Below are 57,671 nucleotides of genomic sequence, written 5' to 3'. Positions count from 1 at the left end.
TGAGAAATCTACTGAATAACCGTCCGAACTTGACTTTCCGGGCGCCGGACGGCTCCATTAAGATGGAAAGCAAGGACCTTAAGCCAAACAGTGCCTACGTTGTAATAAATGAACTACAACAAGCCGGTATTGTCGTTCCTATGCTGGATGACAATAAGCTGGAAGAGGTTACTTCAGCGTCAATAGGGCAGGAATTAGCCATTTATTTGAATGATACGGAGTTATCGCGACCGAGGGTCAATGCTCCGATTATAGGCGATTCTTTTGTTATATCACTCGGCTTTTCGTTAGAGGAGGCAAAAAAACTAGAGGACGCAATCAATCTCGGAACCTTGCCTCTTAAGCTGACGGAGATCGCGAACAATAAATAAAATGTCAAAAAAGAAAAACGCTCCGGCTGGATGAGCGGCGACCGAATGTTGTACGGTTCGCCATCATCCGACAGCTGGAGCGTTTTTCTTATGTGTTCAAAATGAGCTTCATGCCTTCAACTTTCAGTTTGTTCATCTCTTCGACCCATAATTTGAACTTGTTGAACGTTTCGTCATCACAGCCGAATAGCTGCCGCATCTCGCCCGCTATTTGCTTTTCTGCGTCGTTATAGTTGCCGTCGGCATAAATGAGCAGCAGCATCTCCGCCAAAAAAATGTGCTTGAGCTGCTGGTCCTGCAGATTGCCTAGCAAATCAGCCGTCGAGAGGTTTGTATCAGCGACAGGTTCCCAATCCTCGATGCCCAGCTCCAGCATCCAACCTCGAATATAGTTCCATTCATTGCGATTCACAAAGCCGTCGGAAGTCGCGATTCGGTTCGCCAGCTCCAGAAAAGCCAATTTATGCTCGTGCTTCTCGATAAAATGCAAGAACAATGCCCTTCACTCCTCTTCTGACACCCTATATATGTTGCCCTCGCTAGAAAGCTGCGGGAGATACGTTCAGTTTAGTAGAGTCTGGGAGGAAATTCAACTGCTCATGATTTTGAAAAAGAGAGAGGTAAAAATCAGAAATAAAATTAGACAAAAATTTACAAAATTAGCCGTATCAAGAAACTCGAATGCTGTGATATGATAAAAATAGAAGAAAAAGGTTAATTAGGTTAACAATCTAACCTTTAGATTCTGACAAGTTGTTTATTTGGGTTTTTTTTCTTTTTTACTAGTATTAATTGAACTCTATCTACAGCAATGGGGAGGGTATTAATGTTATTTAATTGCTTTAATGACATGATCGAAATGACCTCGCTATGGAAAGGGGAAAGATACGAGGACGGCCGTCCTCGGGTTTCGGATGGCGTTCTTGAACGCATTCGGAAACTAAAGCTTGAGGAAGTATGGGAACCGCTATGGAACAAGGGATATGCCAATCAATTCGAAGGCGAATTTCAGATCATTCACCGCCACAAAAGCATGGTCGGCCGGGCGGTCACCGCTGTTATGGTGCCGCAGCGTCCGGATTTGGACAGCACCTTGCGTACGGTCGGGAAAGAGAACGGATTTCGAGGAAACTATAATCAATGGGTGATTGATTCGTTAAGAGATGACGATGTTGCGGTTGTCGATTTATTCGATAAGGTTCGTTTTGGAACCTACATTGGCGGCAACCTAGGGACATCTATCTCGGAACGGACCAAACGAGGCGGAGCGGTCATTTGGGGAGGAGTACGGGATAGCGAGCAGTTGAGCGAGATCGCTGAAATCAACGTATTTTGCCGCGGCAGCGACCCTACGCTTTTGAAAGATACGATGATGGTAGGGTTTAATGTTCCGACTCGCATCGGCCAAGCGATCTGCTTGCCCGGCGATGTTGTACTCGGCACTCCTGCCGGAGTTGTGTTTATTCCCCCGCATCTTGCGGAGGAGATTGCATCCGATGCCGAAAAAATTCAAATCCGCGATCATTTCAGTTTTGAACGGTTGAATTCAAGGACATATACGACGTCCGAGCTGGATGCCGAATGGTCTTCGGCCATCTGGTCTGACTTTTACAATTGGCTTGAAGTCGCCCCAGTCGCGGAACAGTACCGCTACTTGGATTGGGGAAACGAAAAAGGTATTTTGACAAGCATCCCTGCTAGCTCGATTTTTGAACAAAAGTAAGGCGGTGTTGGTTTGAACAGGTTTCGATCGTCTGCCAGAACGGCTCATTTGCCCGATCATTTTTTTTCAAACCTTGTTAACAAGGTTAATGAAGTCATTGGACAAGGGTTCGACGTTATCAATCTGGGGCAGGGCACGCCGGATAGGCCGACCCCGCCGCATATTGTCGCTTCCTTGCAGGAAGCAAGCCAGTTGCAAATTTATCAAAAGTATTCGCCTTTTGACGGTTTGGCGGAACTGCGCGCCGCCATTGCGCACAGGTACTTTGAGGATTATGGAGTCAGGCTTGATCCCGATTCGGAAGTTGCCGTATTGTTCGGCGGGAAGACGGGGCTTGTCGAATTAAGCTTATGTTTGCTGGATCCCGGAGATATTTGTTTGCTGCCCGATCCGGGGTATCCCGATTATTTGTCAGGCGTTGCTCTAGCTCAGGCGGTGCCGCATTTTATGCCGCTTGTCCAATCCAATCAATACTTGCCGGACTTTACGGCGATCGGCGAGGAGACATGGAATAAGGCTAAGCTAATGTTTCTGAATTATCCAAATAATCCGACGGCCGCGCTTGCGCCATACGAGTTTTATGAAGAGACGGTCAAACTTGCCTCGAAGCATGGATTTGCGGTGGCCAGCGACTTTGCATATGGATCGCTTGGTTTCGATCATTGCAAGCCGGTCAGTTTTCTGCAAATTCCCGGAGCAAAGGATGTCGGCGTAGAGTTGTACACGTTGTCTAAAACCTACAACATGTCCGGCTGGAGAGTGGCTTTTGTATTGGGAAACCGTGAAATTGTGCAGCAAATCAATCGGTTGCAGGAGCATCTTTTTGTTTCCTTGTTCCCAGCCGTTCAAGTCGCCGCAACAACCGCGCTTTTGTCCTCTCAGGATTGTGTGGAGCAAATAAGGAGCATGTACGAAAGCCGCAGAAATGCCTTATTTGGCGCATTGAACGAGATCGGTTGGGAGGCGGAGAAGCCGAGAGGGTCCTTCTTCTCTTGGCTGCCTATTCCGAACGATATGAATTGTGAAAGTTTTTGCAATCGGTTGTTGCATGAGGCAAAGGTGATGGTAGCTCCTGGAATCGGCTTTGGGCGATATGGAAGCGAATATGTTCGTGTGGGTCTTCTTGCCAATGAAGAGCGTTTAATAGAAGCCGTCTCCCGGATTGAAAAGCTGCATTTCTCTTTCAAAAGAGGTTCAGAAAAATGGATAGGATCGGGTGCCTCATGATAAAAATTTATCAAAGCAGAAAAGATTTTATTTATTGCAGCGAATCTCTTGTCGCCTATTACCTGTCCGAAAAAGGTGTACCCTATCATTTTCTGTTATCCAACACATGGAATTTTATTTATCGGTCACCCGGTGAAATTTCGGCAAGAGAGGCTGGCAGGCCCGGGGACTGGGAAGATGAAACCACTGCCGTTTGGGACAATTTGGCCGATCTCTATGGAATCCAAAAAATAAAAGACGAGGGCCGAGATTTAAGAGAAGCGTTGCGTGAGGCCGCCGCTAGCGGCGAGGGCCTGTTTGTCTGTCTGAATGGCCGTCATTTGCCATGGCATGATTCCTATCAACAAAAGGATGAGTTCCACTACAATTTGATGGATCGTTATGACGTACAAAACGATCAGGTTTTGCTAATTAACGTCTGGCCTAAATCTAGCAAGGAATGGGTTGCCGTTTCTACGCTGGAGGAAGCCTACTACGAAAAAAGGCGTACCTACAAGCTGACCGAACCTAAGCTGAACTTGTCGCAGGATCTGGTATCGAAGCAGTTGAAGCTGACCTTGCAAAATATGAGAGGTCAAGCTGGCGCTAGCGATGGCGGGTTGGGGGGCGTTGCAGGGGTATCCCTCTTTTTGGAGGATATCGTTCGACATGAGGATTACATTTTCTCGAAGCTCGATGAGTTATGGGATTCTCTTAAATATGTCATAGACGCCAAAGACGGATTTTTGGAGTTTCTTCATTTTTTATCCGATCAAAACAATGGGTTAACCGGCAAGGAGATGGGGCGGGAATGGCTGGAGACGTTTGACCAAACCGTTCAGTCCTGGGAAATATTAAGACGGCTTTTCCTCAAATCGAAATTTACCGGCTGGAGAGATGTTGCACAGTTTCAAAAGCGGATCGCTCAAATTTTGGAGCAGGAATGGAATTGTATCCATGCGCTAGAGCGGGTCGTTTAATGGAAGCTCTCCTTGCAGGAAGAATCCCCTATTCAAAATGAGGTGGTGTTGAAGTGAAGGTTTGCGGCATTTTTAACCTGGCTTCCAAAAAGCAATTGGATGAAATTAAAGAGAACTACAAGCAGTTAAAGAAGCAAATTGAAGAAGAGAAAAAAGCAAAAACCAACGATCAGCCTCCGAACGCTTCAGACGGCCGCCTGGAGGAGGGGAGGCAGTGAACCATTTGGCCTGCCTTGAGATGGACAACATAGTAGATATACTGGCGAGCCGGACGAAGAGAACACCCGATAAGCCGGTTTTTACTCATTTAATCAATTATGAAGAGTCGATAGAGTGGACTTATCGGGATCTGTCTAACAGGGCGTCCGCTATAGCGGCGAAGCTTCGTCAAACTTGTCCCGATGGCGGGCGGGCTATGCTGCTTTATTCCACTGGCTTGGAGTTTGTCGGAGCTCTTTATGGATGTCTGCTTGCCGGCATGACGGCGGTTCCCTTCACTCCGCCGGATCAGGCCAAATATATTTCCAAATTCCAAGCCGTATTTCACGATTTGGAGCCAGCCGTGCTGCTGACGGATACGAAGATGGCGCAAAAAACATCTTTGGACACGATTACCGGAGGGACGGTACACATTCTATCGACGGATCAATTGGACGAGGAAGCGATTCAGTTTGACTCAGCCGAAATAAACTCGGACTCGCTCGCCTTGATTCAATATACGTCGGGTTCGACGGGGCTTCCAAAGGGTGTTATGGTCTCGCATCGCAATTTGGTGGAAAATCAGCGGGCGATGCTAATCTCTTTCCCGCATGACGAACATTCCGTCATTGTAAACTGGCTGCCCTATTATCACGATATGGGGCTGATCGGCAATCTGTTTCACACCGTATTTGCCGGTGCCCATTGCATTTTGATGTCGCCGACACAGTTTATTAGAAAACCGCTGTTTTGGCTGCAGACTATCCATAAGTTTAAAGCGACGACAAGCGGCGGTCCTAACTTTGCCTATGATCTGGCAGCGACAAGAACGACGCCCGAAGAGCTGCGCGGACTTGACTTATCCTCTTGGAAATGGGCTTATGCGGGAGCGGAGACCGTTCGGGCCAAGACGCTGCGCACATTTGCGGAACGGTTCAAAGAATGCGGGTTTTCCCCTTCGGCGTTTAAACCGTGTTACGGCCTTGCGGAAGCGACATTGTTTGTAAGTGCTCTAGCCTCCGGGCGGCCGCTAACCGAAAAACGGCTGGATCTTCCGCCTGAGACGGGCGGAGAGTTTTCCGACATCGTCAATTGCGGCACGCCGATTGGCTGTGAAGTCGCCATAGTGGATGAAGAAGGAAAAGTGGTTGCGGATGGCGAGGCCGGCGAAGTATGGGTTCGCGGCACGAGCGTGGCTTTAGGATATTGGAACAAGCCCGGTGCAAGCGAACAAACTTTTCAAGCTAAGCTGAAGGACGGGAGCGGGCCGTATTTAAGAACGGGCGATCTTGGCTTTGTCAAAGACGACGATTTGTTCATATCCGGCAGGAAAAAAGATATTGTCATTATTAGAGGACGAAATCTGTATCCTAACGATATTGAATATTCGGTCCAGAAGACGGATTCCCGGTTGCTGGGGCATTTGGGAGCGGCGTTTTCCGTGCACACGGATGAAGGCGAAAAGCTGGTTGTACTGCAGGAAATTCCTCGCGATGCAAAAGAGGATGCAGAGGCGGTCGTCCAAAAAATCGAGGAGCGGATTGCCGAAGAATATTCGGTCGAGACGTATGCCATCCTTTTGGTAAGGTCGGGCAGCCTGCCGAAAACGTCGAGCGGCAAAATTCAGCGCAATGCATGTGCGTTCGCCTACAAAAATGAGCTGCTGCAACCGATCCATAGCCGCATTTCAACAGGAGCAGCTAAGGCGGGCGCTTATGAATTAAGCGATTCTGAACGCAGCCTTCTGCTGAATGCCAGTCAGCCGGAGCAAACAAAGCTGATCCTCGGCCATCTTATCCAAATGCTGTCGGGGCATTCAAAGTATGCGTCTATTTTATTGGATTCCGAAACCCCGGTTCATCAACTGGCTTTAGATTCTTTAAGCAGCATCACGCTGTTAAACGAAATGGAAAGAGCCTTTCATACGAGACTGCCGCTCTATAGTTTGCTTGGCAACGATGACAGCACTCTTTACGATATTGCCGCGCAAATCGCCGATAGCATGGACGGCGACCAGGAAGCGGTTGAAGTGTCCGGCAGCTTGAACGTCCAGCCGCTTTCTTACGGGCAGCAGGCATTATGGCTGCTTCAGGAAATGCATCCGGAGAGCAGCTCCTATTATATTGCGAGAGCGTACCGCCTTCGGCAAAACGTGGATACAGACGCCTTCGGCAGAGTGGTTCACAAGACGCTCAAAAATACTATCTTAACCTCCAAGATCGGTAAACAAAATGGAGAGTGGATTTTTGAGGAAAACGAAGATGCCGCCGCTATTTTTCAATTGGTTGATGCAAGCGGCGTGCCGGACTCCGATCTGACTCGCCAAATAAAAGAGAGATGGAATTATCCTTTATTGCATATGGGTTCTTCTTTAATTCAAATTACGCTTTATAAGCGGACAGACACGGACTACGTATTAGCCTTTATTGTTCATCATTGCGTTGCCGATTTCTGGTCGCTCACGCATTTGGCGGGCGAATTGGGGAAAATGTACGAAGCGGAGACGCTTGGCCTGTTTTCCATCCAAAAAAAGCAGGGCAAAAGCTACCGCGATTATGTATCATGGCAAAACAATTGGATAAGCGGCAAGTCAGGGGAACTTGCGCTGGACTACTGGAAATCGAAACTGCTTCCCCCATCCCCTTTGCTGCACGTACCTCGCGATGTTCAGACCGAAAAAGAAGTTTTATCCGAAGAGGACGAACTGATCTTTAGCCTTGATCCTGCTATTGTTAACGGACTTAACGAGTTAAGAGAGGGCACCAAGCACACCTTCTATTCTATTTTTTTGACAGCTTTCAGCATCCTTCTGCACAAATACTCAGGCGACTCCAACCTGACCATCGGAACGCCGACATTCGGGCGGAATAAAGCGGAGTTTGAATCCATGATCGGCTATTTCGTCAATCCGGTTGTTTTGAAAGTAGGCATTCGCCAAGAGGACGATTTTTTGACGGCGTTAAAGACGGTTTCCAAGGAAGTTTCGGAATCGTTGGGGCATAGCGATTATCCGCTTCCTCTATTAGTGGACAAGCTGAACCCTTCCAGGTCGATTGGCAGCAGCACTCCATTGTTCGATATTTTGTTTACCTATCAGACCACCCCTTATTCAGAGGCTGGAGAACATGATTCGATTGCTATAGACAACAGCTCGCATAGCCTGGCCATCGGACCGCTGAAAGGCATAAATATGCCCCTGCATCTGGAATCTTCCAGATTTAATGTGGACTTTACGATGACAAAGGCAAGTGACTCCTTTATCGCTTCGTTAAAGTTTAATCGCAAGCTGTATCGGCTGGATACGATGAAGAGGATGACGGAGCATTTCGTGCAGCTGCTGCAATGTCTTCTCCGCTTCCCGGCTAAGCCGCTTTCGGAAATCGACTATATGACTAGCGATGAGAGAGTTCTTTTGCAGCAATGGGGGAAAGGAAACAAGGTATATTCCGACAACGATACGCTGATCGATCTATATCGAAGAAACGCCAGCGCTCAAATCATGCAAACTAGCATCGTCGATCGGGGAGAGGCGTGGAGCTATTCCAAGCTGAACCGGACTTCAAACCAAGTCGCAAATTTGCTTGAGTCGCTGAAGCCTGACGGCCTTATTGGCCTGATGAGCGATCGCAACGCGAATGCGGTCGTCGGCATGTTGGCCATTATGACAACGGGCAACGGATTTGTTCCGCTGGCTCCGTCCGATCCGGAAGCTCGGGTGAAGGACATTATTTTGGAGTGCGAGCTGGAGATTGTTGTAACGGAAAACCGGCATCTTGAGCGGCTGCAAAATCTTGCCCGAAAGTACGGGTTTCCAAAAACCGTTATTGCGCTGGACGAAGCTGCTCATTTAGAAGAAGTTCAGGCGAGGCTGGATAGTCTAAGCATCCGGGATAGACGTCATATCGAACAGGAAGACGAAAGCTGGAAAGGGGAAGAAACCTCTCCCGACGATACGGCCTACGTTTTGTATACTTCCGGAACAACCGGCAAGCCGAAGGGCGTACCGATTACGCATCGCAATTTGATGCCGCTGTTTTTATGGCAGGAAGAGCATTTTGGGCTTGGCCCATCGATCAAATGTTTGCAGACGTTATCGCTCACATTCGATTTTGGCATCCAGGAAGTGTTCACGACCCTTTGTTTTGGAGGAACTTTATATTTTGAGGATTCGATGTCCTTATTAAACCCGACCGCCTATTGCGACTGGCTGGACAAGTATGAAATTACGATGATTTATTCGACGCCGTCCCTGTTCGAAGGGCTGGTCGAGCTTAACCGGCCTTTATCCTCTATAAAAGTGATCCTGCTTGGCGGGGAGAAGCTGTCCCTAAGCTTGGCTTCCAAAACATTAAACGTGTGCAGTCCGGAAGTACTGTTTTTCAACGGCTACGGTCCGACGGAAGCCAGCATTAACAGCACGATGCATTTGATCAATCGCCAGTCGATCCGCGAATATCAATCCTACTCCGCCAGCGTTCCAATTGGCACTCCTTCGGGGAACAGCGAAATTTGGATACTTGATTCGTTCCTGAAGCAGGTGCCTGCGGGAATTCCCGGAGAGATTGTCATCGGCGGACCCGGCGTAGCCTTCGGTTATAAAAATCGGGAGGAATTAAATCGCGAGAAGTTTCTCGATCTGCCCGGGAACGGCGAAGGGAAGCTTTACCGAACGGGGGATATGGCCCGGTTTCTATTCGACGGAACCATCGAATATATCGGCCGGACGGATCATCAGGTGAAGATGAGAGGTTACCGGATTGAGACAAGCGAGATCGAGTCTGTCTTAAATGTTTTGTCCGGCGTTAAAGAATCCGTTGTCCGGCTAAAAGGCGATGGTTTAGTCGCTTATATATCGACCATAAACGATGCGGAAATCGGTCCGGAGACGATCGTCCAGCATTTAAGCGAAAGCATTCCCAAATATATGATTCCGCAAAAGTTTTATGCCGTAGACAGGTTTCCCATCACTTCCAACGGGAAAGTCGATACAGCCATTTTGCTAAATGATGATTATCCGGTTAAAGAGTTGTTCTACAGCCATCTCAAACATTTGCCTCAAAGCCAAATCGAGCTGGCGGTATCCCGCGTTTGGTCAGAGGTGCTTAGCTCGGACGAGGCTATCGACATCTATCATAACTTTTTTGATGCGGGCGGACATTCCTTGTTAATGCACAAGGTTCACAGCAGGCTGGAGGAGCATTTCGGGTTTTCCATTCCGATCATCAAGCTGTTTGAGCATTCCACGATTCATTCATTGTCTCTATATCTTGCAGAACAAGGGGGCAGCCGTCCGTACAAGGCGAACGGGATCAACGCGTCTGAGCTAGATCGACGGCGGCAATTGCTGGATTGGCAGAAATCTCAAATGAAACTAAGAAAAGGCGAAGGGGTGCAATGATGACGAATAACAAAATCAATCCAACGGATATTGCCATAATTGGAGCGGCGGGCTATTTTCCCGGAAACGGAGATATTCGCGAATACTGGTCCAACATTTCGGGCGGAGTGGAATGCATTAAGTTTTTTACGGATGAGGAGCTGCTGCAGCGAGGCGTCGATCCTTCCATTTTAGACAATCCCAACTTTGTCAAAGCGGGAGGCTTTTTGGAAAATGCCGATAAGTTCGATGCCGAGTTTTTTGGCTATTCGCCAAGAGAAGCGGAAGTGATGGACCCGCAGCAAAGAATCTTTTTGGAATGCGCTTGGAATGCGCTGGAGGATGCGGGCTACAGCGTCGACAATAAGCCTCAGCGGGTCGGAGTGTTTGCGGGATGTACGATGAACACCTATTTGCTGAACAATTTGATGACCAGAAGGAATGTACTCGAATTTATCGGCGATCAGCAAACGATGATCGGCAACGATAAAGATTATTTAGTGTCCCGCGTTTCTTACAAAATGGACCTAAAGGGACCTAGCGTCAACGTTCAAGCGGCTTGCGCCAGCTCCTTGCTGGCCGTGCATGTCGCCAGCCAAAGCCTGCTCAGCGGCGAATGCGACTTGGCGATTGCCGGAGGCTCGTCGGTACGAGTACCCGATACCGGCTACATGTTTGCTTTAGGCGGAACTTCGTCGCCGGACGGCCATTGCAGAGCCTTCGACGAAAAGGCGGCGGGCAGCGTTCCGGGCAGCGGCTCGGGCGCCATTATTTTGAAGCGGCTGTCCGAAGCCATTGAAGACAAAGATCATATTTATGCCGTTGTGAAAGGCAGCGCCATCAATAACGACGGCTCGGGCAAAGCCGGCTTCACCGCTCCAAGCGTAGACGGCCAAGTGAGAGCGATTACGGAGGCGCTAAACGTATCCGCCGTTTCGCCGGATACGATTACGTATGTCGAGGCGCATGGAACGGGCACGACCATCGGCGATCCGATTGAAGTTAACGCACTGTCGACCGCTTTTCTAAAACTGACATCCAAAACGCGGTATTGCGCCCTCGGCTCCGTCAAAACGAACATCGGCCATCTGGATGCGGCAGCCGGCATTGCCGGACTGATGAAAGTCATCCTGAGCTTAAAAAATAAAAAAATCGCGCCAAGCCTGCACTATACATCGCCTAACCCGCGAATCGATTTTAACAATAGCCCGTTTTTCGTCAATACAAAGCTGACCGATTGGGAACCGGAAAATATGCCGCGCAGAGCGGGCATCAGCTCGGTCGGCATGGGCGGCGTCAACGTATTCGTCGTGCTGGAGGAAGCTCCTGAGCCTGCGCCGCAGCAGGAGCATCCAGCCCGTCCGTTTCACTTGCTGCCGCTATCCGCCAAAACGGCCGATTCTTTGGATCGGGCGGCCAAGAAGCTGGCCCACACATTGAAGGACAATCCGGAGTACGCCCTGAGCGATGTCGAGTATACGCTGCAAACGGGACGCAAAGCGTTTAACCGAAAAATGGTTGTTATTAGCAAGGATGCGGGTCAGGCGATTGATCAGTTGGAGTCCGCTACAACTATTAATGTGTTTAAAGGAAATGAAACGGTCCGCAATCGTCCTATCGTCTTTTTGTTCCCGGGACAAGGAGCGCAGTATATCAATATGGGCAAGGATTTGTATGAAAACGAGCCGTTGTACAAGCAAATTTTCGACGAATGCTCGGAGTATTTGCTCCCTATTATCGGCAAGGATTTGAGAGAGATTTTATTTTTGGACGGGGAAGGCGCCGCTGCGGAGTCGAAGATCATCCACCAAACGCAGTATACGCAGCCGCTGTTATTTACAACCGAATATGCGCTGGCCAAGCTGTGGATGAGCTGGGGCATCGCTCCTGCTTCGTTTATCGGCCACAGCATCGGAGAGTTTGTGGCGGCCGCTCTGGCAGGCGTATTCGAATGGAAGGACGCTCTCAAAATTGTAGCCAAAAGAGGAGAGCTCATTTCCGAGCTGACGCCGGGCCTTATGCTGAGCGTTAATGTGAGCAAAGAAAAAATTATTCCGATTTTGCCAAGAGACTGTTCCATCGCCGCCATCAACGGCCCAGCGCATCTGGTCGTTTCGGGTCCTAAAGAAAGCGTAAGGGACTTTGAGGACAGCTTGACCGAACAAGGCATCGCTTATCAGCGGTTATTTACTTCCCATGCCTTCCATTCGCAAATGATGGACCCGATTGTCGAGCCGCTTAAAGCGGAACTGGCTCAGCTTCAGCTGTCCAAACCGTCGATCCCGTTTATCTCTTGTGTGACCGGAACATGGATCGAAGACCAAGAAGCGGCAAGCCCGGACTATTGGGCCAGACATTTGCGGCAAACTGTATTTTTCCAGGACGGCATTAGCGAGCTGTTGAAAGAAAAGGACGCCTTGTTCCTGGAATGCGGACCTAATCAAGTATTGTCCAGCTTAACCCGGCTCAATGTGCCAGTTGGCACGGAGATCACCATCTTGCAATCCATGCGGCATCCGAATCAAACGAGAAACGATCTTGAAGTGCTGCTCGAAACGGCTGGCCGGTTGTGGATATCGGGAGCGTCTATCGATTGGAGCCGGATGGAGCATCATGCAAGCTCGCGCAGAGTGTCGCTTCCGGGCTACCAGTTCAACCGGAAACGGTATTGGGTAGAGCAAGAAAAGGAGCTCGTGCAGCAGCCTGTTGCAGCAGCGCCAAAAGTAGTACAGCCCGTAGTCGAAGTGCAAGTGGCAGCGCCCAAAAAAGAAGAGCCTAAATTCGTTCAGCCGAAAACCGAGTTGTACGAAAGACCGGCATTAAACAACGAATACGTCTCCTTGAGCGGCGAAACGGAAAAACAATTAGCCCAGATGTGGTCCAGTCTGACGGGCATTAAAAATATCGGGGCGACGGACAACTTTTTTGAACTAGGCGGACACTCGCTAATGGCTACGCAATTAATTACGCAAATTCGCGAAAATTTCCGGGTCGAGCTGGAAATGACGCAATTGTTTAATGCGCCTACCATTTCTGCCATCGCCAAAGCGATCAATGAGCTTCAAATGCAGGATCAGGAATTCCAAGACTTGATTTCCAAAGTAGATGGGCTGTCCGACGAGGAAGTAGAAGCGATGCTTTCCGAAAAAATATAGGTTTCGATTAGAGGAGGAGCTACCGAAGTGAATGATTTTCAAGAGAAGTTGGAATCTTTGTCGCCGAGAAAAAGGGAGCTGTTGAACGAATATCTAGCCAAGCGGGGGAATCCCTCCTCCGCTTCTCCTCCGGCTGTGCCGGAACGCGCCCCGGCGATTGCGGAAACGAAAGCTGCTAAGAAGGAAGCCGTCGCCGTCTCCGGCGGGATCGCAGCGGATAAGGATTTGAAGTTCAGCATTTTCTTCTTTTCCGATGACAGTTCGCTGCGCATGGACAACAAATATAGATTTTTGCTGGAGCTGGCGCAGTTGTCCGACGAATACGGGTTTGAAGCGATTTGGACGCCCGAGCGCCATTTCCACCGGTTTGGCGGGTTGTATCCGAATCCGTCCGTTCTGGCAGCGGCGATTGCGGCAAAAACCGAACGAATCCAAATTCGGGCGGGAAGCATATTGCTGCCGTTCCATCACCCGATCCGCGTAGCGGAAGACTGGTCGATTATCGACAACTTGTCCAGAGGAAGAGCGGGTGTCGCATTCGCTTCCGGCTGGCATCCGAAAGACTTTGTATTCGCGCCGGATAGCTATCATTCCAGAAAAGACATTATGTTCGAGCGCATCGAAATGGTCAAGAAACTGTGGGAAGGGAAGGAGCTGCGGCTCAAGGCGGGCCTCGATCAAAGCTTCGAGCCGCAAATCTATCCGCTTCCGATTCAGGAGAGTTTGCCGATTTGGGTAACGAGCTCCAAAAGCCAATCGACCTGGAAACGTGCGGGAGCGATCGGCGCAAACGTCTTAACGGCCCTGCTTGAGATGGATGTGGAGACGCTGAAGGAAAATATTGCGGTCTATAAGGCGGAGCGGGAAAAGCACGGTCATGGAGCCGAAGGCGGCAAAATCACCCTTATGCTTCATACGTATGTAGGGGAGCAAATCGATGAAGTAAGGAAAACGGTTAGAGGGCCGCTCATTCAATATTTGAAACAGCATATGGAGCTGTTCGATAACGATACGCTCGCCAGCGAACTGAACTTGGACCCGCAGAAAATTACGATGATGGATAGAGAAGCGCTAGCCGCATTTGGCTTTGAACGATATTTCAGCAACAGTGCATTGCTGGGAACGAAGGAAACTTGCAGGCAAAAAACGGATGCCCTCGCGGCCATCGGAGTTACGGAAATTGCCTGCCTGATCGATTTTGGAGTCAGCGAAGAGGATGTGAAGCGAAGCCTCGGTCTGCTTGACGAGCTTAGACAGAGCTACGCGGAGAAGGAACAAGTTCCGAGCTATGCAGGCAGCGAGTCCGTTTGATTTTCCCATTGGGCTAGGCACTTGGTCTTGGGGGGACGAAAGCACTTGGGGGTACGGCAAGGAATATTCGGAAGCCGATCTAAGACAAGCTTTCCGCACGGCCGTTGCTAGAGGGGTTCGCCTCTTCGACACCGCCGAAGTGTATGCGGGAGGGCAATCCGAAAGATTGCTGGGCATGTTTGCGGGCGAGCTTGATGAATCGGCAAGGAAAGAGATCGTGGTAGCGAGCAAGTTTATGCCATGGCCCTGGAGATTAAGCGGGGGCAGCTTAAACCGCTCGCTAAAGGCGAGCCTGAGCCGGTTGAACGGCCAATCGATCGGACTTTATCAATTGCATCGTTATTTGCCGCCGGTTCCTTTTGAAACGTGGATTCACCGATTGGCCGACGCTTACGAGGCGGGAGCCATAGGGAACATCGGTTTATCCAATTGCAAGGCGGATCAGGTATACCGCGCCCATCTTATTTTGTCCCGGCGCGGCATACCGCTGGCCTCTAATCAAGTTTTGTACAACTTGCTGCACAGGGAGATTGAATTCGACGGCACGCTGGACGCCTGCAAAGAGCTGAAGGTAAGCATGCTGGCGTACAGCCCTTTGAGCATGGGGCTTCTGACGGGAAAGTATACGGTGTCGTCGCCCCCTCCGGGGAAAAGAGGCAAGTTTACGACGGCGAGCCATCTGGAGCAAGTCTCTTATTTGCTTGATGCGATGGGAGCGATTGGTGAGCGCAATGGAAACCGCACCGTTACGCAAGTAGCGCTCAGGTGGATTATGTCGAAGGGATTGATTCCGATCCCCGGAATTAAAAATTCGCGTCAGGCGGCGGATATACTTGGTACGCTCGACTGGGATTTCACATCAAACGACTTGGAACTTTTGGATAGCTTAAGTTCCATTTTCTCTAAGGAGGGAAAGTGAGTGGAACCATCCATCCAAAAAACAATCGACAATTTATCTCCGGAGCAAAGAGCCAAGCTAAGAAGCTATCTAAGCGAGAGGTTAAGCGGAAACGCGCGGAGAGCAGAGGACAATCGGCATCCTCTCTCCGAGCAGCAAAAGCAGATGTGGTTTTTGCAGCAGCTTGATCCGGAGGACGTATCTTACAACAATCCTGCGGCTGTCCGCATAGTCGGACCTCTTGACATAGCTGTGCTTGAGAAGTGTTTTACGGAAATTGTCCGCAGGCATTCGGCGCTACGTTCTTCCGTTGCGCTGCCGGAGCAGGACCCCGTCCAAACGGTGAATGCGCCGGTTCCCGTCCCTATTGCGGTTCACGATCTTACAGGGATGAGCGAGGAAGAAAAAACAAATGAAAGCTTGCGGTTGTCGGAGCAGGAAATAAACCGGCCCTTTGATTTGTCCAATCCTTTAATGCTGCGGGTAAGCGTCATTCGGATGGCCGAAGAGCACTATATTCTAATTGCCAACATTCATCATATCGCTTCTGACGGCTGGTCGCTCGGCATTTTGTTTCATGAGCTATTTCATTTGTATCAAGCCAATAAGACGGGGATTCCATCCTCGCTGAAAGAGCCGGAATGGCAGTACACCGATTATGTAAAGTTTCAGGAGAGGTACTTGGAGTCGCCAAATACGGAGAAAGAACTTCAATTTTGGAAGGGGAAATTGGAGGGCATCGATCGCAATCCACCTATTCCGACCGACTACCCTCGCAGCAGTACAACCGCAAGCATAGGGAAAAGAGAGCATTTCGAGATCGGTTCCGAAGTCTCTAAGCAACTGGCCGAGCTTGGAAAGGAGCAAGGCGCGACGTTGTTTATGGTGCTGATGTCGGCTTATTTCTGTTTGATTCGCATGTATAGCCATAATTCAGATATCGCCGTCGGAACTCCGGTAGCCGGACGAATAAACCGCGAAACGCAGCAGACGATCGGATGTTTTATCAATACTGTCGTTTATCGTCTTCAGTTGTCCGGTTCAAGCACATTCAGGGAGCTGCTTCAGGCGGTAAAGCTTTATTCATTTGAAGCATTGTCCCATCAGAGCGTTCCGTTCAGCCATGTCGTCAAACATTTGCATCCGAGCCGCCAGCTTAATCAAAACCCTTATTATCAAACGATGCTTGTGATGAACAACGCGCCGCTGGAGCATATCAACTTGCCGGGGCTTAAAGTGGAGCATTTCGATATCTATCCCGGCAGATCCAAAGTGGACTGGCTGCTTTCCATAGCGGAGCTGTCCTCCGGTTTAAAAGGATTTTTGGTTTACAACAGCGCGTTGTATAAAAAAGAAACAATCGAACAAGTGACGGCGGTGTACTCGCGTATTTTGGCGAAAGCGGCGAGCCATCCCGAAACGACCTTGGAGCAGCTCGCCAATCTCATGCCGGCGGACGCGCGTCCCGCCAAAGCGGCTCCGCAAAAATTTGTGCGAAAGAGCGCATATTCCCTTATAGAAGGAAGGTAAGCCGATTGAAACGTCGTTTATCCAGCCAGCAGCAGAGGATTTGGAGGGCTTACAGCAGTCCAGTGAGAGAATCCGCCCAATGCATTTTATCGATAGACAGCGCTATTACCGGAAAAGAGATTGAGAGAATCGTCAACCAACTGTTCCTGGAGCAAGACATTTTTCGAACGTCTTATGGCATAGAGGACGGAATTCCATTCCAAGCAGCGGAGCCGACCTGCCGTTTGATTTGGAAGGAAGAGGAGCTTAGCGGTTTTGAAAAGGAGACGGCCGACAGCTTGCTGACGGAGGAGGGCCGTTCCTTTAAAAACGGAGAAGAGCAGGCGCGGGTGCTGCTTCTGAAGGGCGGCAGAGAGCAATTGCTATTGCTCACAGTATCCGTTTTATCGGCAGATAAGCCCGCTTTCGAATGGCTTGCAAAGGAGATGGCCGACAGGCTGGCAAGCGCCGGCTCGCCCCCCTCAAACGAAATGCCGATTGCGTACGGAGAATATGCCGACTGGCAAAGAGAAGCGCTCGCGCAGAGTGATTACAGCGGGCCGGACTACTGGCGGGAGGAGCGGCCTAACACGGAGAAACGGTTCCGGCTTCCGACCGGGAGGGTCAGAGGGAATGCCGCTTACGAGAATCAATCTCTCGAATACCCTTCAATAGGGGAGCTATCCTCCAAGCTTCGCCAGTTTGCGGCGGAGTACAACGTCACCGTTTCCGATGTGCTGCTCACGGCTTGGGGAAATGTCATTTCCGCCATCTTGGGCGAAGAGGAGCTATTGTTCGGCTATCGCGTCGACGGTAAAACCTCGGATGATCTAGCATCGTCTTTCGGCCCTTACAGCACTTTGATCCCGGTCAAATGCGCTGCAAACGATTCATGGCCGCTTGCCCGATTGGCAGGCGAAAACGGCAAGCTTATCCGCCATGCAGTGGAATGGCAAGATTATTACGAGCCGCAAGGAGCTGAACAGGCCCTTAAACCATTTCCGCTTAGCTTCTCCTACGAAGTAAAATCGGATAATAGTGCGGCAGCCGCCACGCCGGTACGGGTCGTAGAAGCTTATAGCTACGAAGAGCCTTGCGAGTTATCCGTCCAGTTCACGGAAAGCGGATCATCGATTTCGGTTAAGCTGACGTATGACTCGGCTCATTATGAAAAGCAGGAAGTGGATGAGATTTACGGCACGTTCCTGCTTTATGTAGAGGAAAGCATGAGCAATCCGGGAAAAGGGATGAAGGACTTGAATTTGGTCTCCTCTGACAAGAGGGAGCAAATCACTTCCCTTTGGAATGATTCCTTTCAGGAAAGAGCGGGTCAAAAAAGAATTCACGACTTATTTGAGGAATGCGCGCAGCAATATCCCGAATCCGCCGCGATTACGGAAGAAGCGAGAAGCATTACTTACCGCGAATTGAATGAACAAAGCTCGGAGCTTGCGGCGCTGTTGCGGAAAAACGATTTCCGGCCGGGTATGTTCGCAGGAATCTACATGCACCGGGGAATCGACAGCATCCTGTCCATTTTGGCCGTCATGAAGGCGGGCGGGGTGTTTATTCCGCTTGACCCGGACGAGGCGGCCGAGAGATTGGCGGTTATTGTGGAGGATGCGAGCCCAGCCGTCGTTCTCTCTTCGCCAAGAGCTTTGGATAGAGGCATGACGCTGCTCGGAGACGGGGTTCGCCGAATCGATGAAATTGGGGAGATCGTTTTGCTTGGCCGAGACGCCGAAGCGCCGGAAACGAATGAAGATTTGGCCTATATTATGTATACGTCGGGTTCGACAGGCAAGCCGAAAGGGGTAGCGATCGAGCATGATGGCTTGACCAACCATATTTTGTGGGCGTGCAAAGCCATCTTTACGGATGGAATTGAGCATCTTCCGCAAGTGACCCGCATGGGATTCGATATTTGCTTGAATCAAATTTTCTGTCCTCTGCTGGTTGGAAAAGAAGTCTGGATCATTCCGGAGGATACGATCCGCGATACGGAGAAGCTGGTAGCCGAACTATGCTCCCGGCCAAATGTCGGCGTAAACTGCGTTCCTTCCTTGTGGAAGGTCGTGCTGGAGGAGCTTGGCAAAACAAGAGTGTCGATTGGCGATGACGAGCTGGGAAGTTCGCTAAAGGCTTACTTTAATGCCGGGGACAAAATGGACGACGATTTGACGGTTCATACTTGGTCCGTATTGCCAGACTGTAAAGTTTACAACTTTTACGGACCGACAGAAGCTTCCATCTATGCCACCTTCGACCGGGTAGAGCCTGGTTATCAAGTGACTTTGGGACGACCGCTCGACAATATGCAGGTCTATGTATTAAACGAAAATCTCGGCGTATTGCCTGTAGGGTTTCCGGGAGAAATTTGTATTGGCGGTATCGGTGTGTCGCCGGGTTATTACAAACGGCCAGAAGTGAATCGCGAGCGGTTTGTGAAGGATCCTTTTCAAGACGAGCCGAATGCCAAGCTGTATAGAACGGGCGATCTTGGCCGATGGCTGGCGGACGGACGGCTGCAATTTTTGGGCCGCTTTGACGATCAGGTCAAAATTAGAGGGTTCCGTATCGAGCTTGGGGAAATTCAAATTCAGCTCAACCGGCTGCCTTACATGTACGAAAGCTATGTCAGCACCCGGGTAGACCACAATGGCGACAAAAATCTGGTTGCCTATGTGGTTTTCAGAGAAGGGGAGCAGAGGGATTTCCGCCAAATCCAAAAAGATTTACGCAGCATGCTGCCGCAATATATGATACCATCTCTTTATATACGACTGGATAAATTGCCATATACCTCCAGCGGTAAAGTCGACCGCAAAAAACTGCCTCAAGACCCTTTACCGACCCTTCAATTGGAAACGGGAGACGTCCCTTCGACCGCTACGGAAATCCGGCTCGCAGACATTTGGAGCGAGATTCTAGGAAGAGACGGCATCGGCGTAAATCATAACTTCTTTGATTTAGGCGGACATTCTCTGCTGGCCACCCGACTGACATCACGAATACGCCACACTTTTGCTATTAACATTTCGGTAAGACTTATTTTTGAATTCCCGACCATTTCCGAGATGGCCAAGGAATTAGACAAGCAATCGGGCTTTGGTCATGAGCTTGATCCCGGCATCCCTCGTGCCGATCGTTCGAGCGTTATGCCGGCAACTTTCACTCAAGAAAGATTATGGAGCGTTAGTCAAGCCTTAACGGACATCCCTCTTCTGCATCAGCTGATTCCGCTCCAATTGGAAGGAGAGGTGGATGTCCCGCGGCTTCAAGAGACGTTAAACTGGCTTGCGGCTAAACATGAAGCGCTGAGAACCTCCTTCGCTGTCCACGGGGACAGTCTAGTCCAAACGATAAACCCGCCGCAGCCTGTGCCAATGAGCGTTAGCGATCTTGGCAGCCATCCCGACCGCAAGGGCGAGTTGGAGAGTTTGGCTCTGGCTTTGGTCGAGCAAAATTTTAATTTGGAACAAGACCAGCTGTTTTTGCGCGCTCATTTGGCGCGGACTGGAGAGAGGGAAGCGGTTCTATTGCTGGTCACCCATCAAATCAATAGCGATGGATACTCGATCAAAATTTTGCTCCAGGACTTTGCCGCTTTTTATTTGAATGGGGAAGGCGAAGCGGAATCGGCCATTCAATTTGCGGATTATGCGAAGTGGCAGCGCGAAACGTTGGATCGAGCCGTCCTGCACAAGCAGCTCGCGTATTGGGAGTCGAAGCTAGGGCATAATTCCGCTTACTCGCTTCGCATACCGGGAGAAAGGGAGGCGGAGGCCGGAGCCTTATTTAGAAAAAGCATTTCGTTCTCTCTGGAACAATCGCTCAAGCGGGATTTGCTTCAGCTTTGCAATCAGCATGGAATTACGCTGTTTATGGGACTGGCATCGGCCTTTGTTATTCAGCTTTTTCTGCGCACGGGGCAAGACGATATTCGGCTTGGGACGATGTTCTCCAAGAGAAAGCGAATGGAGCTTGAGCGTGTGTTCGGGCCGTTAACGGATTTAATCGTATTAAACTTTGATGTGGTTAAAGATTTTACCGTTGCCGGGGTATTAAGCCATGTAAGGGATACGGTTTTGGAGGCTGATGCCAACCAAGATATTTCATTTGAGGAAATTGCCGATCATCTGGAGCAATCGAAGTCATTGGACCGGGAAAATCTGGTGCAGGCTCTAATTGGACTAGAGGATGAGCTGGAAGAGCAGGAGCCTCAATCCGGCTTTTCGGTGAAAAAATTGCAGGTGGAAGACGTTCTGAATTGGTTTATTCCGATGGGATACGATTTTGAGCTGAATTTTGTTAACAAAAAAGATTCCATTCAAGGCCATTTTGTCTATAATCCAACCCGTTTCGACGAAAACGAAGTGGCGGCGCTTGCCGCGGAATTTGCCGTGTTGCTGGCCAAGCTGTTGAAAGAGCCTCATGCCGCGATCGGCAGCTTTAAAGTGAAGGAGGAGGCCAATACTTGATCAAAAAAGTAATCCGTCTTTCTTCTCTCCAGTTGTCCGGCTTCCTCATTTGCTCGCTTGGCTTGCTGGCGGCAGTGTCTTATTTGTTTTTTAGATGGGGAGTCGTATACGGCTTAGGGTTTATCGGCTGTTTGGCGGCGTTTGCCGCTGTCACGATCTTAAAGCTGCGCTCCAAAGCCGATTTGCTTTCTCTAATGCAGGCGATTGGAGTGCTCAGAGCGACAAGACCGCGGTATCGGAAGGAGTTTATGCTGGATACCCCGATGGGATTGGCCAAGGTCACCTTCGATTCCAAACGAGTGCCTTCTATTGCCGCGAATTACCGGGAGGACGCTTTCTATGCGATGGGGTATGTCATTGCGAGCGAAAGATTGTTCCAGATGGACATGCTTCGCAGAATGGCTTCCGGGCGGATGTCGGAAATTTTTGGAGCCGCTCAACTGGAAAGCGACCGGGAAGCGCGTATTATCGGCTTTCACCGTTCCGCCGCCCATATATTCGAGTCGCTGCCTGAGGATCAGCGAAAGGCGACTCAAGCTTATGTCAGAGGGATTAATCAATACATTGGCGAAAAGGCGGGGGCTCACTTTGAGTTCCGTCTGCTCGGCTACAAAATGGACAACTGGAAGGAAGAGGACTGTATTCTCGTCCTTCAGGAAATGATACGCAAATTGTCTGGCGACGGAAGCGACAAGCGGATGCTGACGGCGATGAAAAAAACGATGCCTGAACATCTTATCCGGTTTCTGACAAGCGATGACGACGAGTTCAAAAAGGTGCTGACCGGCGACGATCAGCCGTCGCGCTCTACGGATTCCGATCCCTTCGAGACGATTGCTCGGCTGTTGGAAATGGAAGAAGACGAGAAAGCTGCCGCCTTCGTCGTAACCGATCATCGCCCGGCCGGTTCCAATCAATGGGCGGTGTCCGGTGACAGAACCAAAGACGGAAGAGCCATCGTAGCTTGCGATATGCATTTGGAGCTGAATGTCCCGAACATCTGGTTTAGAGGCCATCTCACATTTGGCGATACGCAGTTGTCGGGCATATTCCTGCCTGGCGCTCCGCTGCTCGTTGCAGGTTCTACAGGCCATGTGGCTTGGGGATTCACCCGAATGTGCGGGGACAATCTGGACCTGGTCATGATTGAAAGAAATCCCGAAAACGCGGAGGAATATAAAACGCAGTCGGGATGGAGCAAGCAGAGCACGATCAAAGAAAGCATTCGCGTAAGGGGAAAAGCGGACGTTGACGTGGAGGTTAATCTGACCGAATGGGGCCCCATTCTTCATGAGAAGATTCTTGACGAAACGGAAGTGGCGCTCAGGTGGACAGCGCTTGACGCTAAGGCCGTTGATTTTTATTTGCTTCATATGGAATCGGCCCGTTCGGTAGAAGATGCGGTTCAAGTGCTGGGCCGCTGGGGCGGGCCCCCGATGAATGCGGTTGTGGGCGACAGCTCCGGCAGAATCGCGTGGACGTTAACCGGCCGCTTCCCTCTTCGAACAGGAATGTCGGGAGAGACGGCGGAGTTTTGGCATTCGGACGGAATAGGCTGGGAGGGCTACGTTCCCGCATCTGAGCTGCCTCATATTATCGATCCTCCATCGGGCATTCTCGTGACGGCTAACAATCGGATTGTGGACAGCCAATATCCGCACCCTATCGGCTTTAATTATTTCAATGGCTATCGAGCGCATCGGATCACGGAGCTGCTTGCGGAACAGAGAGAGATAACAGAGCGGGATATGCATCGGCTGCAGCTCGATACAGCTAGCGAGTTTTATAGCTTTTACAGGGAAATTGCGCTGGAAGCTTTGGAGAAGCAAACAATTCTTTCGAGTCAAGAAGCGACGGAACTGGCTATTTATATCGGCAAATGGGACGGAAGCGTAGAGGCCGACAGCGAAGGGTTCCCGCTGCTCTTTATGTTTCATCAGGAAGTGGCTAAAGCGGTGATCGGCTCGATTACGAATATATGCAGGAGAGCGGACGCTCAGTTTCAATACTCCTGGATGAACTACGAGACGCCGGTCAGAGCGATCCTTAAGCGAAGAGATCATCGGCTGCTCGGAGGCGGCGCGAATCACTGGGCATCGTTTCTAGCGGCTAAACTATCGGAATGCGCTGAGCGAATAGAAAGCGCCGTCGGAAGGCGCTATAACGAGGTGAATTGGGGGGAGGCGAACCGCGCGCTCATCGTCCATCCCATCTCTTATGTTTACCCGGAGCTTTGGCCGATTGCGAACATGCCTCCCGATCCGATGGGGGGATGTCCTCATACCGTTAACGTATCGTGGGCGGGGTTCGGCGTGTCTGTAAGGTTTGCGGTTTCTCCGGGCAAGGAGGAAGACGGCACTTACGGCATGCCGTGCGGCCAGTCGGGACATCCTCTTTCCACATCTTATGACGATCATCATTCCAGTTGGCTGAAGGGCATTCCATTGCCGTTCCATTAAAGGAGAGGAGGTTAAGCCGTGACGGTTATAACGGAATTTGAAGTGGAAAGCAAAATGAAGGAAATTATAAAAAACGTTTCTCCAAAACCGATTGAAATAGACGACATTAAAGAGGGCACGGAGTTTATAAAAGATTTTGGATTCGATTCGTATCAATTTATTCAATTGGTCGCTATTTTGGAGGTTGAATTTGAAATTGAGTTTGAACAAGAGGAACTCATTTGCGACATCTTGCTGAATTACGACAATTTGAAACAATGTTTGCTGGGTAAGCTTAATCCGGATCGTCATGAATGACAGAGACATGGAATGAGGAGTTCGCGACTGTGGGGAATGTAAAATTGTTTTGTTTCCCTTACGCAGGGACATCCGCTAATGCGTATTTGCAATTTAGGGAAAGGATTGACGAAAAAATAACGCTGGTTCCGGTGGAATTGTCGGGGAGAGGGAAAAGATTTAGCGAAGGCTTTTACCCCAATATGGAAGCGGCCGTTGCCGATGTTTTTTCCAAGCTGAAGGAGGAGCTGGAGGGCGGCGAATATGCCTTGTTCGGGCATAGCATGGGGGCGCTGTTTGTTTTTGAACTTGTCCATATGATCCAAAAGCATGGTGTCAATCCACCGGTGCATGTGTTTGTTTCGGGCCGCAATCCTCCGGGCATCCCTGACGACAAGCCCAAAATTCATAGGCTCTCGGACGATGAGTTTTTGGCTGAAATTTTTCGTCTGCAAGGCATTCCGAAAGAGATAGAGGAGAGCAAAGAGTATTTGGAGTTTTTTACCCCGATTATTAAAGCAGACTACAAATTGGTGGAAAACTACGAATACGACGGGAAGAAATTTAAGGTAAGTTGCGGGATTACCTGTCTGCTCGGCCAAGATGATCTTTATACGAATGAAGATGTTATGGAGTGCTGGAAGGAGTTTACCGCTCGCGGACTTGCCGTTCACAAGTTTTCGGGCGGGCACTTTTTTATTTTTCAACATTTGCAACAAATTGCGGAAGTGATTGAGCACACATTACTTTTAAGCGGAGGATACAGCGATGTTTAAAATATACAAGCCCCTTTTTCAGGTCCCGAATTATACCGCCTATTTTTATTTGCTAGTTTTCTCTAGGCTGTCTTCCTGGATGTGGGGTACGGTCATTGTGTTGTTTATTCTGGACAAATACCAATCTCCCGCCTTGTCGGGGTTGGCTGTGCTGCTTACGAACTTGCCGGGCATTTTGTTGTCTCCTTTTTCCGGTTCCTTTGCCAAACGGTTTAAGTATAAGAGAGTCATTATATTTACCGCCTTTTTTTCCGCTCTTACGACGCTGTTGATAGCGGCCCTGAGCGCAATGGGGGTGCTGGATTTCTGGCTGTTTCTGACGCTTTGTCTCATCTCCAGCATCGTGACGGTGCCGGGAGGAGCGGCGAGCAATTCGATGTTCGTCCAAGTCGTTCCAAGCAAACATTACGATCAGGCCAACGCTTTGACCAACATCGTTCAAGAAACGGCCGTTATTATCGGACCGTCGCTCGGAGGCACCATATTTGGGCTGCTGAATGCGAATATGGCCATTTTGGCCGTTGGGATTATTACTTTGTTGGGAGGCTTAGTTGCGTTTAAGCTTCCGCACATTGAAAGCCAAGAAGACGAAAACAAAAGTATCCTTCAAGACACGATGGCGGGCCTTAGAAACATTGTGAAAAATGAAACTGTGCGCGGACTGGCCGTAGCCGTACCGTTCTATGCGATGACCTTTGGCATTTTGACGACGGCGCTGCCTATTATGCTGGAAGAGCGGTTTGCCGCGGACAAATCGCTTGTGGGCTGGTTATGGATGATGATCGGCTTCTCTTCCCTCATGTCAAACCTTGTATTCGGCAGATTAAATACACAGAACAAAGAACGGTTTTTTTTAATGCTGGGTATCGTCATCAGTATGATCGGCTTCGGAATCGTGACGTTTTCCCACCATTTTTATCTCACCGTTATCGGCTTTTTGTTTATTGGCGGAACGCAAGGGCTGGTTGACATTAACTTGTCGTCGCTCAAACAGCGTCGGACGGATCCTAACTTTTATGGACATATTACGACTATTTCCTATGCGCTCATCGGGCTGGGCATTCCGGTCGGGGCAAGTCTTGCAGGCTTTATTTTGGAAACGTCGCTCCTGTATTCGCTGGGCATGACGCTGGTAGTAAGCGCGATTTCCTATTTGCTCATCTATATGATGGTGCCGAGATTTCACAACAAAACCGTGGTTACTGCTCCAGAAGCGATAAACAACGCTACTTAGTGAGGGATGCTCTTGGACCAGGTTAAAGTAGCAGCCGTTAAACTGGAAGAGGATGCTCATGCCAACGAAAAGTGGCTCTATAGGCTGCTTCCGTTTGTTTCGGAAGAAAAGGAAGCGAAGGCAAAGCGCTATCGTTATGTGGAAGACGGGCTTAGAAGCGTGGCCGGTGAAGTGCTGGTCAGAAGGATGCTGTGCCCGGACGGAGAGTCGCTTAAGCGCAGCCGTCCCTTTTATACAAACGCATGCGGCAAGCCTATGTTAGAAGGAAGGCCCGACGCCTGCTTCAATCTTTCCCATTCTGGGAGCTGGGTGGCGGCGGCCTTTGGTTCGGAACCGCTAGGCATCGATGTGGAGACTGTTCGAGAGCCTGATCTCGTGCTGGCCAAGCGGTTTTTCTCGTCACCTGAATATGAGGGCCTGTGCCGGCTGGAGCCATCCAAACAGCGGGATCGGTTCTATGAGCTTTGGACGCTAAAAGAAAGCTATATAAAAGCAATCGGAGAGGGACTAAGCATCTCGCTCCGTTCTTTTTCTATTTTTTACAATGAGGCAGAAGAACCGGTGTTGGATGCCAAAGCCGAAGGAGGCTATCAGTTGACCAGACTAGTTTTGGATAGCGGTTATAAGCTTTCGGTCTGTTCGAAGCAGCAATGCGGCGAAACGGTTCAACTTGTTACGCTTTCCGAATTGTGGGAAGGAAAGCTGTGTCTCTACTAAAGGAGGAAACCATGGATTCGACTGGGAAAATCGCTGAAATCATAGAGGGAGTTTTGGAAAAAAAACTTGATCTTCAAGCGGAAACAGCGCTTGGCTCCATTGGGGTCAATTCGATTCATTTTGTCAAAATCGTGGTGGAGATGGAGAGGGCTTTTTCCATTGAATTTGAAGATGAGGATTTGTTTATAGACCGGTTTAGAACGGTACAGGATTTGTGCGAGTATGCAGAGGCGAAAAAGCCATTGTCCTGGGAGGAAACGAAATGAGCGGCAGCAACTTAAAAATGTTCGATTGCGGGAAAGCGATACAATTCAACTACTTTAAGCAGCTAGGGCTGCCGGTGGAGGCGCTGCTTTTTAACGCCTATCAAAGTATAGATGACATTTTTAAGCAGACGATTGTGGACAAAAAGCAGTGCTGGGAGTTTGTATGCGAAACTCTCGACGATTTGAGGCTTTTGGAAATGGTCGAAAAGACGGATGCTTTCCCCGATTTTGAAAGCGGGTTTTCATTTGTACAATCCTCTCTGAGCCGAAACAAACCGGTCTTTTTTTCCATAAGCAAACGATATTTGCCTCATTATGCTCAATTTTCGCAAGAAGGCGCTCATTTTATTCAGCTTAATCGTTATGATGAGATTACGAACGAGTTTGAGCTGAGCGATGATTTGCATGAAAACATGAAATACGATTACTCTATTATCAGCAATAGCTATAACCACTCGGATATTGAGAATAAGTATATGATCACTTATGAAACGGATATGGCGGCGGCAAGTCAAGCGGTAGAAAAAACGAACGGGTATCATCATTTGTATAAGTGGTGGATGGCAAACCTTACAGACAATACCGAAGGGTACGCTTATTTGCTTGATAAGGTTCAAGATCCGTCGTTATCGGCGGAGGAAATCATTCCAATCGAGCAGTTTATGGATGTTGTCGCCAGCTCCCGCTATTTGACCTCGGTTTATTTGCAAAGCTTCCAGATAGACGGGGATGAAGCGTCCGTCGGCATGCTGCTCCGAATCTCGAAACTGGCCGAAGTCATTAAAAATAAGCTGGTAAAGGCGAGAATTGTGGGCAGCTTGAGCGGAGATATTACTTCGCTTTTTAATGAAATGCTGCAATTGGAATCCTATTTTCTCCGCTCTAGCTCTAGCCAATCCCCGAAATCGGATACTCTGGCTGCCGCATTAAATGAAGGGGAAATAGGCAGGCCCGGGAATGTAAACTATTCGCTTCTAAACGAAACCGATATTGTATTAACATGGGAAGACGCCTTGTCTGATTTGCCGGTTATCGGTTATGACATTTTTAATCATTCCGTTCTTGTGGAGCAGGTTTCCACCAATAGCGCCAAGATTAAAACCGAGCCCAGCCGACACAACTCTATCACCATCACCGCCAAAAATATTTTTGGAAGGGCATCCGAGCCAAGCGATACGCTGCACATTGAGATTCCTTCTACCTTTGTGGACCTAGCGCTTCGTAAGCCGGCTTTCTCTTCATCCGACGAAAATATGGAATCCGGCGCTGCCAATGCGGTGGACGGCAACTCTTTATCTAGGTGGAGCAGTTCGTACCGGGACGGTGAGTGGATTTATGTAGACTTGGAGCAAGATACGACTTTTGCAAAGGTTCTAATCGTTTGGGAGTCGGCTTTTGCCTCCAAGTACAGGATTCAAAGCTCTCTCGATAGAGAGCGGTGGACCGATCTGGCTGAAGTTAAAAAAGGACAGGGCGGGATAGAAGAGTTTGGCGATTTAAATGGAAGCGGGCGTTACGTCCGGCTATTGTGCGAAGAAAGAAGCACCGAATACGGCAGCTCCTTATATCAATTTTCTGTATTTAAGTAAAATGGCAAACAAGAAGCGGCGTTGTCAGGGAGATCATCCTTGATAACGCTTCTTCTTGTTTGGGGCTAATGTCGGGTATCTCTTGTTTGAGGTGAATATCGCTTATCTCTTGTTCGAGGTCTATACGGTTCCGCCGTTATGGCTTTGCCGGGGCTGGGGCCGTTATCATCCAGCTTACTCCGAAACGGTCGAGCAGCTCCCCGTAATAAATGCCGAATGGCTGCAATTCGAAAGGATGTTTGATTTGTCCGCCGTCTGCAAGTTTTGCGAAAACCGCGGCGGCCTCGGCTTCCCTTTCATATTCAATGGACAAAGAAATACAGGTTCCTTGTACAACAGGTTCAAAAGCGTCGGCAAGAAAAATGTTGTTGTTTCCTGCGACGGAAATGCACATATGCATCACTTTATCTTTAAATTCATGCTGCGCGCCCATCGCTTCTTCATGAGTAAGGACGGATACAATTTCTCCCTCAAGCGCCACGGTATAAAACTCGCCTTGCGTTCTCGCATCGGTTGAAATGAGGTATGGCTTCAATTTTCCCATAATGGAACACCCTTTCTTTTGAGCGCTGTTTATACAGGGTCAGCTTGCCCCCACGGGCTTAGTATGCAACAGAATTAGCTTACCACACATGGACGAGGCATATTTCTTACGGTTTGCTGTTTTGAATAAAAAAAAGGAATTTTAGTAAATAAAAAGGTTGACGTACAAGTATCTTGTACTTAAAATAGAGATATGGAGTACAAGAATATTGTACATGGAGGGCGATTTTGAATGAGAGCAAACGTGGAGATGGTAATGGGCTGCCTGACAAAAGCTACCGAGGAAGAAAAGAAAAAAGCGCAAAAGCTGCTGCGGAAATACAGAGAGCTGAAGCTTGTGGTAGATGACTTTGTCGCTCATGGCGACGGGCAGAAGCGGACTCCGGCATTGGCCGACGAGGACAAGCTTCATTCGGGATCGGACGGAGACAAGCCGTATGCCATTACCTCGGTAAGCGCGTTTCGTTTGGCGCAAAACCAACGGCGCATGGCGGTAGAATGCGAGCTTGTATGCGCGGCCATCGAAAGAGCGGTCTCGATTATCGGCGATGAGGAAGGCAGACAGGCGATTTCTCTACGTTATTTAAAAGGATACTCTTATTCGGAAACGCTATATTCAATGAGACGTGGCGGAAAAAGCTCTACGATCGACCGGAGAATTCATGATGGAATGATGTCCGTCGCTCGGACGCTGAAAGTATGGGGGCTGCTCGATTGGGAGGTTCCTGGCGAATAGCACCAAGAGCCGATTGAATGCGAGAACGGCGGATCTTTTGGGGGCAGTATGGGGAGCACTCGGGGAGTGATCCATGATATCCTTTACCTATAGATGAGAACATATGTTCTCATCTATAGGTAAAGGCGAGGGGGCTCAAAAGTGTGATACTGTATGCGCGCATAGCGAAAATCGGCCTTTAGGACAATGCAAAACGTCTCCTGTCAGAGGCAACGGCATGGGAAGCCAAACCATACTACTACAGTAAGGGAGAGGAAGGCGCATATGAAAGACAAGCTTTATTTTGAAGGATACATTGAATCGAACAAAGTTCAACGAGGTGAATACAGCGTCACCGCTATTTATTACAGAGGCGATGTCGTCCAGGACGGGGGCGGCTATTACGTCAGCTTGACCGACAGCCATTCGGGACACCCTCTATCGAACGAAATGTATTGGACTTTATACAGCCCTACTGCGGCCTATGAAGGAATCATTAACGATGAACATTTGGAAAGCACAACGACTACATTGTCGGCCTACAAAATTCGCCAGCTCATTCAACAAAGCCTATTAGCGGATGAGGTGGGCAATCCCCATATGACGAGCGTCGCGCCTACGGCAATAGGACTGGCATGGTCTCCGGCCTCGAAAGCATTAAGCTACGATGTTGCTGTGAATGGTGTTTTCCTTACAAATACAAGCGATACGGTTTGCAGTTTGACCGATTTGCAGCCGAATACGGAATATGCGGTGACGGTGAAGTCCAGAAATGATTTTGGAACATCGGCCGGCAGCAGCCTAACGGTCAAGACGGCGGCTTTGCCGAGCGCAGTCGTTCAGTTCCAAGCCTCGGAAACGGAGCAAACATCCGTTAAGCTGGAGTGGACCCCTGCGCAGCATGCTACGCACTACCGCCTTTATCAAGATGGAATTCTACTCGCGACTGGAGTGAGCGGCATTTCGTATTTGGCCCAAAACTTGCAGCCGAACACGGAATACCGGTTTTCAATCGTGGCCCTCAACGAATATGGCTCCTCGCCAGAAACCGTGCTTGACCTTACAACCTTGCCGATCGCGGCGCCTTCGAATCTCATCTTTCATCTCGCTTTGAACAACATGGCGGGTACCACGAATTCAACGGTTTACGATACGGTGCAGCAAATACCGTGTACGCTAGTCAACGTCTCTCATTCGGGAAGCGACGGCTGGCTGGATCAGCGTGGTCTTACTTTGGAGACGAACGACTATATTTCCGTGCCGCTCCATACGCCGGCTTTCCAAGAGCTCGTTAAATTCAATGAGCAAGGAGCGACGTTCGAATTTGCGGCTTATGACGTGAACGGCATCCTTTTCCGAAATGAATCTTCCACCTTAAGAGCTTATGTAAGGGGCAACTCTGCGTCTTCCACTTATCAATATATAGCGGCAGATCAGACGAAAAAAGCGTTTGGCGATCTGTTTTTCTGGTTTGTAAATCCGGGAGGCAATCGCAATATTATCGATACTCTTAATCCGCTTAATGAGCTTAATGTTGTGACGGTGAGATTCCATCCTAATGGGGAAGCCGACATGCTTATTAACGGACGGCCAAGTGCCATAAAACTGAAAGCTGCCGATTTCGCCAGCTATGCCAATCTTCTCAGCGCAGGTCCGCTCTTTATTAGACGAAATCAGATTGCGCTGAATACAACGCCTGCCACGATTCAATCGTTTTCCATCTACAATCGGGTTCTGACGAACGAAGAGGTGCTGTCTAAATATGAAGCGCTGAAACAAAATGAGCCGCTTTATTCGGTATCCGTTCTTCCTGGAGAAGTCGCTCTGAATACGGGGGAAAGCCGGTTGATTACAGTAGTCGCCAGTCCTTCGCACTATACTCCATTGCTCGAAAACAGCTTCGAAACCGGCAATGACGGTTACGTGACGGTAAGTCCGTCCGGATTGTTGACCGGCATTCATAACGGTGAGACGGAAGTTGCGGTCAAATCGATAGTGAATGGGCAAATTCATCAAAAATTCGTTAGGGTGAAGGTTGGCGCCAATACGACTCCTCCACCGGCCTCGACGCGAGTCATCTCCGGCATTTCGCTCAATTGGACCGTCCCGACTTTGGAGGTGGGAGAAAGCTTTTCGGCGCTCGCCACTACGCTGCCCTTTGATGTATACAATGACAATATCGTCGTTTGGGAATCGTCGAATCCGGAAGTATGCACCGTCAATTTCGGAGTGTTGAAAGGGATCGCCGCAGGCCAATCGACCATTACCGCTTACGACTATTCCAAAACGTATTCCAAAAGTTTTGTCGTCACCGTCGTTGCGGCCGCCGGCATAACCATCGCCCCTTCGGAGGTTTATGAAGTTCCTATTCAAAACTATGGCATTCATAACGATGGGACCCACGCAATGAGCACCACTAACGGCATTCAAGCCGCAATGGATTACGCCCATCTGAACGGCTACAAAAAAGTGGTGTTTCCATTAGGCGAATATTTAGTTACCCCCGAAGCGAGAACGCTTCTTCTCCCCACCTATATGGTTATCGATTTCAGCGGCGCAACCGTTCGGATTGCGCCCAACAGTCTCAGCCCAACGGGCTATGTCATGATTCGTTTCGCCAATGTGTCTCATACGAAAATCGTAAATATGCATTTGTACGGTGAAAATGAATCCGTCGCGCAAGTAGGGGATGCCCATGAAACCTGCATTAGCGTAACGTTCGACCAAGCGTACAAATCCGGGCTGGAAAATTGCACGATCAGCAAATCGCCCGGCTTCAACATTACGGCGAACAATTTTCGAGGAACGGATCAGCCTGGCAGACATCCGAGTCGAACGAACTGGCAAGCGGGCCAGATCGATCCCGTTACCGGATTTAACGATGATAGCGTGCTGACGGCGACCTTTAGGAACATTAATTATTTGAATGTATCCGCTTTGGGTGACAATTACACTCTTGGCTATACGCAAGGCTACTTTAACTACCCTCATTTGAGATCCAGACTGTACAGCATTTACTGGTATGATCAAGACTATTATTTTATCGAGGCGCATATGCACAGAATGCAATTTTATGTGTATGACAAGCCTGCGGGCGCATATTATGCCAAAATCGTTATTTACCAGGAAAACTTGCCTTCCAGTCAAGATAATGATTTTAACGCGGTCGCTATGCTTCGCTCCTTCCTCATGCCTGTCGATTGCTTTATCCGCAATTGCACGATTGAAGACAACAACAGCTGCGGCTTTGCAATGACGGGTGGAAGGGGCTGGGTCATTGAGAACAATACGTTCTCTCGAAACGGCAAGCGAATGCCGGCATGCGATATCGATTGGGAGGATGGCTGGGAATTGTCGATCGGCGACATTTGCCGCGGCAATACGTTTAATTCTCCGAGCGGCATTATTTTTAGCGGCTGCAACAGCACGGCGCTCTTCGACAACACCTTTAACCGGTCGAATTTGCTCGTTTACGAAAGAGCGGCCAACTTTAGAATATACAACAACTTTTTTGACGGCAAAGGGCACAACCGAAACATTACGCTGAGCACATGCGCGGACTCCTATTTCTCGAATAACATTTTGAAGCAGGTGGCCTATACAAAAGGGATTCACCATCCGGGAGCCAGCTATCAAGTGAGGGATACGGGCAATACCAGCTTATAGATGAGCGCGCGCCAAAACCAAAAAATGACGGTGCAAGGATCACTCCTTCGCACCGTCATTTTTTTTGAAGCTTTACTTTATAGACCCGTTCCTACTGTGTAGTTAAGCGTAGCGGTGTAAAAACCTGAACGAGTACCTACAAAGTCGCCAACTTTAAATTTGCTTCCTGTCCCTGTTTGACTTACGATTTCTAAAGTTTTAGGCAAAGTCAGAGTATAAGTGATTGGAACTTTATAAGCCCCCATACCGAAACCTGGCTGTGCGCTTACTACGGTTTGGCTCGAGTTGTTTACCGTAAAGCTGTTAGCGATTGGACCGTTTACGGGATCTATAGCCTGACCTGCCGAATGCACTACACTGGAAGTTTCTAGTTTAAGAGTGCTGGAAACCGGTATTCTTAATACAAATGTTCCTGTGCCGTTAGTTGTAGGATCGGACAAGTTTTCGCTAAGGAAGTCTGTTGCATAGATTTTCATAGACCATCCGTCTCCAGTTGCCCGATCATCAATAATGTTGGCCGTCGTGGTCATAGAAGAATTTAGTGGAGTCGAATCGTTATTTAGTCTGACATCCCAGAATGACCCTGAAGCTGTACTAAATTTCAGGTTTCCTCCTACTACGCCAACTTTTGCTGTATCCTCAGTTTTGTCAAGAATTCTCAAATGAACATTGTCGATGTATAGATTATAGTAGCCTCCATCTGCTGTGATCTCGGATTCAAATTCTATGGAATATTTTGAAGTGCCTGCCGGGACTTCAATATCAATCTGCAACAAACTATATCCGGTGGTCGGAGTTGTAAAGGCTTTGCCCAGCTTCCCTAGATAAGTGCCGTCCGTTGCCCAAAATTTGATGGAGGGAGTTAAATCAGCCGCTACCATGGACAGGATATTGGCATCAAACGAGAGCCTTACTTTTTGCCCGCCAACAAGAAGACCTGTTTTAGATTTGCTGTCTATGGATAGGGATTGCCCGAGCTTTGTTACTCCATCTTGAGAAAGCCTATGAGCAAACATGCCTTCAGACACTGGGGTTGTAACGATCTCCGATGTATAAGTGGCTGGATAGCCTTCAGAATCAAAATACCAATCACTGGCTGTCGAACCTGATACATAAGTTTCAAATCCTCCATTGTTGAGTAGACCCGCAGAAGCGCTAACTGGGCTTAAAGACACAGACGCCAATCCTAATGAAAAGGCTAACGACCATTTTATTAATTTTAACTTCATATAAAATTTCTCCTTTATAATAGTGTATCTTATATCAACCTAATTTCTTCCACCTCTATCATATAATCCATTTGCTCCCTTGTAAATATATTAGATGGTATATTTTGTTTATTATACTGTTGTATTGGAGTGTTTTCGGATATTAAATATTTCAGGACTATAGTCCTTATATTAAGATTGGGTGTGAGCGAAATTGACATCGTACGAGGAGGGGGTTGGCGGAAACTGACGAAATATCCCGATAAAGGAGGGCTAATCAATGGAGGCTGCAAAACAAAGGGATCGCTTATTCGCCGGTTGGCGAAGCGATCCCTTTGTTTGTGTGAGGAATTTCTTTAAGCTGTAGTCCTTATATGCAAGTGGAAATTTAATTTCGCAAAAACTTATTTAACGGCAGCTTCGTAACGGTTGCCAACTTCGTTCCAATTGACAATGTTCCAGAACGCGGCAATGTAGTCGGGACGTTTGTTTTGATAGTTCAAGTAGTAGGCATGTTCCCAAACGTCAAGGCCGAGCAGAGGAATTTCGCCTTCCATAACCGGGCTGTCCTGGTTTGGCAAGCTGTATACTTTTAATTTGCCGTTCACTACCGCTAGGAAGGCCCAGCCGCTGCCGAAACGGGTTGTTGCCGCTTTAGCGAATTCCGCTTTAAGAGCTTCGAAGCCGCCAAGCTCACGTTCGATTGCTTCTGCAAGCGCTCCGGTTGGCGCGCCTCCGGCATTCGGGCCAATGGTTTCCCAGAACAAGCTGTGGTTGGCATGGCCTCCGCCGTTGTTGCGAACCGCTGTGCGGATCGATTCCGGCAGTGAGTCAAGGTTTGCAATTAGCTCTTCGACCGATTTGCCTTGAAATTCAGGGGCATTTTCCAATGCGGCATTCAGGTTGGTTACATAGGCGTTATGATGGCGTCCGTGATGGATCGTCATTGTCAGTTCATCAATATGAGGCTCCAAAGCATTAGGAGCATAAGGCAACGATGGCAGTTGATGAGTCATAGTCGATTCCTCCGCTTCAATCGGGTTTTAGTTTCTTCTTTTTCATCATAACGGATTTTCGCTATTTAATCAACATATATATATAATAAGTTTAAAATATGGGCGGGAAGAGGATTTCGCAGACATGTCTGCGAGTTGAAAAAAGGAACGCCTCTGCGGCGAACCGATCAGTTAAAAGTTACCGAGTGGCAATATCGGACATATTATATATAATAGTATAATAAAACATGAATGTATGTTCGGGGACGCGCATCGGCTTTGAACATGGTATGATAGAAGTGGCTTAAAGAACGGCGCGGAACGATTTATGATGATGACACATTGGCGGACGGTGAGGATGAATGACCAAAACAGACCAAGGACAGCTATCCACAAGAGAATATATCCTTCAGCTTCTCAAGACAAAAGGGGCGCTTAGCACTAAAGACTTGACGGAAGAGCTGGGAATTACCGTTATGGCCGTCCGTAGACATATTCAATCGCTGGAGCGGGACAATCTCATTGTTCCAAAGACAATTAGGCAATCGATGGGCAGACCGACGTCGGTCTATACGCTGACAGAACAAGCGGAAGGCTTCTTTCCCCGCAAGTACCATGCTTTGACGCTGGAGCTGCTTCATGAGCTTGAAGATCATTTCGGCGAGGAAGCGGTTGAACGATTGTTTGACGGCCGTAAACATAAAATGTTGAAGAAATACGATGAAAGCATGAAAGGGCAGCATATGGCCGACCGGGTGTCCGCACTCGCAGCTATCCAAAACGAAAACGGCTATATGGTGGAATTGGAGCAGCTAAGCGAAGAGGAGTTTTTGCTGAAGGAGCATAATTGCCCGATTGAGCAGGTGGCCACCCAATACCAGCATGCTTGCCAATGCGAGCTGGAACTGTTTGAAGCTTTGCTGGGGGACGCGGATGTATCCCGAACGGAATGTCTGGCCAAAGGCGGACAAAGATGCACCTATTCCATTAAAAAAAGAAAAAACCAATGAGATTTTCTGGCGGAAAATCTCATTGGTTTTTTTTATTTTAACGGGCCGCCTAGGAAAGTGCTTTACAGCTTCATGTGGCTGCTATGGCCCGGAGACAGCTTGGCGGAGGGGTCGATATAAACTTTGGCGTTATTGGCGGCAGTTGGGGCTTCTCCGAAGCCGACCGCGATCAGCTTAAGTTTGCCGGGATAAGTTGTAATGTCTCCAGCGGCAAAAATGCCGGGAATCGACGTCTCCATCCGGGTATCGACGACGATCGAACCGTTTTGGATATCGAGCCCCCATTCAGAAATAGGGCCAATCGAGGAAACGAAACCAAAATTGACAATAAGCGCATCGCAGGGGATCGTTTTCCCTTCATTCGTTTTGGCAAAAGTGACGGTTACGCCATTAAGCCCCCCGTTGTCGTCTCCATGCAATTCGGCTATTTCCGCAGGAGTGACGATGTTCACCTTGGACTGCATCAGCTTCTCTACACTATGCTCATGCGCGCGGAACTTGTCCCGCCTATGAACGAGGGTTACTTCCTCCGCAATCGGCTCCAGCATCAGCGCCCAATCGACGGCCGAATCTCCGCCTCCGTTAATAACCACCTTTTTTCCTTTGTAATGGTTCAAGTCTTTCACGAAATAGTGGAGGCTGCTTCCTTCATATCGGGCTGCATTCTCAAGCTCCAGACGGCGAGGCTCGAACGCCCCAACTCCGCCTGTAATAATAACGGCTTTGCTGAAGTGAACCCCTTTTTCCGTCACGATTTCAAAATGACGCTCATCATGTTTGATGACTTGAAGCACCTTCTCCTCTAGGCAAACCTGGGTGGGAAACAAACTCATTTGCTCCATTAATTGATTCGTGAGCTGGGCTGCGGTCACTTTCGGAAATCCGGCGATATCGTAAATGTATTTTTCGGGGTAAAGCGCCATCGGCTGACCGCCGAGCTGGGGCATGCTGTCGATAATTTTGGCGCTGGCTTGGCGCATACCGGCATAAAACGCGGCGAACATGCCTGCCGGGCCTCCGCCAATAATCGTAATATCTGTAAGAGGGGATGAATTTGTATTCTCGGATGTCATTGTCGTCAAAGAGGCTCTCTCCTTTTGTTCCAGCTTATATCTATAGGTTTAAAGTCTGTTTGACGTTATTATAGTCAACCTCGGCTATTTATTCAACATAAATATATAATTAGTATATAAAATGAAGCCGGCAAAACATTTGCAAATGCAAGGGACGTTCAGTGTTTGTTCAGTGAATTTTTGTAGAATTAAGTCGAAATCAGTCAAAATTCATGAATGTTTTTTACAACAAGGAGGTATGTTGATGAGTAAAGTATGGAAAAAATCCGGTATTGTGATTTTGGCTATGCTTATTTTTATTAGCGGTTTACCGGGATGGATGGCAGGCGGCGGAACCAAGGCCTATGCTGCATCTTCGACCGGATGGGAAAGCTTGGGGCCTCCCGGATTTACGGAAGACGTGGTCAATCATTCTTCCTTTTTTGTGGAGGATGGAGTTCCTTATATAGCTTTTAGCGATTATTTATTGGCGGGAAAAGTAACGGTAATGAAATATACAGGAGTGTCGGGGGGCCATCCATCGGGATGGGAGCTTGTTGGTCGTCCCGGCTTTTCGGAAGAAGCGGCTGCCGATACTTCGCTTTATGTGGAAAGTGGGCAGCCATATGTTGCCTTTGTGGAACAAGACGCAAATCAGAACAGCCAGGTTGTGGTCATGTCGTACGTGGATGATGGAAGCGGGACACCTGATTGGCGGCGGCTTGGTCAAACCGGGATTACAAGCGGTGCCGTAGATAATGTATCTATATCTTCCAATGATGGATCTTTGATCATTTCTTATCAGGAGGATGGAAAAGGTTTTATTCGATTCTATGAGCCTGCCGATGATGTTTGGAAAAGCGAGCCTTCTGATCAGTTTTCCGGTGATGCATCTCAAATCTCGCTTTATGTCAACGGCAGCGGATATCCGGTAGTGGCTTACAGCGATGGAGATGCGGACGGAAAAGTGACGGTGAAAAAAGCGGACCGTTACGGCGACTGGGCGACAATCGGGGATGCAGGCTTTACAGATCATAAAGCTCTGGAAGTTTCGATGTCCGTCGAATCCGGAGTTTATTATGTAGCGTATACTTTTGAAGATGATAACGGCTCCCCTACACTTGCGGTTATGAAATATAACAGCAGATTGGCACCGGAAGAAGCGAAATGGGAGATGGTCGGCGTCCCCGGTTTGGCGAACAGTGAAGTGAAAGATGTGTCGCTTGCTGTGGATAACGGGGTACCCTATGTCGCATACCGAAATATGCAAGACTTTGACGAAGCCTCAGTCATGAGATTTGTTGGCATTTCACCTGCATTTCCGACTGGTTGGGCGCTTGTAGGCAGTTCCGGCTTTACGGATAGATATGCATTTTCAAATAAATTGGTGGCCGAGGACGGCAAGCTTTATTTGGCTTCTCTGAATCATTCGAATTGGAGCGTACCAACCGTCATGACGTATACTCTTCAAGACTATTCGTTGGGTGAATTGGCTGGCGTAGGGCTGAATCCGCTTCCGATCGGCTACGCTTCGGGTACTCAAGAAACGAAGACGGTTCAATTGACCCAAATGGGGAGGGGAGAGCTGACTGGCGTTGCCGTTTCGATCAGCGGCGAGGATGCCGATCTGTTTACGATAACGCCGCTTACTTCATCCACTTTGAACGATTCGATCCCTTTTGCCCATTTTACGGTTACGGCTGTCGATGGGCTTCCAGCAGGAACTTATAAGGCAACGTTGAAAGTGTCGTCGGATCAAATGGCAGATATCGAGTTTGCTGTGATGCAGATTGTGACGGATATGCCGAAAACCATCATTTCGATTGTTGGCAAAGGAGGCAGAGGATATTCTGGCGATGGAGGAGCGGGAGTAATGGCTCAGCTGAGAGATCCGGAATACCTCTTTGTGGACGACAGGGGCAATGTCTATATATCGGATACTCGCAATCATGTTGTTCGCAAATTCAACCCTGTTACCGGGATCATAAATACGATTGCCGGCAACGGAGAGGAAGGTTATTCGGGAGACGATGGACCGGCGACAGAAGCGCAATTGAATAGTCCCCGCGGAATCGTTGTCGACGTTCAAGGCAATGTATATATTGCGGATAGTGAAAATGGACGAGTTCGTATGGTTGATGCCGCAACGGGAACGATTAGCACGGTCGCAGGATCGGGACAGTTCGATTATATGGGAGACGGCGGTCCAGCTACGGATGCCGGAATAGACGGACCTTCAGGTGTGGCGCTGGACCGGGATGGAAACTTGTATATTGTCGACACTTTCAATTCCGCCATTCGCAAGGTGAACAGCGAAGGGATCATCAGCACCGTAGCCGGAAACGGGGATCATGGATATGCGGGAGACGGCAGACCGGCTACGGAAGCCCAGTTTGATTATCCTCGCGGAATTGTAATCGATGACAACGGGAATATGTATATTGCAGATTATGAAAATGACCGGATTCGAAAAGTAGACGGGGCGACGGGGCTGGTTAGTACAGTCGCGGGGATCGGAGAACCCGGCTTCTCCGGCGACGGCGGGCCTGCAACAGCAGCGCAATTGGACAAGCCGGAAGGTCTTGCGCTCGATTCGAGCGGCAACCTGCTGATAGCCGATACCGAAAACGACCGGATCAGGGTAGTGAATGGGGAGACCGGAAGCATTCTTACTTATGCCGGATCGGGGAATGAATCGTATTCGGGCGAAGGCATACCGGCCATTCAAGCGGATTTGAATACTCCTATTGGAGTGGCGACGGACAGCAACGGGAATGTGTACATTGCGGACAATGACAATCATCGCGTGCGCAAGCTGGTTGACGCCGCATACAGCGTAACCTACGACGGAAACGGCAGTACGGAAGGAAGTATTCCGGCCGGAGGCGTGTATTATGAGCCGGGAGCGACTGTTCATGTGCATGACAATTCGGGCACTCTAGCGAAAACCGGCTTCACCTTCTCAGGCTGGAATACGAAGGCGGACGGAACGGGAACCGGCTATACGGGCGGCAGCACATTTGCTATGGGTACGTCCAATACAACGTTGTTTGCGAAGTGGCCGTCTCCAGGCGGCAGCAGCGGCGGCGGAGTTTCGACGCCGCAACCGGAGAAGATTACGGTTAATGTGGAGGATGGAAAAGCGGATAGCGGCTCGGTTGTCTCCACTGCCGTTATCGAGCGTACGACTCTTCCAAACGGACAGAAGAGGGACAATGTCGTCTTTAATGCCGAGCAAGCGGGCAAGACGGTCGACCAGTTGAAAGCGGCCGGATCGGATTCGGCGGTCATCGTTATTCCCGATTCGAAGGATGAAGTGGCGGAGCTGAATGTATCGATACCGAAAGCATCAGCGGAACTGCTGGCCAAAAACAAGGTAAATTTAGAGCTTCAAACCCGAAATGCTAGAATCATGATACCGATAGCTTCTCTGCAAGGCGCTTCGCAAGATTTTTATTTCCGTCTTGTGCCGATCAAGCAAGAGTCGGAGCGCAAGGAAGTAGAGCGCAGAGCGATTCTTGAGCAGGCGGTTAAGGCGGCAGCGGGAGAAGAGCAGGTTTCCATAGTCGGCCGTCCAATGACAATCGAAACCAATATGCAAAGCCGTCAGGTGACACTCGTTCTGCCGCTCGGCGACCATACGCTGAGCGAAGCTGAGCTGAAGGAACTGGGTGTATACATTGAGCATAGCGATGGCACAAAAGAGTTGATAAAAGGAGAAGTGGTTCCGTATGACGGCAAGGGGCAACGAGGCCTCCAATTTACCGTCAACAAATTCAGCACCTTTGCTATCGTTCATATCGAAGGTTGGAAGTCTTCTTCGCCGAATGGCTCGGCTCATAAAGCTTATTTGTCAGGATATCCAAATGGAGAGTTCAGGCCAGAAAATGGCTTGACCCGAGCGGAGCTGGCATCCATATTGGCACGTTTGTTCGATAAAGAGGAGAAGCAGCCAGTAGGGGCTTATACAGATGTTAAAACAACGCACTGGGCAAAAGCGGCCATCGTGAAAGCGACGGCAATGGGGCTAATGGTCGGGTATCCGGACGGCAGCTTTAGACCGGAGGCAAAGGTAAGCAGAGCGGAGCTGGCAAGCGTGGCGTCCAGACTCGTTGACCTTGGCAGCGAGGGAAGCGGCAAAGGCTTTGCAGATACGGAAGGGCATTGGGCTCAAGCTTTTATCGCAAAAGCGCAAGCTGCCGGAATCGTAAACGGGTACAAGGACGGTACGTTCCGCCCGAACAAAAAGGTGTCGCGAGCCGAAGCTGCGGTTGTCTTCAACGGTTTGCTGGACAGAGGTCCGTTAACTGGCGCTGAACCAAAGTGGAGGGATGTGCCGAAGAGCCACTGGGCATACGGCCATATTTTAGAAGCTTCCACGGATCATGCGGCAGGTGAAAAAACAGCAGCGGGAGAGGTTTTTGTTCCGTTGAAATAGTTTGTGAGATGCACTTACGAAAGAGTCCCTGTTTGTTTGGGGCTCTTCTTCTTATGTTCCAGAGATATATTTTCCATTTACTCAACCTCTATTAAACGGTATTAAAAAATGGTACGATACGGGCATACTCGCTAAGGGGGAACTGAGCATTTGAGCTTGTTCAATGTGTTCAATCCGAAAATCTTCTTCTATTAGTTGTGTCGATTCTAATGGCTAAATGCCATAATCTAACCCGGCGCAACGGGGATGAAGATGGAAAAGCAAGACATGCTGCTTCTAGCGGGAGCCGATCATCATAGTTGGGCGAGAAAGCTGGGTGGCAAGAACCCTCGAAGAGAAAAGCTAAGAGAGGTTCGTAAAGGGCTAAAAGCGGTTCACTTCGACAAAGAGTGCACAGAGGTAAAAAGATCAAGTTATCGGTTGTTTAGAACGAAAATGAAGAGACTGCTCCGAGCTGAGAAATACGAGCTGTTGGGCAAGCATCGACGTACCGGTGGCTGGATCACATGGTAATCTAAACTTGAATAGAAGTATGGGAGGAAGAGAGTGCTTCGGCGCTCTTCTTTTTCTTTTGTTATAAGATGGTGGGAAAATAGGAATAAATAAGGTGACAAACTTGTAAGATTGAATAGAGAGATTGCAACTCGATTCGATTGCTTCTGAGTATGGTTTTATTTTAAACTAGTAAAGGGTGTGGCCAGCTTAGGCTGATGCTCTAGATTGCTTCGGGAAGGCGGATTTTGAACCTATGCAAGATTTTATTAATGCTATTATATTGGGGATTATCGAAGGGTTAACGGAATTTTTGCCTGTATCGTCGACGGGACATTTGATTTTGGCCGGGGATTTGCTTAATTTTGAGGGCGAGGCCGCCAAAACGTTTAAAATCGTCATTCAGCTGGGAGCCGTTATGGCCGTACTGATTCTGTATTGGAAACGGTATATGAGTATTTTGAAGGACATGCTTAAGTTCAATTTTTCGGCTAAGAAAAAGCTGAATGCCACCCATATGTTTCTGGCCATGATTCCGGCACTTGTGGTGTATTTGCTTCTAAAAGACTTCATTAAAGGGACGTTGTTCGGTACGCTGCCTGTATTAATCAGCTTGGTGCTCGGCGGTATTCTATTGATTGTTGCGTCGAGGGTCAAGCGTACAGTCACGGCGGAAGAAACGGATGATATTACGTACAAGCAGGCTTTTGGCATCGGGTTGTTCCAATGTTTGGCGCTGTGGCCGGGCTTCTCCAGATCCGGTGCGACGATTTCCGGCGGTTTGCTGCTCGGGACAAGCCAGAAAGCGGCGGCTGACTTTACGTTTATTATTTCGGTGCCGGTCATGCTGGGCGCAACTATTCTTGACCTTTATGACGCACGCGACTATTTGACTTCAGACGACCTGGTTCTGTTCTTGATCGGTTTCGTCACTGCATTTATTGTAGCGATGATTGCCGTTGTAACGTTCCTTAACCTCATTAAGCGTTTACGCTTGGAATGGTTCGCGGTTTATCGGTTCGTTTTGGCCGCGGTGATTTATTTTATCGTTTTTAAATAAGATAGCCAGATAGTGACTAGTTAGTGAATGAGAACGGCAGCTTTAAGCCCGAGAGTGGGTTTGGAGCTGCTGTTTTTTTGTGGCTTTGTGGTCGGGAGAGGGGCTTGCTGGCTGTTGAAGTGAGATACAGATAATGACAGTTTATTGAGTGTAATGTAAACTGGGAAGAGAATAGTTATGGCTAGTGATGCAAGGTGAGTGGGGTGTGCGAATGCGAGTGCGAATGTGAAGCTCACATGAAAATGCAGGGGGATTCGCACCAGGAAAAAGGGCGTTTAGGCGGTTTTATGGGCGCTTTAATCGTTGGAGAAGTGGCTTTTGATTCAAAAGTGTACGATTTCTTTTGAATTTGTTATAGTTTTGGGGCGATTTTGTCATAAAATCGCTGTCGCACTCCTTGCGGAGTGTGTGGATTGAAATTTGGTTGGTGGGGTTGCGTTACAACGAATTGGTGTCGCACTCCTTGCGGAGTGTGTGGATTGAAATCTCTCCTTGCTTGATTCTTTTATTTATTTAAACCTGTCGCACTCCTTGCGGAGTGTGTGGATTGAAATCAGGCTTAATTTTTGGTCAAGTGATAACACCTATGTCGCACTCCTTGCGGAGTGTGTGGATTGAAATGACTCAAAGGATATTGCTGAACAATTTTTAAAGGGTCGCACTCCTTGCGGAGTGTGTGGATTGAAATGATAATGTCGCCAATTGTGGTAAAGGCAGTACTAAGTCGCACTCCTTGCGGAGTGTGTGGATTGAAATAGTTTCAACTTTGCTGAAACCGATTCGATCCCGGGTCGCACTCCTTGCGGAGTGTGTGGATTGAAATATTTTCGACGATATGCATATTTTAAAACTACAAGTCGCACTCCTTGCGGAGTGTGTGGATTGAAATGCAGAAGACCATAGCGGACTTGTCGGGTTTAAGGTCGCACTCCTTGCGGAGTGTGTGGATTGAAATGGGGGCAAGACACCCGAAAAAAAGCCGACTCCACGTCGCACTCCTTGCGGAGTGTGTGGATTGAAATCACCCACTTCCGTCGTCATATTCCATGTACCCGGTCGCACTCCTTGCGGAGTGTGTGGATTGAAATTATTTATGGGCAGAAGTTTGCCGCCGGATCGCCAGTCGCACTCCTTGCGGAGTGTGTGGATTGAAATACTAAGCAGCAGCCTGAGTGGTCATATATAGACGTCGCACTCCTTGCGGAGTGTGTGGATTGAAATGCGATCTTCAAGCGAGTTCCCATACGTCCGCGAAGTCGCACTCCTTGCGGAGTGTGTGGATTGAAATTCGAAGAACAGCACAATGGGCATAATTTTGAATCCGTCGCACTCCTTGCGGAGTGTGTGGATTGAAATTCCCCCCTTTGCCATTGTAAAAGCAATCGTCATAGTCGCACTCCTGCGGAGTGTGTGGATTGAAATGATCATGCTGCGCGATCAACACGACGTCATAGCGTCGCACTCCTGCGGAGTGTGTGGATTGAAATTGGCAATGGCAATCTCACGACTTTAAACACAACGTCGCACTCCTGCGGAGTGTGTGGATTGAAATCGGAATGGAACGGTTGTCTCGGTCTGGAGCCGAGTCGCACTCCTGCGGAATGTGTGGATTGAAATTTTGGCACCGACGGTACTTGACCAACCACATACGTCGCACTCCTGCGGAGTGTGTGGATTGAAATGTTTATAGGCAAAGAAAAAAGCCGCCAGCAACGGGTCGCACTCCTGCGGAGTGTGTGGATTGAAATTTGAGTTGGTTATAAATCTCTGCAAGGGACTCATCGTCGCACTCCTGCGGAGTGTGTGGATTGAAATAGCCATTTGATCCACTATCAGAGCTTCATCGATGTCGCACTCCTGCAGAGTGTGTGGATTGAAATTTTTGTCATGTTTAGTCGCTCCCTTATCGAGGTGTCGCACTCCAGCGGAGTGTGTGGATTGAAATCAGCTCACTGATCTTTGCCTGTATGAACTCCATTGTCGCACTCCTGCGGAGTGTGTGGATTGAAATTTACTGTCTTGTCACCATTGACAATCAGTAGGTGTCGCACTCCTGCGGAGTGTGTGGATTGAAATAGGCAACGGTGGGAAAAAACCATGGCGGTGCTGGTCGCACTCCTGCGGAGTGTGTGGATTGAAATCTCATTAAACCAGACAAGCTTTTGTGCTTGTGTGTCGCACTCCTTGCGGAGTGTGTGGATTGAAATAAGCTTTTGTCCCTCAGGGCCTTGTATGATTAAGTCGCACTCCTTGCGGAGTGTGTGGATTGAAATTGAGTTGGATTTCATGGATGAAGATGGATCGATGTCGCACTCCTTGCGGAGTGTGTAGATTGAAATAAAAGTATTGGATTTTTACGGGCTAAAACATAAATATTGGATCCCTACCTTAATGGGAAAAAATTTGGAAATATAACTTCTTGGACTTCACTACCCTATTCGGGTGGTGATTACTGGAAATTGACTGTGACGAGATATAAAAATGAGGTGACCTGGTCCACCCCTTTCGGTCAAGTGACTGATGCAGATATAACTGATACTGCGGATATCTATATCACAAAGAATGGACAAAAAATCATTTATCGACCTCAATCAACTATAGATTTCTACTAAATATAGTATAAAAAATGATAGTATGTGGCCATGAAAAATCTTATTCATGGCCACATTTGGTAATAATGGAGGAGTTAATAATGAAAATAAAACTATCAGTGCTTATATTTGTATTGGTAATATTAATAATGAGCGGTTGCTCAAGATCCATTCCTGCTGTGATTACACCCTTGACTGATGATGAAGTAAAATCATATATAGTTGATAATAAAATCAAAGAGGTCGTAAGAGAGAAGATTGGAGATCTTACCGTAGTACTATATAAGGATGATATGGCCTTTGGATATCACATGCTATATAAAGATAAAGATGGGGTTATTCAAGATCAAATGGCTAATGCAAGTTACCTTGATGGGAATCTTCCTCCTGTTTTTACATCAGGAGTAGCGACCGGTAGCAATCCGTTTATTGCCGTTTATATCAATGACGAAGAGCTGATAAAATCAGCGTCTACAATTGAAGTTGTTTTAAATGATGGCAGCAGCGTCCGAAAAAAGTTAGAAGGAAAAGGTGTTATTATTCCCTATTCTAGAGAATCAGAAAAGGGAGTGAAAAGGAACTCCTCTCATATAGTCATTTATGATGAAAAAGAAAGTATCATATTTTCTAGTGGAAAATGATCGTGCCAACTTCGATGATTTTTTCTCCATACTACAACCACATCAAAACAAAGGGAATGTCATTTTTATGACATCCCCTTTTCATAATCATTAACTCGTCAATAATATGTGAAGAAGAAAAACACCTATTCTTTTGAGCAAGAACCTCTGTCATTTGGCCTGTTTTCCAGTCTCCTGCAAGTAAGTGAATTAATAAAATGTTAGAGCATTAAGCATCCTTTGAAAAAAACCACCACAACCAAAAAAAGGAGCCCGCAAAAAGTGAAAAATGGAAAAGTGGCGTTGCTATTAATTCTAACTCAGACAGGATACGCCGTATTTACGATCTTTTGGTTCATCACAGCCTTAATGTCGTTTATGATGTTTACCTCCCCTGATATTTTTACCAACCTGCCCGTTATGTCGATGATTATTTATGTATGGGTTTATCCCATTGTTTTATTAGTATCCGTCATTTCGAGCTGGGCTTTCTATCATAGAAGGAGCTTCAAAGGTGCAGTCATTGCTGGTTTAATCCCGCTTCTTTGGGTGGTGCCGATCTTGTGGATCTTCCTGTTTAACAACTAGTTCGGGCCAATGAACAATAAAGTGGCTACAAAAAGGGAACATCCTTAAGGCTCTTTGGCCGCGTGGGATGTTTTTTGTTTCAAAGGCTACCTCCAAAAAGATTCCACCATTCGAAAGGATGAGCGAAGCGTGTCGAATGAAAATCAGGATGACCTGCGCGAGAGGCTGGCTGAAGAAATTGCACAGGATCTAGCAAAACGGTTCTCCCTATCCGTCCTGGAGGCTCTTCCGATAGACAAAGGATTTTTAAATGTAAAATGGAAACTCGAAACCAATCGCGGACCGCTATTTTTGAAGTTTTACCATCCAAATCGTTACAGCTTGCAGTTTCATCCCGATAGAAGAGCCGGTATTGACCGCACTTTGAAGTTTCAACAGGGACTTCACGAAGCGGGCGTTCCTTGCTCAGCCATTTACACTTCTCAAGGGCAACACCTATTGTCCACAGCAAAAGGCTCCTATTATACGTTGCAGAATTGGATAGACGGGTATACGGTGAAGGCCGGGTGCATGAACGAGGAGCAGATGTACAGTCTAGGCAAAGCAACGGGACGAATGCACCAATGGCTGGAGACGGCGGCACCACTGGAGGAGCAGGCTTGGAAGCCGGACCCGGATGCTTATTTCGACGAGTGGAGAACAAATAAAGAGAAAGCGCAGGAGGCAAGCGACGAAACGGTATTGGAATGGCTTCAGCGGTCAGAGAAGATTGTGAATTCGCTAGATTTTCGCCAATTTGATTCGTCTCCGGTAGGATGGCTGCATTGGGATTTGTGGGTGGACAACTTGGTTCTGCAAACGCGGGGCGTAGCCGGAATTGTCGATTTTGACCGGATGGCGGTCGCTTATCCTGAAATAGATTTGGCAAGATGCGTTTTGTCCGGGGCGTTAAAAAATGGACAATTGCAGCTCGCAAATGTTCACTCTTTTATGGCGGGATACGGGGAGCACAGATTTATATCGCCAGACATCCTTGCGCGTGCTTTCCGTCTCATCTATTTAATTGAATCGATTTGGTGGCTGCGTACGGAAGTTCGGGAGCAAAGCGAGCTGCGTGAATCATTGGCGCGGTTTGTGGAAGAGATGCACTGGATTGAAGACCAATGGGAATCACTGCCGGAACTATTTCAGTTGAAATAACGGGATTCCAAAATGAAGAATGAGGAAATGTTAAGAAACATTTTCCAATAAGTTGCCGTCCAATTAATGAACTCGAACTTACAAGAGATGGAGGCTACAGGAGATGACTAGGAAAACAGGTTGGACAAAAGTTGTACTTGCAGCGGCACTATTAATTCTCACGTTACCTTCGTTCCAAGAGGAAGTTAGCGCTAAAGCTAAGCCTGTGTCGGTTACCATTAACGGAGACAGCCATAATTCGCTGCCATTCAAAAACGAGCCTTTGCTGCAAAACGGTACCGTTTATTTGCCTTTAAGAGAAGTTGGAACCGTCATGAAAACCAGTACGACTTGGGTAGCGGAAGGGAAGCGTATTTTGCTCAATAGTCCGACGGTCCAAATTGAGATGAAGCTGGGGACGAAACAGTCGACGGTAAACGGCAAGCCTTACACGCTTAAAGAAGTACCGCAAAACATCAAGGGAGTCGTTTATGTTCCCGCACGTTTTGTGACCGAGAAGCTTGGCGCTCAGGTGGATTGGATAGCGAAAGAGAGACGCGTTCATCTGACTTTTGCGGAGAAGTACGTGTTCACTGAGAAGGCTGGACAGGCATATTGGGTAGAGAGGAAGAACGGCAAGCTGTTTAAGGCGTCGAACGGAGCCCCTGCCAAGCTGCTTGGAGATACCAAAGCCGAAGTATTGGATCTTGGTGAGCTGACGGTGGAAGCGTTGTCCCCTAATGTCGAAGTGGTCAAAGTTTACGATAATTATGGGGAGCCGCATATCCATACGAATATTTTCAAAATAGTGCTGTCGAGCAACAAAGTTACGCTGGAAACGAAAGTGTATTTCGGCAATCATGGAGCTCGCTCTATAGACTTGTCGGCAGGGAAAAATGCTTTGCTGATGGATGGTTCCACTTTATATGAAATCGATCGGAAGGGAGCCGTCGCAGCGAAGCATGATTTGAAGAAATTAACCGGATATGACGATACTTCGTTCCAGGTGGAATGGTACGATGACGAATATATGGTCGTTCGTCCGCATTTGACGGGTTGGCTGACGCTTGTAAATCGGAAAACGCTCAAAAGCACCAACTTAGCGGAGACGCTTTTGGAAAAAAAGGATTGGGAAATCTATCAGTCTCTGGACAAACAGTCTATAGAGTTTCGCGACTGGGACGGACTTAAGGTGATTGGGCGTGAAGGGGACATTTTGAAGGTGAATTATTCATTTTTCCTAAACAATAAGCATATTGAATTAAAATATGAGTTGAAAAAATAACAAAAAAAGAGGATACGCACTGCAGCGTATCCTTTTCTTTTTAGCCGGGTATCGTTTCGTTCAGATTTCTATACTCTTGCTCAAGCGAAAGGCCCTTTTTGCGAATGCGGAGATGGTGGTAGGCTATAAGTGCTGTGATAAAAAGCAGGCCGCCCGAGACAATATAAATAAGCCGAGCGCCTATTAAATCAGTAAGAACGCCGATGCTAATAATGGAAATGACGTAAATAAAGTTGGACAGGGCTGATTTCGCCGCCAAAATTTTGGTGAGCGTTTGTTCGTCGGCGCTGTTTTGGAACATCGTCTCTTGGGTCAAATCCCTCATTTGATAGAAGGGCCCCATTAAAATAATGAGTACGAGAGCGATCCAAGGCACGGTCATAAAACCATAAGCGAATGTAAGCAGACCAAAAGCGGCTGAACCCACCACCATAAAGAGGGACAAGCGTCCTTGCATCATTTTGGACATCCGGTAAACGAGAACTCCTCCTAAAATCGTCCCGAAATAGAAGCCGCCATTAATATATCCCCACCAAGTTTCATCTTGTCCAAGCGCCTCCTGCACAAAGGCCAAAGTGACGGCTCCGATCCAGATCGTTCCGAAAAACGATTCGACGATATCCATGCTAATTAGCACGCGCAGCCCTTTGTGGCTGAAAAGATACTTCCATCCGCTGGTGAGTGCGGCCATGGCGCTTTCTTTGGCTTGAATGGGTGCGGAGCTTTCCCCTTTTATAAAGAGTAGGCAAACCACGGACAACAGGAGGAATAGGACTGTCATCAGGAGAGTGGGTTGTTTTCCGAAAAAGGCCAGAACCATCCCGCCGAACGTCCATCCCGCAAACAGGAAAGTCTGATCGACGCTCGCCAGCAAGCTGTTGGCTTTCACCCGGCTGTGCTCCGGCACAATTTGTTTGACGATGGACGATTTGATAGGCGTAAACATGCCGCTAAAAAACGAAATGACGCCCAGCACCGCAAAAATGAGGATCATGGATACGGTGTTTAGTTCTATCAGAAGCAGATAGTAGAGAACGCCGAGCAGTGCTAGCTGGCTAATTTGCGAAAACAGGAGCAGTCGCGACAGCTTGAAGCGATTCGAAAAGGATGGCAGAACAATGCTGCTGACCATACGGGTGAGAACGCTAATAAAAGGAACGGCCGCTGCCAGTGCAGCCGAATCGGTTCCGTTGTACAAATGAAAAACAACCAACATGGTGTACAAGGCAAATCCAAGGTTCGTCGACGTTTGACTGACTAATAGCGCATAGAAGGAGCGTGTCACTGAATTCGCCTCGTTTCTTGTTTGATAGGAACTATTATATGCCTCTTTATTTTGCGAGTGGAAGATTTTTATTTTTATAGGGGAAAACGGATGCGGGGGCGGACGGGTTTGTGGTATGGTTTGGGGGAGGGCAAGTGATAGCTCGGAGACAGTTCATTAGTGGGGTTAACGGTTGGTGCGAATGTGGAGCGAACATGAATTCCTAGGGGGATTCGCACCGGGAAAATCGTTTAAAAGAGGGCCTATTAATGGCTGTAGCCATTTATGAGCTATGATTTATTTGTAACAGTGTTTGATTTACTGTAGTTTTTTATGGTTTTAGCGTGATTTTGTCACAAAATCGCTGTCGCACTCCTCTGGAGTGTGTGGATTGAAATATATGTGTCGTCGCCAAATGGCGTGAATACCGGGTCGCACTCCTCTGGAGTGTGTGGATTGAAATTTGATCCGAATGGCGTCGTTATAATCAAAAAAGGTCGCACTCCTCTGGAGTGTGTGGATTGAAATTGAATCAGCTGCGGACATTGATTTGCGTGTGGAGGTCGCACTCCTCTGGAGTGTGTGGATTGAAATTAGCTCTTGAATATGTCATGGCGAACCCTGGAGGTCGCACTCCTCTGGAGTGTGTGGATTGAAATCAGAAGATTTTAAAATGGATCCGCGCTTGTCCAAGTCGCACTCCTCTGGAGTGTGTGGATTGAAATCCGCTGAATTAGCGGAGCGTATGGCTCGCACAGGTCGCACTCCTCTGGAGTGTGTGGATTGAAATCTCTTTGATTTCGGGGAGTGAATATTGGGACTGGGTCGCACTCCTCTGGAGTGTGTGGATTGAAATATATAATTCTAACCGAAACATTTCTTATTTAAAGAGTCGCACTCCTCTGGAGTGTGTGGATTGAAATCCGGACGGCTGGATCGACATAAAAACCATCCTGGTCGCACTCCTCTGGAGTGTGTGGATTGAAATTATTGATCCAAAAATTAATTTAATAACTGTCCATGTCGCACTCCTCTGGAGTGTGTGGATTGAAATAATCATGTCTAGTGGAATTTCTGTCGTATCCGTGGTCGCACTCCTCTGGAGTGTGTGGATTGAAATCCAAGTGCTGTATTGGAACGGAGTTCCTTTAACGTCGCACTCCTCTGGAGTGTGTGGATTGAAATCGGAAACTACCTCGCATACCTTGCCCGGAATATGTCGCACTCCTCTGGAGTGTGTGGATTGAAATACCTTGATTGGCTATGTTACGGCGTACCCTAGCGTCGCACTCCTCTGGAGTGTGTGGATTGAAATACGAGATCGCTTATACAATTGGTGGAATGGTTTGTCGCACTCCTCTGGAGTGTGTGGATTGAAATAGGCAAGGAAGCCGGACTCCTTGGATGCCATATGGTCGCACTCCTCTGGAGTGTGTGGATTGAAATTAGGGAATTTTTTATACAAATTAGGTTTAGGTTTTGTCGCACTCCTCTGGAGTGTGTGGATTGAAATTATAGATTGAATAGGCGGAGTTTCCTCCGCCAATGTCGCACTCCTCTGGAGTGTGTGGATTGAAATCCTAATCGCAACTCGGGAAGGTCCAGTTCGGCAGTCGCACTCCTCTGGAGTGTGTGGATTGAAATACATGGGCCGAGTAAATAGCCTACAGCGGTTGTGTCGCACTCCTCTGGAGTGTGTGGATTGAAATTTAGCCATCTCTTTTGCAAGACGCATTGAACTCGTCGCACTCCTCTGGAGTGTGTGGATTGAAATTATTAAACTTAACTAGATTGTACCATCACATCTGTCGCACTCCTCTGGAGTGTGTGGATTGAAATGCCATCGATCCTATACGTCCCCAAAATGTCAAGTCGCACTCCTCTGGAGTGTGTGGATTGAAATGAGCAAATGCTCCAGCTCTACCCATGTTGGCGTCGTCGCACTCCTCTGGAGTGTGTGGATTGAAATTTCGCTGCAATCGAGAAGTTCGATGTCGCGTAAAGTCGCACTCCTCTGGAGTGTGTGGATTGAAATTTCTTTTTTCGGCGCTTCGGCTGGCTTATGCGCCTGTCGCACTCCTCTGGAGTGTGTGGATTGAAATGGCGTGCATTACTATGAGCGAAAAGACATCGACGTCGCACTCCTCTGGAGTGTGTGGATTGAAATGTTTGTATCCATTCCATGTCATACTGTATCCCCGGTCGCACTCCTCTGGAGTGTGTGGATTGAAATAGGCTTTGGGGGTCTTCCTCTTTTGGGCTTTGGAGGTCGCACTCCTCTGGAGTGTGTGGATTGAAATGATTATGGAGAACGGATGGGCAGCCGGTGACGGGTCGCACTCCTCTGGAGTGTGTGGATTGAAATTTCGCGGATAACTGATATGGGTGTGATGCCCTTGTCGCACTCCTCTGGAGTGTGTGGATTGAAATGAATTACTATGTTTTAAACGGTACATTGCCTGGTCGCACTCCTCTGGAGTGTGTGGATTGAAATAGCATAGTTGCCATGGAATACAGAACAGACCTGGTCGCACTCCTCTGGAGTGTGTGGATTGAAATTCCGTTTTTAATTGACCTGGCATATCGGATCTGGTCGCACTCCTCTGGAGTGTGTGGATTGAAATAACGGTAAAACGGTTGTCAATCTAGTAGCCCTTGTCGCACTCCTCTGGAGTGTGTGGATTGAAATTTTGTGGCGCAGGCATACACCTCAGCGCCAGGCGTCGCACTCCTCTGGAGTGTGTGGATTGAAATCTTCGCACGTTGCTCAAGCAAGTCTTCTGGTAGCGTCGCACTCCTCTGGAGTGTGTGGATTGAAATTCAAAGGTGTATCCACTCCTCTAGGTGCTGCGAAGTCGCACTCCTCTGGAGTGTGTGGATTGAAATATCATAATCGGATTGAACCTTGGGTGGGTGAAGGTCGCACTCCTCTGGAGTGTGTGGATTGAAATCTAAGTGCAGGCATGTTATTGACTTAAAACAATGTCGCACTCCTCTGGAGTGTGTGGATTGAAATATGTAAACGTTATAACCAGCGAGATCGGATACAGTCGCACTCCTCTGGAGTGTGTGGATTGAAATTGGATCATCAGCATGATTGATTAAATGTATCAAAAGTCGCACTCCTCTGGAGTGTGTGGATTGAAATTACGCCTCAACATCATCAACAACTATATGGTAGTCGCACTCCTCTGGAGTGTGTGGATTGAAATCTCTTCTGTGGCATCATCGTTCCGTCTCCACACAGTCGCACTCCTCTGGAGTGTGTGGATTGAAATAAGCCATATATCAGCGCCCGCATGAAGTTTGATGTCGCACTCCTCTGGAGTGTGTGGATTGAAATACTACTTCGCCTATGTCTCCCGAATGAGTACGGGTCGCACTCCTCTGGAGTGTGTGGATTGAAATAAAATACTATCGGCCTGTGCATTTGAAAAACCCAGTCGCACTCCTCTGGAGTGTGTGGATTGAAATCACTATGCCGATGGGAGCCGTGCTATCATCCCCGTCGCACTCCTCTGGAGTGTGTGGATTGAAATTCCAAACAAATCAAGTAAAGCTATTTCTTCTGAGTCGCACTCCTCTGGAGTGTGTGGATTGAAATGGAGCTTGAAACACAAGGAGTGTTTGTTAGCAGCGTCGCACTCCTCTGGAGTGTGTGGATTGAAATCGATTGTTAAGTCCAAAAGTAAAGACAGAGAGCAAGTCGCACTCCTCTGGAGTGTGTGGATTGAAATCCGCTTTCGTTTGATGTCCTTGAAAACATCCTCAGTCGCACTCCTCTGGAGTGTGTGGATTGAAATAAGAATAACCCAGTCTTCCGGCTTGTACTCAATTGTCGCACTCCTCTGGAGTGTGTGGATTGAAATGCCACTTTTGATGGTAGTTTCAATGTTTGACAGGTCGCACTCCTCTGGAGTGTGTGGATTGAAATTTTGACGGTATTATTGAACCGACTGGCAAGAAAAGTCGCACTCCTCTGGAGTGTGTGGATTGAAATTCGGAATATTCAGGAGGAATTGAAATGCCTACAGAGTCGAACTCCTCTGGAGTGTGTGGATTGAAATATGCAAATTCATCGCGCCCCTGTGGGCGTTGGCGTCGCACTCCTCTGGAGTGTGTGGATTGAAATCCTATGTGACGAATGTGAAGACGTGGAGGGCAAGTCGCACTCCTCTGGAGTGTGTGGATTGAAATTTATGTGGACCCCCGTCAATATGTAGTTGATGACTGTCGCACTCCTCTGGAGTGTGTGGATTGAAATACTTCGGCCTCATTAAGGACGGCCATGTTGCCGAGTCGCACTCCTCTGGAGTGTGTGGATTGAAATTAATTCATCCGCGCCTAGTTGGTCAATCCAGATTGTCGCACTCCTCTGGAGTGTGTGGATTGAAATACCTGCTTCAATCAGTTTTTATTATCACATCAAGTCGCACTCCTCTGGAGTGTGTGGATTGAAATTTGATATGACGCCGATTTTAAAGTCTATGAGGTGTCGCACTCCTCTGGAGTGTGTGGATTGAAATACTAAATGTTGGTACTTTAGTGCCACGACCACCTGTCGCACTCCTCTGGAGTGTGTGGATTGAAATTGGTTTTAAGCAGAAATTAATCTCTATACTTGTGTCGCACTCCTCTGGAGTGTGTGGATTGAAATTCGTCCTGCTAATTACATAAGAGGAGAGAGAAAGTCGCACTCCTCTGGAGTGTGTGGATTGAAATTCTTTGCCAACGTGGAATGTCGCTGGCAGGAACAGTCGCACTCCTCTGGAGTGTGTGGATTGAAATCATTAGTGCGCGGCCAAAACCATCCATATCCTTAGTCGCACTCCTCTGGAGTGTGTGGATTGAAATTCAATATATTCACTGTGTTCGATTTGAGATTTAGTCGCACTCCTTATGGAGTGTGTAGACTAAACTTCAAGCGGTTTTTTATTTCTAGGAAAAGCTATCCGTCTTCCCCCCACATCGAACCCCCTAAAAGCCTTGCTCAACCCACCGAGCAAGGCTTTTCCCTTCCCCCTTCAATCCAACAAAAAAATAATGTTGGATAAAGAGGGTAATTATGGGATCGTGTCGAATTCTAGTTCCAACAGACTATATTGACGACAGAATCGGCCATTCTAACGACTAGGAAGGAGATTCATATGACGGATAAAATAGTTCGCCTCTTTAACATTATGAATGCTATTCAAGCCAATCCGGGTATTGCTGCCTCCGACCTTGCCCTCAAGTACGAGGTAAGTGTGCGCTCCATCTATCGAGATATCGATACGCTTTCTCTTTTTTCGCCTATTACGAGCGAAGGGAGGGGGACGGGGTATCGTTTTATAAGCAAATTTTTTATGAATCCCCTTAATTTCACCGATCAGGAAGCCCTTGTTGTTTCTCTTCTCCCCTCTGTCATCGACCGAGATAAGCTGCCGCCCGGCTTTGACACCGCATACGATAAAATTATGGCTTCACACCAAAACGAACAATCGAAAAGAAGCAATCTCATTACCGACATTACGGATATGATCCAAATGGGAACTCCCGCCTACCGCAAAGAAAGCCCCAACTTCCTACATACCGTTATCAAAGCCATCCTAGAGAAGAAAACGATTAACGCCGTTTACCATACCCAGTCCCGCAACGAAACGACAGCACGTCAAATCGATCCATATTACCTTGTTCCAAGGGAGCAGCGTTTCTATTTAATCGGCTATTGCCGCAACAAAGGGAAGATTAGGACGTTCCGAGTCAGCCGGTTCAACCAGGTGGAACTGACCAATGAAACGTTTGATAAAAGCGGCTTTAACATTAAAAAACATCTCAAACATACTTGGTCCATCGAACAAAGCGATCGCCTTGTGACGTTTAAGGTGCGCTTCAGTCCTGAGGTGGCTCGTTATATAAAAGAGGAAGAGCTATTTGTCCGCCCCCGAATGAAAGAGAAAAAGGATGGCAGCTTGATATTCGAGGTGACGGTCAATAACGATAACGAGTTTCTGCGCTGGCTTCGTCAGTACGGTTCGGCCGCCGAAATATTGGAGCCTCAGTCTGTCCGCGATTCTTTTAAAAGTCAGCTAGAAGAGTGGTCGAGACTATATTCCTAGTTTTTAAAAATACGAACTCACATTCGTGACGAATGCTGTCACAAAGATCGTTCATAATCCATTTTGTAACCTATACAAACTAAGTTCAATTAGAAGGAGTATCGAAATGGATGATTTTATAGCCCATATCAGAGAAAGCGATAAAGCGATTCAAACGGTGAAGGAGCATTTACTGGGGGTTAAAGGGCTGGCCGAAGAGATCGGTGCCAAAATTGGCGTGAAGCATATCGCGGGTCTTGGGGGTTTGCTTCATGATCTAGGCAAATACACGGAGGAGTTCAAAAAGTATTTGCATAACGCCGTCCATAACCCCGGTTCTCCGTCCAAGCGAGGCAGTGTTGATCATTCAACGGCAGGGGGAAAGCTGCTGTTCGATCTTTACCATCAAGGCAAGCCTGACC

General features: G+C 48.2%; 36 protein-coding genes and 2 CRISPR repeat arrays (2 of these 38 cut by a window edge). Of the genes, 30 read left to right on the top strand and 6 right to left on the bottom strand.

What is annotated here, in order from left to right:
- Window positions 1-371 carry the 3' portion of a SecDF P1 head subdomain-containing protein gene (locus ACFQZE_RS14345; protein WP_379358065.1) on the top strand. Its footprint begins 145 nt before the window's first position, so only the last 371 of its 516 coding nucleotides appear in the window; the start codon falls outside the window, past its left edge; it ends in the stop codon at window positions 369-371.
- An 88-nt stretch (window positions 372-459) separates the two neighbouring features.
- On the opposite strand, the gene ACFQZE_RS14340 is transcribed toward ACFQZE_RS14345, so the two are convergent.
- Window positions 460-867 carry a TerB family tellurite resistance protein gene (locus ACFQZE_RS14340; RefSeq protein WP_379358063.1) on the bottom strand — a complete coding sequence of 136 codons (408 nt, stop codon included), beginning with the start codon at window positions 865-867 and terminating at the stop codon, window positions 460-462.
- A 330-nt stretch (window positions 868-1,197) separates the two neighbouring features.
- On the opposite strand from ACFQZE_RS14340, the gene ACFQZE_RS14335 reads away from it, so the two are divergent.
- From ACFQZE_RS14335 to ACFQZE_RS14255, 17 genes are read left to right on the top strand one after another with little or no spacing between them, the layout of a single operon-like run.
- The gene (locus tag ACFQZE_RS14335; RefSeq protein WP_379358061.1) at window positions 1,198-2,094 is read left to right on the top strand and encodes an RraA family protein; all 897 of its coding nucleotides are present in this window, start codon (window positions 1,198-1,200) and stop codon (window positions 2,092-2,094) included.
- Window positions 2,095-2,106: 12 nt separating this feature from the next.
- Window positions 2,107-3,321 carry an aminotransferase class I/II-fold pyridoxal phosphate-dependent enzyme gene (locus tag ACFQZE_RS14330; RefSeq protein ID WP_379358059.1) on the top strand — a complete coding sequence of 405 codons (1,215 nt, stop codon included), beginning with the start codon at window positions 2,107-2,109 and terminating at the stop codon, window positions 3,319-3,321.
- Window positions 3,318-4,280, top strand: coding sequence for a hypothetical protein (locus ACFQZE_RS14325; RefSeq protein WP_379358057.1), 963 nt, complete (start codon window positions 3,318-3,320; stop codon window positions 4,278-4,280). The genes ACFQZE_RS14330 and ACFQZE_RS14325 overlap by 4 nt, the downstream gene beginning before the upstream one ends.
- A 53-nt stretch (window positions 4,281-4,333) precedes the next feature.
- Complete coding sequence (locus ACFQZE_RS14320) at window positions 4,334-4,498, top strand: hypothetical protein (protein ID WP_379358055.1); 165 nt, start codon at window positions 4,334-4,336, stop codon at window positions 4,496-4,498.
- A complete protein-coding gene (locus ACFQZE_RS14315; protein WP_379358053.1) occupies window positions 4,495-9,876 on the top strand; it encodes an amino acid adenylation domain-containing protein in 5,382 nt (1,793 codons plus the stop codon). The genes ACFQZE_RS14320 and ACFQZE_RS14315 overlap by 4 nt, the downstream gene beginning before the upstream one ends.
- The gene (locus ACFQZE_RS14310) at window positions 9,873-13,010 is read left to right on the top strand and encodes a type I polyketide synthase (protein WP_379358051.1); all 3,138 of its coding nucleotides are present in this window, start codon (window positions 9,873-9,875) and stop codon (window positions 13,008-13,010) included. Before ACFQZE_RS14315 ends, ACFQZE_RS14310 begins: the two co-directional genes overlap by 4 nt.
- A 27-nt stretch (window positions 13,011-13,037) precedes the next feature.
- Window positions 13,038-14,321 (top strand): MupA/Atu3671 family FMN-dependent luciferase-like monooxygenase, encoded by a 1,284-nt coding sequence (locus ACFQZE_RS14305; RefSeq protein ID WP_379358049.1) that lies wholly within the window; start codon window positions 13,038-13,040, stop codon window positions 14,319-14,321.
- Complete coding sequence (locus tag ACFQZE_RS14300; protein WP_379358047.1) at window positions 14,299-15,240, top strand: aldo/keto reductase; 942 nt, start codon at window positions 14,299-14,301, stop codon at window positions 15,238-15,240. The genes ACFQZE_RS14305 and ACFQZE_RS14300 overlap by 23 nt, the downstream gene beginning before the upstream one ends.
- The gene (locus ACFQZE_RS14295) at window positions 15,241-16,749 is read left to right on the top strand and encodes a condensation domain-containing protein (protein ID WP_379358045.1); all 1,509 of its coding nucleotides are present in this window, start codon (window positions 15,241-15,243) and stop codon (window positions 16,747-16,749) included.
- A gap of 5 nt (window positions 16,750-16,754) precedes the next feature.
- On the top strand, window positions 16,755-21,209 hold the full coding sequence (locus ACFQZE_RS14290; RefSeq protein ID WP_379358043.1) for an amino acid adenylation domain-containing protein: 4,455 nt from the start codon (window positions 16,755-16,757) through the stop codon (window positions 21,207-21,209).
- A complete protein-coding gene (locus ACFQZE_RS14285) occupies window positions 21,206-23,668 on the top strand; it encodes a penicillin acylase family protein (RefSeq protein ID WP_379358041.1) in 2,463 nt (820 codons plus the stop codon). The genes ACFQZE_RS14290 and ACFQZE_RS14285 overlap by 4 nt, the downstream gene beginning before the upstream one ends.
- 18 nt (window positions 23,669-23,686) lie before the next feature.
- A complete protein-coding gene (locus tag ACFQZE_RS14280) occupies window positions 23,687-23,965 on the top strand; it encodes a phosphopantetheine-binding protein (protein ID WP_379358039.1) in 279 nt (92 codons plus the stop codon).
- A 29-nt stretch (window positions 23,966-23,994) separates the two neighbouring features.
- Window positions 23,995-24,720: a thioesterase II family protein gene (locus ACFQZE_RS14275; RefSeq protein WP_379358037.1), complete on the top strand. Its 726-nt coding sequence runs from the start codon at window positions 23,995-23,997 to the stop codon at window positions 24,718-24,720.
- Window positions 24,713-25,954, top strand: coding sequence for an MFS transporter (locus ACFQZE_RS14270; protein WP_379358035.1), 1,242 nt, complete (start codon window positions 24,713-24,715; stop codon window positions 25,952-25,954). The genes ACFQZE_RS14275 and ACFQZE_RS14270 overlap by 8 nt, the downstream gene beginning before the upstream one ends.
- Before the next feature lie 12 nt (window positions 25,955-25,966).
- The gene (locus ACFQZE_RS14265) at window positions 25,967-26,671 is read left to right on the top strand and encodes a 4'-phosphopantetheinyl transferase family protein (RefSeq protein WP_379358033.1); all 705 of its coding nucleotides are present in this window, start codon (window positions 25,967-25,969) and stop codon (window positions 26,669-26,671) included.
- Between the two features lie 11 nt (window positions 26,672-26,682).
- Window positions 26,683-26,937 (top strand): acyl carrier protein, encoded by a 255-nt coding sequence (locus tag ACFQZE_RS14260; RefSeq protein WP_379358031.1) that lies wholly within the window; start codon window positions 26,683-26,685, stop codon window positions 26,935-26,937.
- The gene (locus tag ACFQZE_RS14255) at window positions 26,934-28,526 is read left to right on the top strand and encodes a discoidin domain-containing protein (protein ID WP_379358029.1); all 1,593 of its coding nucleotides are present in this window, start codon (window positions 26,934-26,936) and stop codon (window positions 28,524-28,526) included. The genes ACFQZE_RS14260 and ACFQZE_RS14255 overlap by 4 nt, the downstream gene beginning before the upstream one ends.
- Window positions 28,527-28,662: 136 nt before the next feature.
- On the opposite strand, the gene ACFQZE_RS14250 is transcribed toward ACFQZE_RS14255, so the two are convergent.
- Window positions 28,663-29,070 (bottom strand): VOC family protein, encoded by a 408-nt coding sequence (locus ACFQZE_RS14250; RefSeq protein WP_379358027.1) that lies wholly within the window; start codon window positions 29,068-29,070, stop codon window positions 28,663-28,665.
- A gap of 231 nt (window positions 29,071-29,301) precedes the next feature.
- Between ACFQZE_RS14250 and ACFQZE_RS14245 the strand changes: the two genes are divergently transcribed.
- On the top strand, window positions 29,302-29,805 hold the full coding sequence (locus tag ACFQZE_RS14245; protein ID WP_379358025.1) for a hypothetical protein: 504 nt from the start codon (window positions 29,302-29,304) through the stop codon (window positions 29,803-29,805).
- A gap of 264 nt (window positions 29,806-30,069) precedes the next feature.
- A complete protein-coding gene (locus ACFQZE_RS14240; protein ID WP_379358023.1) occupies window positions 30,070-33,450 on the top strand; it encodes a fibronectin type III domain-containing protein in 3,381 nt (1,126 codons plus the stop codon).
- Between the two features lie 77 nt (window positions 33,451-33,527).
- Here the strand turns inward: ACFQZE_RS14240 and ACFQZE_RS14235 are convergent, their stop codons facing one another.
- Window positions 33,528-34,679: a hypothetical protein gene (locus tag ACFQZE_RS14235; protein ID WP_379358021.1), complete on the bottom strand. Its 1,152-nt coding sequence runs from the start codon at window positions 34,677-34,679 to the stop codon at window positions 33,528-33,530.
- A gap of 383 nt (window positions 34,680-35,062) precedes the next feature.
- The gene (locus ACFQZE_RS14230; protein ID WP_379358019.1) at window positions 35,063-35,674 is read right to left on the bottom strand and encodes a superoxide dismutase; all 612 of its coding nucleotides are present in this window, start codon (window positions 35,672-35,674) and stop codon (window positions 35,063-35,065) included.
- A 341-nt stretch (window positions 35,675-36,015) separates the two neighbouring features.
- On the opposite strand from ACFQZE_RS14230, the gene ACFQZE_RS14225 reads away from it, so the two are divergent.
- Complete coding sequence (locus ACFQZE_RS14225; RefSeq protein ID WP_379358017.1) at window positions 36,016-36,663, top strand: helix-turn-helix transcriptional regulator; 648 nt, start codon at window positions 36,016-36,018, stop codon at window positions 36,661-36,663.
- Between the two features lie 62 nt (window positions 36,664-36,725).
- Here the strand turns inward: ACFQZE_RS14225 and ACFQZE_RS14220 are convergent, their stop codons facing one another.
- Window positions 36,726-37,736, bottom strand: coding sequence for an NAD(P)/FAD-dependent oxidoreductase (locus ACFQZE_RS14220; protein WP_379358235.1), 1,011 nt, complete (start codon window positions 37,734-37,736; stop codon window positions 36,726-36,728).
- A 244-nt stretch (window positions 37,737-37,980) separates the two neighbouring features.
- Between ACFQZE_RS14220 and ACFQZE_RS14215 the strand changes: the two genes are divergently transcribed.
- The 7 genes from ACFQZE_RS14215 (at window position 37,981) to ACFQZE_RS14185 (ending at window position 49,908) form a co-directional block, all read left to right on the top strand.
- Window positions 37,981-42,153: an NHL domain-containing protein gene (locus ACFQZE_RS14215; protein WP_379358015.1), complete on the top strand. Its 4,173-nt coding sequence runs from the start codon at window positions 37,981-37,983 to the stop codon at window positions 42,151-42,153.
- Window positions 42,154-42,405: 252 nt separating this feature from the next.
- A complete protein-coding gene (locus ACFQZE_RS14210; RefSeq protein ID WP_379358013.1) occupies window positions 42,406-42,666 on the top strand; it encodes a hypothetical protein in 261 nt (86 codons plus the stop codon).
- Between the two features lie 235 nt (window positions 42,667-42,901).
- Window positions 42,902-43,705 (top strand): undecaprenyl-diphosphate phosphatase, encoded by an 804-nt coding sequence (locus tag ACFQZE_RS14205; RefSeq protein WP_379358011.1) that lies wholly within the window; start codon window positions 42,902-42,904, stop codon window positions 43,703-43,705.
- A gap of 387 nt (window positions 43,706-44,092) precedes the next feature.
- A CRISPR array of direct repeats spans window positions 44,093-45,061; the repeat unit is 33 nt; unit sequence GTCGCACTCCTTGCGGAGTGTGTGGATTGAAAT.
- 1,336 nt (window positions 45,062-46,397) lie between these two features.
- Window positions 46,398-46,937 (top strand): hypothetical protein, encoded by a 540-nt coding sequence (locus ACFQZE_RS14200; protein WP_379358009.1) that lies wholly within the window; start codon window positions 46,398-46,400, stop codon window positions 46,935-46,937.
- A 261-nt stretch (window positions 46,938-47,198) separates the two neighbouring features.
- Window positions 47,199-47,504: a hypothetical protein gene (locus ACFQZE_RS14195; RefSeq protein ID WP_379358007.1), complete on the top strand. Its 306-nt coding sequence runs from the start codon at window positions 47,199-47,201 to the stop codon at window positions 47,502-47,504.
- Between the two features lie 129 nt (window positions 47,505-47,633).
- Window positions 47,634-48,644, top strand: a complete 1,011-nt coding sequence (locus ACFQZE_RS14190) for a phosphotransferase enzyme family protein (RefSeq protein WP_379358005.1) — start codon at window positions 47,634-47,636, stop codon at window positions 48,642-48,644.
- Between the two features lie 103 nt (window positions 48,645-48,747).
- Window positions 48,748-49,908, top strand: a complete 1,161-nt coding sequence (locus tag ACFQZE_RS14185; protein WP_379358003.1) for a copper amine oxidase N-terminal domain-containing protein — start codon at window positions 48,748-48,750, stop codon at window positions 49,906-49,908.
- A 40-nt stretch (window positions 49,909-49,948) separates the two neighbouring features.
- Here ACFQZE_RS14185 and ACFQZE_RS14180 read toward each other — a convergent pair whose 3' ends face one another.
- Window positions 49,949-51,193 (bottom strand): MFS transporter, encoded by a 1,245-nt coding sequence (locus ACFQZE_RS14180; RefSeq protein WP_379358001.1) that lies wholly within the window; start codon window positions 51,191-51,193, stop codon window positions 49,949-49,951.
- Window positions 51,194-51,538: 345 nt separating this feature from the next.
- A CRISPR array of direct repeats spans window positions 51,539-56,026; the repeat unit is 32 nt; unit sequence GTCGCACTCCTCTGGAGTGTGTGGATTGAAAT.
- A gap of 293 nt (window positions 56,027-56,319) precedes the next feature.
- Between ACFQZE_RS14180 and ACFQZE_RS14175 the strand changes: the two genes are divergently transcribed.
- Together ACFQZE_RS14175 and cas3 are read left to right on the top strand one after the other, a co-directional pair.
- Entirely contained in the window at window positions 56,320-57,270 is a 951-nt protein-coding gene (locus ACFQZE_RS14175) for a helix-turn-helix transcriptional regulator (protein WP_379357999.1), read from the top strand.
- Between the two features lie 106 nt (window positions 57,271-57,376).
- Window positions 57,377-57,671, top strand: partial view of a CRISPR-associated helicase Cas3' gene (gene cas3 / locus ACFQZE_RS14170; protein ID WP_379357997.1) — the start only. Its footprint extends 2,144 nt past the window's final position; only the first 295 of its 2,439 coding nucleotides appear in the window; it begins with the start codon at window positions 57,377-57,379; the stop codon falls past the right edge of the window.

The organism is Paenibacillus sp. GCM10027627, assembly GCF_042675505.1.
Taxonomy (GTDB): domain Bacteria; phylum Bacillota; class Bacilli; order Paenibacillales; family Paenibacillaceae; genus Pristimantibacillus.
The sequence above is the reverse complement of the archived record's forward strand: the minus strand, read 5'-3'. Positions and strand labels throughout refer to the sequence as shown.

Coding starts and splice junctions, on each gene's coding strand:
- ACFQZE_RS14335 (WP_379358061.1), top strand. CDS start 1,198: ATGTTATTTAATTGCTTTAATGACATGATCGAAATGACCTCGCTATGG.
- ACFQZE_RS14325 (WP_379358057.1), top strand. CDS start 3,318: ATGATAAAAATTTATCAAAGCAGAAAAGATTTTATTTATTGCAGCGAA.
- ACFQZE_RS14310 (WP_379358051.1), top strand. CDS start 9,873: ATGATGACGAATAACAAAATCAATCCAACGGATATTGCCATAATTGGA.
- ACFQZE_RS14300 (WP_379358047.1), top strand. CDS start 14,299: ATGCAGGCAGCGAGTCCGTTTGATTTTCCCATTGGGCTAGGCACTTGG.
- ACFQZE_RS14270 (WP_379358035.1), top strand. CDS start 24,713: ATGTTTAAAATATACAAGCCCCTTTTTCAGGTCCCGAATTATACCGCC.
- ACFQZE_RS14260 (WP_379358031.1), top strand. CDS start 26,683: ATGGATTCGACTGGGAAAATCGCTGAAATCATAGAGGGAGTTTTGGAA.
- ACFQZE_RS14255 (WP_379358029.1), top strand. CDS start 26,934: ATGAGCGGCAGCAACTTAAAAATGTTCGATTGCGGGAAAGCGATACAA.
- ACFQZE_RS14250 (WP_379358027.1), bottom strand. CDS start 29,070: ATGGGAAAATTGAAGCCATACCTCATTTCAACCGATGCGAGAACGCAA.
- ACFQZE_RS14245 (WP_379358025.1), top strand. CDS start 29,302: ATGAGAGCAAACGTGGAGATGGTAATGGGCTGCCTGACAAAAGCTACC.
- ACFQZE_RS14240 (WP_379358023.1), top strand. CDS start 30,070: ATGAAAGACAAGCTTTATTTTGAAGGATACATTGAATCGAACAAAGTT.
- ACFQZE_RS14235 (WP_379358021.1), bottom strand. CDS start 34,679: ATGAAGTTAAAATTAATAAAATGGTCGTTAGCCTTTTCATTAGGATTG.
- ACFQZE_RS14230 (WP_379358019.1), bottom strand. CDS start 35,674: ATGACTCATCAACTGCCATCGTTGCCTTATGCTCCTAATGCTTTGGAG.
- ACFQZE_RS14225 (WP_379358017.1), top strand. CDS start 36,016: ATGACCAAAACAGACCAAGGACAGCTATCCACAAGAGAATATATCCTT.
- ACFQZE_RS14220 (WP_379358235.1), bottom strand. CDS start 37,736: ATGACATCCGAGAATACAAATTCATCCCCTCTTACAGATATTACGATT.
- ACFQZE_RS14215 (WP_379358015.1), top strand. CDS start 37,981: ATGAGTAAAGTATGGAAAAAATCCGGTATTGTGATTTTGGCTATGCTT.
- ACFQZE_RS14210 (WP_379358013.1), top strand. CDS start 42,406: ATGGAAAAGCAAGACATGCTGCTTCTAGCGGGAGCCGATCATCATAGT.
- ACFQZE_RS14205 (WP_379358011.1), top strand. CDS start 42,902: ATGCAAGATTTTATTAATGCTATTATATTGGGGATTATCGAAGGGTTA.
- ACFQZE_RS14200 (WP_379358009.1), top strand. CDS start 46,398: ATGAAAATAAAACTATCAGTGCTTATATTTGTATTGGTAATATTAATA.
- ACFQZE_RS14185 (WP_379358003.1), top strand. CDS start 48,748: ATGACTAGGAAAACAGGTTGGACAAAAGTTGTACTTGCAGCGGCACTA.
- ACFQZE_RS14175 (WP_379357999.1), top strand. CDS start 56,320: ATGACGGATAAAATAGTTCGCCTCTTTAACATTATGAATGCTATTCAA.